This is a genomic window from Algoriphagus aquaeductus (assembly GCF_003253485.1).
Lineage (GTDB): Bacteria > Bacteroidota > Bacteroidia > Cytophagales > Cyclobacteriaceae > Algoriphagus > Algoriphagus aquaeductus.
The window spans coordinates 57,672-115,342 of the sequence record NZ_QKTX01000015.1; the positions used below are offsets into that span (position 1 = coordinate 57,672).

At 39.6% G+C, this 57,671-nt stretch carries 48 protein-coding genes (2 of these 48 cut by a window edge); 45 read left to right on the forward strand and 3 right to left on the reverse strand.

Annotated elements, in window-relative coordinates; translation table 11 throughout:
- The 5 genes from CLV31_RS17425 to CLV31_RS17445 all read left to right on the forward strand — a co-directional run.
- Positions 1 to 362 carry the 3' end of a hypothetical protein gene (locus CLV31_RS17425; RefSeq protein WP_111394354.1) on the forward strand. It extends 733 nt beyond the left edge of the window, so only the last 362 of its 1,095 coding nucleotides appear in the window; its start codon lies beyond the left edge, outside the window; its stop codon occupies positions 360 to 362.
- A 4-nt stretch (positions 363 to 366) separates the two neighbouring features.
- Positions 367 to 1,131 carry a fibrobacter succinogenes major paralogous domain-containing protein gene (locus CLV31_RS17430; protein WP_111394355.1) on the forward strand — a complete coding sequence of 255 codons (765 nt, stop codon included), beginning with the start codon at positions 367 to 369 and terminating at the stop codon, positions 1,129 to 1,131.
- Positions 1,128 to 2,345: an FG-GAP repeat domain-containing protein gene (locus tag CLV31_RS17435; protein ID WP_111394356.1), complete on the forward strand. Its 1,218-nt coding sequence runs from the start codon at positions 1,128 to 1,130 to the stop codon at positions 2,343 to 2,345. Before CLV31_RS17430 ends, CLV31_RS17435 begins: the two co-directional genes overlap by 4 nt.
- 11 nt (positions 2,346 to 2,356) lie before the next feature.
- The gene (locus tag CLV31_RS17440) at positions 2,357 to 3,412 is read left to right on the forward strand and encodes a hypothetical protein (RefSeq protein ID WP_111394357.1); all 1,056 of its coding nucleotides are present in this window, start codon (positions 2,357 to 2,359) and stop codon (positions 3,410 to 3,412) included.
- Between the two features lie 64 nt (positions 3,413 to 3,476).
- Positions 3,477 to 6,851 carry a tetratricopeptide repeat protein gene (locus CLV31_RS17445; protein WP_111394358.1) on the forward strand — a complete coding sequence of 1,125 codons (3,375 nt, stop codon included), beginning with the start codon at positions 3,477 to 3,479 and terminating at the stop codon, positions 6,849 to 6,851.
- A 56-nt stretch (positions 6,852 to 6,907) separates the two neighbouring features.
- Here the strand turns inward: CLV31_RS17445 and CLV31_RS17450 are convergent, their stop codons facing one another.
- Together CLV31_RS17450 and CLV31_RS17455 are read right to left on the reverse strand one after the other, a co-directional pair.
- Positions 6,908 to 7,291, reverse strand: a complete 384-nt coding sequence (locus tag CLV31_RS17450; RefSeq protein ID WP_146250923.1) for a nuclear transport factor 2 family protein — start codon at positions 7,289 to 7,291, stop codon at positions 6,908 to 6,910.
- A 97-nt stretch (positions 7,292 to 7,388) separates the two neighbouring features.
- Positions 7,389 to 8,183, reverse strand: coding sequence for a thymidylate synthase (locus CLV31_RS17455; protein WP_111394360.1), 795 nt, complete (start codon positions 8,181 to 8,183; stop codon positions 7,389 to 7,391).
- Between the two features lie 123 nt (positions 8,184 to 8,306).
- Here CLV31_RS17455 and CLV31_RS17460 point away from each other — a divergent pair, with 123 nt between their 5' ends.
- On the forward strand, positions 8,307 to 10,577 hold the full coding sequence (locus CLV31_RS17460) for an efflux RND transporter permease subunit (RefSeq protein ID WP_111394361.1): 2,271 nt from the start codon (positions 8,307 to 8,309) through the stop codon (positions 10,575 to 10,577).
- Here CLV31_RS17460 and CLV31_RS17465 read toward each other — a convergent pair.
- A complete protein-coding gene (locus CLV31_RS17465; RefSeq protein ID WP_111394362.1) occupies positions 10,552 to 11,595 on the reverse strand; it encodes an endonuclease/exonuclease/phosphatase family protein in 1,044 nt (347 codons plus the stop codon). The two genes, CLV31_RS17460 and CLV31_RS17465, sit on opposite strands and share 26 nt — an antisense overlap.
- A gap of 341 nt (positions 11,596 to 11,936) precedes the next feature.
- On the opposite strand from CLV31_RS17465, the gene CLV31_RS17470 reads away from it, so the two are divergent.
- From CLV31_RS17470 to CLV31_RS17660, 39 genes are all read left to right on the forward strand, one after another.
- Positions 11,937 to 12,503, forward strand: coding sequence for a DUF2911 domain-containing protein (locus CLV31_RS17470; protein WP_111394363.1), 567 nt, complete (start codon positions 11,937 to 11,939; stop codon positions 12,501 to 12,503).
- A gap of 308 nt (positions 12,504 to 12,811) precedes the next feature.
- On the forward strand, positions 12,812 to 15,232 hold the full coding sequence (locus tag CLV31_RS17475) for a penicillin acylase family protein (protein WP_111394364.1): 2,421 nt from the start codon (positions 12,812 to 12,814) through the stop codon (positions 15,230 to 15,232).
- 2 nt (positions 15,233 to 15,234) lie between these two features.
- Positions 15,235 to 15,606, forward strand: a complete 372-nt coding sequence (locus CLV31_RS17480; RefSeq protein WP_111394365.1) for a hypothetical protein — start codon at positions 15,235 to 15,237, stop codon at positions 15,604 to 15,606.
- A 161-nt stretch (positions 15,607 to 15,767) separates the two neighbouring features.
- On the forward strand, positions 15,768 to 16,229 hold the full coding sequence (locus tag CLV31_RS17485) for an ArsR family transcriptional regulator (RefSeq protein ID WP_317048787.1): 462 nt from the start codon (positions 15,768 to 15,770) through the stop codon (positions 16,227 to 16,229).
- Between the two features lie 151 nt (positions 16,230 to 16,380).
- Entirely contained in the window at positions 16,381 to 19,038 is a 2,658-nt protein-coding gene (locus tag CLV31_RS17490) for an SLBB domain-containing protein (protein WP_111394367.1), read from the forward strand.
- 17 nt (positions 19,039 to 19,055) lie between these two features.
- Positions 19,056 to 20,168, forward strand: a complete 1,113-nt coding sequence (locus tag CLV31_RS17495; RefSeq protein WP_111394368.1) for a hypothetical protein — start codon at positions 19,056 to 19,058, stop codon at positions 20,166 to 20,168.
- Between the two features lie 25 nt (positions 20,169 to 20,193).
- Positions 20,194 to 21,345, forward strand: coding sequence for a DegT/DnrJ/EryC1/StrS family aminotransferase (locus tag CLV31_RS17500; RefSeq protein WP_245943436.1), 1,152 nt, complete (start codon positions 20,194 to 20,196; stop codon positions 21,343 to 21,345).
- 26 nt (positions 21,346 to 21,371) lie between these two features.
- Positions 21,372 to 21,962, forward strand: coding sequence for an acyltransferase (locus tag CLV31_RS17505; RefSeq protein WP_111394369.1), 591 nt, complete (start codon positions 21,372 to 21,374; stop codon positions 21,960 to 21,962).
- A gap of 54 nt (positions 21,963 to 22,016) precedes the next feature.
- On the forward strand, positions 22,017 to 22,985 hold the full coding sequence (locus CLV31_RS17510) for a Gfo/Idh/MocA family protein (protein ID WP_111394370.1): 969 nt from the start codon (positions 22,017 to 22,019) through the stop codon (positions 22,983 to 22,985).
- Positions 22,985 to 24,103, forward strand: coding sequence for a DegT/DnrJ/EryC1/StrS family aminotransferase (locus CLV31_RS17515; RefSeq protein WP_111394371.1), 1,119 nt, complete (start codon positions 22,985 to 22,987; stop codon positions 24,101 to 24,103). The genes CLV31_RS17510 and CLV31_RS17515 overlap by 1 nt, the downstream gene beginning before the upstream one ends.
- Positions 24,103 to 25,065, forward strand: a complete 963-nt coding sequence (locus CLV31_RS17520; RefSeq protein WP_111394372.1) for an NAD-dependent epimerase/dehydratase family protein — start codon at positions 24,103 to 24,105, stop codon at positions 25,063 to 25,065. Before CLV31_RS17515 ends, CLV31_RS17520 begins: the two co-directional genes overlap by 1 nt.
- Before the next feature lie 194 nt (positions 25,066 to 25,259).
- Positions 25,260 to 25,643, forward strand: coding sequence for an acyltransferase (locus tag CLV31_RS17525; RefSeq protein WP_220084349.1), 384 nt, complete (start codon positions 25,260 to 25,262; stop codon positions 25,641 to 25,643).
- A gap of 3 nt (positions 25,644 to 25,646) precedes the next feature.
- The gene (locus CLV31_RS17530) at positions 25,647 to 26,798 is read left to right on the forward strand and encodes an N-acetyl sugar amidotransferase (protein ID WP_111394373.1); all 1,152 of its coding nucleotides are present in this window, start codon (positions 25,647 to 25,649) and stop codon (positions 26,796 to 26,798) included.
- Entirely contained in the window at positions 26,782 to 27,393 is a 612-nt protein-coding gene (gene hisH / locus CLV31_RS17535) for an imidazole glycerol phosphate synthase subunit HisH (protein WP_111394374.1), read from the forward strand. The genes CLV31_RS17530 and hisH overlap by 17 nt, the downstream gene beginning before the upstream one ends.
- Positions 27,394 to 27,395: 2 nt before the next feature.
- Positions 27,396 to 28,157, forward strand: coding sequence for an AglZ/HisF2 family acetamidino modification protein (locus CLV31_RS17540; RefSeq protein WP_111394375.1), 762 nt, complete (start codon positions 27,396 to 27,398; stop codon positions 28,155 to 28,157).
- On the forward strand, positions 28,157 to 29,449 hold the full coding sequence (locus CLV31_RS17545; RefSeq protein ID WP_111394376.1) for a glycosyltransferase: 1,293 nt from the start codon (positions 28,157 to 28,159) through the stop codon (positions 29,447 to 29,449). The genes CLV31_RS17540 and CLV31_RS17545 overlap by 1 nt, the downstream gene beginning before the upstream one ends.
- Positions 29,449 to 30,870, forward strand: coding sequence for an oligosaccharide flippase family protein (locus CLV31_RS17550; RefSeq protein WP_111394377.1), 1,422 nt, complete (start codon positions 29,449 to 29,451; stop codon positions 30,868 to 30,870). The genes CLV31_RS17545 and CLV31_RS17550 overlap by 1 nt, the downstream gene beginning before the upstream one ends.
- Before the next feature lie 22 nt (positions 30,871 to 30,892).
- Positions 30,893 to 31,966: a glycosyltransferase family protein gene (locus tag CLV31_RS17555; RefSeq protein WP_111394378.1), complete on the forward strand. Its 1,074-nt coding sequence runs from the start codon at positions 30,893 to 30,895 to the stop codon at positions 31,964 to 31,966.
- The gene (locus CLV31_RS17560) at positions 31,963 to 33,042 is read left to right on the forward strand and encodes a glycosyltransferase (protein WP_111394379.1); all 1,080 of its coding nucleotides are present in this window, start codon (positions 31,963 to 31,965) and stop codon (positions 33,040 to 33,042) included. Before CLV31_RS17555 ends, CLV31_RS17560 begins: the two co-directional genes overlap by 4 nt.
- Positions 33,039 to 34,172: a hypothetical protein gene (locus CLV31_RS17565; RefSeq protein WP_111394380.1), complete on the forward strand. Its 1,134-nt coding sequence runs from the start codon at positions 33,039 to 33,041 to the stop codon at positions 34,170 to 34,172. The genes CLV31_RS17560 and CLV31_RS17565 overlap by 4 nt, the downstream gene beginning before the upstream one ends.
- Positions 34,159 to 34,935: a WecB/TagA/CpsF family glycosyltransferase gene (locus tag CLV31_RS17570; RefSeq protein WP_111394381.1), complete on the forward strand. Its 777-nt coding sequence runs from the start codon at positions 34,159 to 34,161 to the stop codon at positions 34,933 to 34,935. Before CLV31_RS17565 ends, CLV31_RS17570 begins: the two co-directional genes overlap by 14 nt.
- Positions 34,919 to 36,565, forward strand: coding sequence for a capsule assembly Wzi family protein (locus tag CLV31_RS17575; protein WP_111394382.1), 1,647 nt, complete (start codon positions 34,919 to 34,921; stop codon positions 36,563 to 36,565). The genes CLV31_RS17570 and CLV31_RS17575 overlap by 17 nt, the downstream gene beginning before the upstream one ends.
- A gap of 108 nt (positions 36,566 to 36,673) precedes the next feature.
- Positions 36,674 to 38,152 carry a UDP-glucose 6-dehydrogenase gene (locus CLV31_RS17580; protein WP_245943438.1) on the forward strand — a complete coding sequence of 493 codons (1,479 nt, stop codon included), beginning with the start codon at positions 36,674 to 36,676 and terminating at the stop codon, positions 38,150 to 38,152.
- Between the two features lie 241 nt (positions 38,153 to 38,393).
- Positions 38,394 to 39,698: a nucleotide sugar dehydrogenase gene (locus tag CLV31_RS17585; RefSeq protein WP_111394383.1), complete on the forward strand. Its 1,305-nt coding sequence runs from the start codon at positions 38,394 to 38,396 to the stop codon at positions 39,696 to 39,698.
- Positions 39,699 to 39,859: 161 nt separating this feature from the next.
- Entirely contained in the window at positions 39,860 to 40,603 is a 744-nt protein-coding gene (locus tag CLV31_RS17590; RefSeq protein ID WP_111394414.1) for a polysaccharide biosynthesis/export family protein, read from the forward strand.
- A 1-nt stretch (position 40,604) separates the two neighbouring features.
- A complete protein-coding gene (locus CLV31_RS17595; RefSeq protein ID WP_111394384.1) occupies positions 40,605 to 42,995 on the forward strand; it encodes a GumC family protein in 2,391 nt (796 codons plus the stop codon).
- A 5-nt stretch (positions 42,996 to 43,000) separates the two neighbouring features.
- Positions 43,001 to 43,750: a CmcI family methyltransferase gene (locus CLV31_RS17600; protein ID WP_111394385.1), complete on the forward strand. Its 750-nt coding sequence runs from the start codon at positions 43,001 to 43,003 to the stop codon at positions 43,748 to 43,750.
- 5 nt (positions 43,751 to 43,755) lie between these two features.
- Positions 43,756 to 44,475: a hypothetical protein gene (locus CLV31_RS17605; RefSeq protein WP_111394386.1), complete on the forward strand. Its 720-nt coding sequence runs from the start codon at positions 43,756 to 43,758 to the stop codon at positions 44,473 to 44,475.
- 5 nt (positions 44,476 to 44,480) lie between these two features.
- A complete protein-coding gene (locus tag CLV31_RS17610) occupies positions 44,481 to 46,283 on the forward strand; it encodes an ABC transporter ATP-binding protein (protein ID WP_111394387.1) in 1,803 nt (600 codons plus the stop codon).
- A gap of 9 nt (positions 46,284 to 46,292) precedes the next feature.
- Positions 46,293 to 47,369, forward strand: coding sequence for a glycosyltransferase family 4 protein (locus CLV31_RS17615; RefSeq protein WP_111394388.1), 1,077 nt, complete (start codon positions 46,293 to 46,295; stop codon positions 47,367 to 47,369).
- A gap of 1 nt (position 47,370) precedes the next feature.
- Positions 47,371 to 49,239 (forward strand): asparagine synthase (glutamine-hydrolyzing), encoded by a 1,869-nt coding sequence (gene asnB, locus CLV31_RS17620; protein WP_111394389.1) that lies wholly within the window; start codon positions 47,371 to 47,373, stop codon positions 49,237 to 49,239.
- A 3-nt stretch (positions 49,240 to 49,242) separates the two neighbouring features.
- Positions 49,243 to 50,631: a glycosyltransferase family protein gene (locus CLV31_RS17625; protein ID WP_111394390.1), complete on the forward strand. Its 1,389-nt coding sequence runs from the start codon at positions 49,243 to 49,245 to the stop codon at positions 50,629 to 50,631.
- 7 nt (positions 50,632 to 50,638) lie between these two features.
- Positions 50,639 to 51,784: a glycosyltransferase family 4 protein gene (locus CLV31_RS17630; protein WP_111394391.1), complete on the forward strand. Its 1,146-nt coding sequence runs from the start codon at positions 50,639 to 50,641 to the stop codon at positions 51,782 to 51,784.
- 2 nt (positions 51,785 to 51,786) lie between these two features.
- On the forward strand, positions 51,787 to 52,908 hold the full coding sequence (locus tag CLV31_RS17635) for a glycosyltransferase family 4 protein (RefSeq protein ID WP_111394392.1): 1,122 nt from the start codon (positions 51,787 to 51,789) through the stop codon (positions 52,906 to 52,908).
- On the forward strand, positions 52,905 to 53,981 hold the full coding sequence (locus tag CLV31_RS17640) for a glycosyltransferase (RefSeq protein WP_111394393.1): 1,077 nt from the start codon (positions 52,905 to 52,907) through the stop codon (positions 53,979 to 53,981). Before CLV31_RS17635 ends, CLV31_RS17640 begins: the two co-directional genes overlap by 4 nt.
- 228 nt (positions 53,982 to 54,209) lie before the next feature.
- Positions 54,210 to 55,400, forward strand: a complete 1,191-nt coding sequence (locus tag CLV31_RS17645) for an O-antigen ligase family protein (protein ID WP_111394394.1) — start codon at positions 54,210 to 54,212, stop codon at positions 55,398 to 55,400.
- A gap of 14 nt (positions 55,401 to 55,414) precedes the next feature.
- Positions 55,415 to 56,611, forward strand: a complete 1,197-nt coding sequence (locus CLV31_RS17650; RefSeq protein WP_111394395.1) for a glycosyltransferase family 4 protein — start codon at positions 55,415 to 55,417, stop codon at positions 56,609 to 56,611.
- A complete protein-coding gene (locus tag CLV31_RS17655; RefSeq protein WP_111394396.1) occupies positions 56,608 to 57,507 on the forward strand; it encodes an NAD-dependent epimerase/dehydratase family protein in 900 nt (299 codons plus the stop codon). The genes CLV31_RS17650 and CLV31_RS17655 overlap by 4 nt, the downstream gene beginning before the upstream one ends.
- A protein-coding gene (locus CLV31_RS17660; protein WP_111394397.1) for a glycosyltransferase family 4 protein crosses the window boundary here: on the forward strand, positions 57,504 to 57,671 show its 5' portion. 876 nt of this gene lie beyond the right edge of the window; 168 of the gene's 1,044 nt are visible here — the first part of the coding sequence; it begins with the start codon at positions 57,504 to 57,506; its stop codon lies beyond the right edge, outside the window. Before CLV31_RS17655 ends, CLV31_RS17660 begins: the two co-directional genes overlap by 4 nt.

The following is a 57,671-nucleotide window of genomic DNA, read 5'->3' on the forward strand; positions in this document are numbered from 1 at the left end:
GCGTTTTTGACCAAAGTCTGGAAAATCTGAGAGCGCAGGAAGAACTGATCCAATCCACCGAAGCCCTTTTGGAATCCATGTCACCAAAGGAATTGTCCGCACCGGCAATCCTCGAACGTGGAGAGACCAAAGGGGAATTCAGGGGATTCAAAGAGGAAAATGATCCGGATGTCTTTCATTTGGTGAAGCCCAATTTGGCCTATTTCGATCCCAAACTGCCCAAATGGGTGCCTCAGCTAATAACGGTAAGCATCAATTATGACATCAATGAGCAGATCAATTTTGAGAATATCCAGAAGCTGGAGCAAGCTATTGATTATGTGTTTCTACAATCCCTTTTAGGCAAAACCCAATTCCCCTGATCCTATGAAACCCTTGTTCACTTTTCTTTTTCTCTTTTCAATAGGCTTTGCTTTTGGACAAACTCAGACCAAAGGCAATCCCAAAGCGGACAGTCTGGACGTCAATCTCAGACCTGTCTATGATCTCGACAGCAACCGATACGAAATCATCAAGATCGGTAATCAGTATTGGTTCAAAGAAAACCTAAAAACTACCCAATACCGGGATACTACCCGGATTGCGAGTGGGCTGGATGATAAGCAATGGAAAGAAACCAAAAGCGGTGCATACGCTGTGTACGAAAACAACCCGATCAACAAATCGAAATTCGGCCTTTTGTACAACGGGTACGCAGCAGCATCAGGCAAGCTTTGTCCGCTCGGTTGGCATGTCGCTACAGACAAGGACTGGAATGAGCTGGAAAAAATTGTGGGCATTCCCGCCGCCGAGCTTGAACGAACAGGAGAGCGAGGGGAGATCGCTCCTAAGCTCAAAGTATCACAAGGCTGGAAAGCTTCCAGTTTCTCAGGGGACAATTCAAGCGGGTTTGGAATCCATCCGGCTGGTTCTCGCCTCGACAACGGTGAATACACTACCCTTGGCCAATACGGGAATTTTTGGACTTCTACCGTCTATGATGACCGCTATGGCCTGCTCTACCTCTGGAATCACCACGTGCATTACAATACCAATGCCGTCGGTAGAATCTACACGATTGCCAACAACGGCTACTCTTGCCGCTGTGTGAAAGACCCCGAAAAACCTGAACCCAAACCCGCAAGAAAATGAAAAAATCAGCCTTTCCCTTAGTAGTGCTTCTCTTGGCATCTAGCTTGGTCCAAGCCCAAATCCGTACTAGAACGACAAAACCCGTGACTACCCAAGAGATCACAAAAACCAATACCTTGAGTCCCTCCGGTACCACAACAAGTACAAGTTCGGTAACTCAACCCCTTACTTCCACGCAGCCGGATTCCTTTTTTGCACCCTATTATCACCAAGGCAACTGGGCAAAGCGGACTTATGAGATCAATCCCATTCATCGCAATTTTGCATTTTTCGCGTTGGACTACGATGGAAATGGAATTAAGGATATTGCCTACAGAGATTTCTATTTGGATGATCTCCTGGGATGGTTTTTTGGAAGTCCGGATGGGTTTGGCTTGGAATACAAGTCAGGGCATGATTGGACAAAATATAGTTCCATTGGTATGCTTGGCTATGAAACCGTGGAAGCGGATATCAATGGAGATCGCAAGCCTGATATAATAGGTGTGAACAATGCTAGTCGAAAAATAGGAATCATTACCTCCGTTTCTCCGCTCAACAACATCGGATATCCTGTTCACCAATTAGCCAACTCACAGATTTATACCGATCTACCCGCTTCTTTTAGTGTCGAGTTTATTCCATTTCCCGGTGACTTCAACGGGGATGGAAAGGGTGATTTGGCGCTTTGGTTTTATCAGACAGGGGAATGGCAAATCGCACTTTCCAATGGAGCTTCGGTTGATTTCACTTCCAATTCATGGATCGGTAGTTGGGGATTGGGAAAGGAAAATGCACAGCCTGTGACAGGAGATTTCAACGGAGATGGATTTACAGATATCGCAATTCGAGACAATCACAAAGGAAACTTGTCGGTGGCCTTCAACAACCGCAACCAGACCTTTAGTCCAGTAAATGGCTGTCAGGGTGAGTTTTGGATTACAGGGTGGGCAATGGATTTTTATACAGTTTTCCGATCAGGAGATTTCAATGGAGATCGCGTTGATGACTTGGCATCCTTCAATCCCACCACTGGAGTTTGGCAATATGTCCTCAATTCCGGGTCTTGTTTTCAGGGATTTTCCAAGCCTATCGTGATGGGAGATACCAATAGCTATCCGCTGGTTTCTGATATGAACGGTGATGGCAAGGCAGATTTGATTGTAGGAAATCTTGGTCCTTCTAACAACATGTCCTTTGTAGTTCTTCAGATTTCCCTCAATACCGGCAAATAGGCTGTTTAGCTATGAAGCTTTTCCTCACCTATCTTCTCCTGCTATTTTCTGTACCGGTTTTCGCACAGTCGGTTCATTCATTCGATATTGTGTCTTTTTCCCTTGCCTCCACCTGGAAAAAAGAAGCACAACAAGACTGGTTGGCTTATCGGGTAGAAAACCCGGCAAAAAAGACCTATGCCAGGATTCTGTTGTATCCCTCCTTACCTTCTTCCGGAAATCCCGAGACTGATTTCCAGAAAGAATGGAATGATCTGATTGTATCGAATTACAAACCTGGGCAGACCATCGAAGAATCTTTGTCAGACTACAAAGACGGTTGGAAGGCAAAACTCCGGGTGGCTCCATTTGTCCACAATCAGGTAAACCAAGCCGTCATTCTTCTGATGCTTACCGATGGAAAAAAGAAAATGAGCATGGTGTTCCTGACCAATACGGAGGAATTTCAGAAGGACTTTGAGGATTTTGGAAGCTCCTTGAAATTTGCCTCAGCACCTGTCCAAAGTTTGACAACTGTACCAACAAGACAGGTTTCCGGTCCACCCGCTTCGGTATCCAACCCCAAGGCTCCCGTCCAGATTGATCAAAAATTGATCGGAAAATGGAATCGTTCGGCTTCTGTTTCTCCCTTATTTGCTAATGCTGCGGAATGGGGTACTTCGGGATATACCACTTGCCGGTATGAGTTTTTTGCGGATGGGACCTATCAGTACACCGAGCGGAATTTTGGCTTTGCCTATGAAGACATCATTCTGGTCAGGGAAAGCGGGCAATACTCAGCCGATGCCGGAGTCCTAACTATCTCTCCTGCAAATACCCAGATCGAGCGATACGGAAAAAAGAATGGAGTCGATGAGTTGGGAAATCTTAAGGAGAAAAAAAGCAGGACTCCCGAAAAAGTGGCCTATCGCTACCAGTTTCACTATTTCGAAGGAATAGGAGAGTGGAATCTCGTCCTGCAGGCGGATCGGCCTACCCAGCGGGATGGGAATTTCAGTTCCAATACTACATTTCCCAATGCTTGGTATTTCGATCAGAGATTTACTGAGGTGAATCTGCTGAAGTAATCTCAAATTCCCGGATTCTGGAAAGACAGATGAATAAGTTTCCTTCCCTAAACCCTTGCGAACTATGAATTTTGACCTTCAATTTTTGAAAATATTGGGAGCCAAATTCCTTCTTGTTTTTTGTTGGGGCATCCTTTGGTCATTTCATACCATTGCCCAAACTGACTGCAATGTGGTGGATGAAATTACGCCGGTTTGGAAACGGCTTTCGCCTGATGGTTCTCACTATTTTGGACCAAATTATCAGCCTGGACCGAAGGCCTATCTGACCGCAAATTTTGATTCCAAAAAAATGGCTCCCAAGCTGGAAATTGCCCTTTCATGGATCAAAGGATATTTTGATGGAATCAAAGGTGCTCGTTACGCGGATTTTAAATTTTCCTACTGGAAGGGATTTACGCAGGAAGAATCCCTTGAGACCAACCGCTGGTATTTGGCAACCCAGCGATTGGGTTCCTATAACCTTAGGGTTTTAAGCGGAAAAACCTTTTGCAATAATGGACGGCTTGCTGAGAACGATGGTCCATCTTTGATCGATATTTCATTTAATGAATTGACTCATTTAGCTAGACCTGTGAGTGGAGTTTTGGATGCCAACGGCAATGAGGTTGTTTATCTAATCAATGGAAAACCGGCTTTTGAAATACCCAAAATCACCCGAACTGAAGGGAATGTCGATTACTATCAGTATCCGGGCCCTCCCCCCGAAACTACGGTTAATTTTTCCAATTGGGACTTTTTGGATGTTTTTGTGATTCGCAAAAATGACCAGCCCCTTTTTATTCCATTTACCCGAAAGGAAATCTTGGAGTCCAAGCTCCTGGATTTGGAAAGAATCTATTCTGAACGTAAAAAGCTTGCACTTGAATTAACCCAAGTGACCCCGCCTGAGGAGTTTGATCGGCAGCTTGAGGAGCGGATTGCAGAGATTAAAAAATTCACAGAACAAGGAGTTTGGGGTTATTCCAAGGAAAACCTGGAAAGCAGAATCCAGCTTGCCATTGATAACAACCGTGCCAGAAAGGAGGAAGAAGCCGGGAAAATCGACGCTTCCCTCGCCGAGCTCAATGAGGACTATGAAGCCTCGGTTGAGTTGATAAAGGAATACTTGATGAGTCAGCCAGCCTCTGAGTTAGCCAAGCCAGTTCGGGAATACCATCCAAACAATTTTGGAGCGGATCTGGTCAGGAGGATGATTGAAAACTTCGATAAAGAACTGACCCAAAGGGATTGGGGACAGAATCTGGAAATCGGCTACATCAATCCTGATTATTTCGATCCTAAGTTGAGTCCGGATGTCCCTCAGATGATAGCCGTGGAGTTTGTCAATTTGCAGGGAGTTCACGCGCATCTCAATCAGGTGGTCGACCGAATAAAGGAGAAAATGGATTTCAAGCCTCTTCAGGGCTTATTTCCGGCAACGAATATGGCCAGTGCTCCAGTATCCGAACCCATAAAAATGAAAGCCAAAAGTCCGGCCCGCTACCTGGAAAAGCTGGAAGAACTGGGACCGGATCCTTTCCCCAATTCAGGATCGAATTCGGCAAGTGCTTCTTTCAATATCGGAGGCCCAGGATTCTCTGCTGCACCGATACAGGTAAAGTTTCCGGAGCGATCTTCCTCACTTTCCCAGATTTCCAATCTTTCCACCTTAGCACTTTACAGCTCTTATTTGGAAGAAGTAAGGGGTAAGTTTTTGGCACAAATCACAGCCGAGCAGAAAGCGTTATTTGATCGGTGGATTCAGGAATACAGCTTGAAAACGGTCGAAGAGTTCACCCAGCTTTCCATGCTTGCCTGGGTCAATTCCAACCCCAAGGCGTCCATTTATCTGGATTTCGAGGCAGTGAAACGATTTCCTGAAAGCGGGCTTGCTGCCAATAATCTAGCAGTTCATTTGCTTAAATCAGGTAACCCCGACAGGTCATTGCCTATTTTAAACTATTGGCTGAAGGAATTCCCGGACAATTCCCTTTTGCTCGGCAATGCGGCTACTGCGAATTATTACTTAGGGGATGTAGAAAAGGCCTTCCAACTGGCCAAGCTTACGGTGGAACAGGATTCTTTACATCCCAATGCCAACAAGATATTGGCATTTGTCCATTACCGAAAGGGAGAAAAAGAACCTGCAAAGAAGGCCTCAGAACGAAGCTTGGAAGGCAGCTACGACGAGGAAGTGGTAGCTCTTCTTCAGGAAATCGACCCGGAAGGACAGGTCGGAGATGCGATTTACAAAGGAAGAAAGCGGCCTTTTACTCCTCAACTATTGGAAAAGTTCAGAATGCCCGAAGCCATCCAAGGGATCAGTGATGCAGAAGACCAATCCGATGTGATCGAGGAAGTATTGGGGTCCATAGACTTGACTTTGGCAGCTATCCCCCGAGCCACTTCAGAGGTCACCATGCAGCAAGCCGCACAAAAAAGCATCCAACAAGTCCTATCCGGTGGAGGAATTCCGATTATGCAGATGCTCAGTCAGCACCTGTTTTTCAAAAGCTTGCAGCAGTATCAGGAGGGATATTCTTGGGAGAAAAACCGGTTCGTTGATAAACTTCAGGAAATGAGGAAAACTTACGGCGCCAAGACCAGGGAGATCAACAGGAGGTACAATGCGGAAATGAGTAAGATCGAAGGCGGAGAAGATTGGGAAGGAGAAAGGAAATTGGCGGAGCTCCAGCGCTCCAAATGCCAGGAATTGAATCTAGCCTTGGATGCCTATTACAAGGAGACAGCACCCTTGATCAACCAAGCGGTGGTCAGACTCGAACTGATCAGTCGGGATCATCACAGCACGGTGGCCTATTGGGCGCCGATTTGGCTGCAATCTCAGGAGGCGGCCGATTTTCCGGGGACGCAAATCAGCTATTTGAGAGATATGCAGGAGATCTTGAAACTGTATCCTAGCGAGCTCCCCATGGATTGTGAGCTTTTTGGGGAAGAGGAGGAGGAAGAGGTAGTTCAAGGAAATCTCATGATTTGGGAGGAATATTTTTGTCCTCTAAAATTCACCGTTGGGGTTGGTATAGCAAAGGCCGGAATCAACTGTAACACCTTTTCTCTGAGTGGTGGAGAAATTTTTCAGGGTGAGTTGGAAGTAAAGTTGGATGAAAATTGGGAAAATGTCCAGGAAATAACCGTTGCAGCAGGACTTGGAGCTAGTGTGGATATTGGTTTAAAAGAAAAGTTTAAGAAAGGAGGAACTGGGATCAATCTTGGAGTAAGCACTAAGGGCTTTGTTAAATTAACAAAAGACCCAAAATCTATGGAATGGAATTTTAGGGAAGCTGATTTTGGAATAAAATCAGAGGCCACTGCTGGAGTGGTGGCAGGTAGATACGGCGCCGAAGTCAAGCTCGCTGAAAGTACCATCGGATTCCGATCCGGAATCACTTCGGACGGATTGATTCCTAAGATGATTGATCTGGCCATTTCCAATTGAGATTTTTGAAGAACTTTCCCAAAGTTTCAAACTATGGGAAAGTTCTTCTTGACTCTTTAGGAATAATCGGTGATGGAGGAGATTTTTTCGGCTGCAAACCGAAAAACCGATTTCCCCTCAAGGCTAATCTCTTGTCCTTTTAGGATTCCATTTGGAAAATCCATCGCCGCGATCGCCCAATAGGATATCTCAACTTCGGTTTCTTCTTCCAAGTGTAGAATTGATTTAATGGTTTGTTTTCGGCTGGAAAAATAGGCCAAAGCCTCCCGAGCTTGCTTAAGGAATGGTTCTTTGCCTTGAAGTGAATGGGTTTTTTGTCCCGATGAATAATTCTCAAACACAACATGCTCATCCAAAGGCTCCATCATGCCTTCAATATTCATTTGATTGTACCCATCCAAATAGGATCGAATCAATTTTTCTCTTGCTAAGGGTTCCATAAGAAAAAACAAAATGGGGCCAAGATACCCTTCAGCCCCAATCCCAAATTCTTGTGCTGAGCGAAGCCGAAGCATCGAATTATAAATTAACAATCAATTACACCGCCACCGGGGCCTTGATATGCGGATGTGGATCGTAATTGAGTAGTTCGAAGTCCTCGTATTTGAACCCGAAAATATCCTTTACTTCAGGATTGATTTTCATGGTAGGAAGCGGACGGATATCCCGGCTGAGTTGGAGTTCCGCTTGCTCCAGGTGGTTCAGATACAAATGTGCATCGCCAAAGGTGTGGATAAATTCCCCCGGGTCCAGATCACAAACCTGCGCCACCATCATGGTGAATAAGGCATAGGAAGCAATATTGAAGGGAACTCCTAAAAAGACATCTGCACTGCGCTGATAGAGTTGGCAGGACAGCTTTCCATCCGCTACGTAAAACTGGAAAATCGTATGGCAAGGAGGGAGAGCCATGTGGTCTACATCGGCCACATTCCAAGCGCTCACGATGTGCCGACGGCTGTCTGGCTTGGTTTTGATCTGATGAATCAGGTTTTTGATCTGGTCGATTTCCCCGCCTTTGCCGTCGGGCCAATGTCTCCACTGATAGCCGTAGACAGGGCCAAGATCGCCGTTTTCATCTGCCCATTCGTCCCAGATGGACACTCCGTTTTCTTTCAACCAAGTGATATTACTGTCACCACGAAGGAACCAAAGCAATTCGACAATGATGGATCGCAGGTGAAGTTTTTTGGTGGTGACTACCGGGAATCCATCAGCCAGATTGAATCGCATCTGATGTCCAAAAATGGAAATGGTTCCAGTTCCGGTTCGGTCTGTTTTCTTAACTCCCTCAGCGAGAATCCGCTTCATCAAATCGTGGTATTGCTGCATTTTTTTGCCTTATTTACTTCCGTGGCAAGTTAAGGAATCAAAGAATTTAAAAAACATTCTTTTCTGATTTGCGCTTTTAAAAATGAGTCAAAGCTTCCGATTCTCCTCAAAATCAATCTCCCGATGTTCGGAAAATCATTCTCGTATTTTCTCCTTTCCATCAGTATTGTTCTGACTTTTTTATTGGTGGTTTTCAGGCCTGAACCCAAGTTTGACTATGATTTTGAACAGTTTTTTCCTCAGGATGATCCGGAATTGGCCTTTTATCGGGGTGTGTATGAAAAGAATTTCGGAAGCGATAATGATTACCTGCTTTTGGCAATCAGCAATCCTGAAGGAGACTGGATTGATTCGGCTTTCCTTTCACGCTCAGCAAAGGTCAAAACCGAAATACAATCTCTGAGTGGAGTAGATACCCTAATTTCCATTTTTGACCTTCAGATTCCGATCATCAATGCCTTTGGATTGCAGACCTTTCCGGTTTTGGATTGGTCAAGTGGGGAAAGTATTCAAAGCTCGGCGGAGAAACTCGACCAGTTTAAAGGCTCTTTGATCGCTAAAGATGGGAGTAGCTTTTTATATCTGATTCAAAATGATCCAAAGCTTACCAAAGAAGAAGGAGACGTCCTTTTTGGGCAAATCGTACTGATTTTGGCACGTAATGATATCAAGCCTCATGCTGTTGCGGGGAAAATCCAGACCCAACGGGACTTTGTCAGCTTGATGCAACAGGAGTTCGGGTTGTTTATCGGTGCGTCTTTAGTCTTGATGTTACTGGTTTTGTTTTTGGTTTTTCGCAAACCTTGGGGCATTCTGATTCCAATTCTGGTTTTGTTGATTGGGATTTTGTGGGCATTTGGATTAATTCTTTTGGCAGACAGGCCACTCGATATCATGTCGGTCATGCAGCCTACTATTTTTCTGATTGTTGGACTGAGTGCCTTGATCCATTATTTCACGCATCTCATCAAGAAACTGAGGTTGGGACTGCCTAAAGAATTGGCTATCCAAGAAACTTTTCAAGAACTCACCTTCGCTGTTGCTTTGACGGTTTTTACAACCTCGATGGGATTTCTTTCCCTGTATTTTACCTCGATTCCAGCGTTGAAAGCCTTTGGGCTCTGGACCGGATTCGGGATTTTGATTCTATTTCTGGCCGTGTTGGGAATTGCCCCGGGTTTATTGCATGCTTTTCCGCTCTCCCAACCCAATTTCAGATTTACTTCAACAAGTGATCGCCTTCTGTCTAGTCTTTTCCAAAAAGTCATTCAAAGGCGGAAAGTGATTGCTTTTTCCTTTCTTGGTATTTCTCTTCTTGGAATTGGACTATCCTCACAGATCAAAATCAACGGCTACCTCTTGGACAATCTTCCCTTGGATCATCCCATTCAGGAAGATTTCGCTTACTTCGATCAGCAGTTTGGGGGTTCTAATCCTTTGGAACTATACCTGGAAAAAGGGACTGAAGCAGAAAGTTTATTGGACTTGGAAGTTTTAAAAGAGATGGAACAAGTTGAAGGAAAGCTCCGTGAGCTTTTTGGAGAGGGGGATTTTATTTCTCCTCTCAGCTTAATCAAAACCCTCAATCAAGCCCAAAATCAGGGAAATCCAAAAGCGTTTTCACTCCCGTCGCGTGGTCAATACTTGAGAATGGAACGCTATTTTGCACAAGCGCTGGATATAGATGGCCCAAAGGTGCTTTCTGAAAATCGGATGACTGGTCGGATCAGCGGCCGTGCTCCTGACTTAGGAAGCTTAAAGATGGGAGAACTGCGGGCCGAACTTTTAAATTTTGTGCAGCAAGAAATTGATCCGAAACTGCTCCGGGTAAAGTGGACCGGTACGGCTCATTTGATTGATCGGGGGCATGAGTCAGTGACACTACAGATGGCCAAGGGACTCGGAGTTGCATTTTTGATCGTTGGATTGATCGCAGGGTTGCTGTTCAGATCTTGGAGATTGTCATTGATCCTATTGATTCCCAATATGATTCCCCTGATTTGGATGTGTGGGTTGATGTGGCTGCTCGGGATCGAGTTCAAACTTACCACAGCAATTTTATTTACCGTGGCTTTTGGCATTGCCGTGGATGACACGATCCATTTTATGTCCAAGCTCAAGCTGGAACTGGCAAAAGGGAAAAACCTTCATTATGCGATCAAGAGGACTTTTATAGATGCAGGAAGAGCCTTGATTTTGACTTCCGTAATTTTGGTAGCAGGATTTGGGCTCTTGATTTTCAGCCAGTTTGGTGTGACGCATTTCACGGGTTTACTGATCAGCTTTTCTTTGATTTTTGCTCTGTTGGCGGACTTGATGTTATTACCTGTTTTACTTTTTCCGCTTAAAAAAGTCTGGGATCAGAAGGTCAAAGTTCTATCCCATCCCAAGTAAATCTAGCTGACACAGGATAATGATCGGAATAATCTACCTCCCGATGGGTATTGAAATAGACAGGTTTGATTTCGGGTGATGAGAAAACATGATCGATTCTCAGGAAAAAGAGCACCCGATTGTAAGTAAATCCAAATCCTCGGCCGGCTATTTCGAATGCATTTTTAAGCTTTTGACTCAACTTGAAATAAGCATAGGAATAGGGTATTTCATTCAGGTCTCCCATGAGAATTACCGGATGGGGGCTATTACTGAGATGCTCAAAAAGAATGGTCAATTGCTCATTCCGCTTGATGCTCCCGCGATGAAGTTTTCCGAGGGTTTGCCGGTATACTTGTTTGGCCTGATCGTAAGTTTCCAGGGCTTCCGCCTGAATAGCCATGGACTCTAGGTGTACATTATACACTCTGATGGTATCTTTCCCTACCCGAATGTCAGCAAACATGGCTCCATTGCTGCTCTTATTGTCAAAAACCACCCCATCGTTGAGAATCGGGTATTTTGAAAAAATAGCCAATCCGTAGGACCTTGTCCGCATATTGCCATCCACAATGTGGTATGCATGTTCATAATCCCCATTTTTCCCGAGAATTTTGATGGCATTTCTGCTCTCTACCGTAAAATCCTGATAAAATTCCTGGAGAGCCTTGATATCTGCGGGATGATCTGCCAACCAAGAAAATACATTTGGGTCATTTTGGGCAGTCAGCCTATTCTGGTAATTGAACAAGTGAACATTGTAGGTCAACACTTCCAGTCCTTCAGTTGAGTCATCTTTTTGATTAAACTGAAAACTGATCAAGAAAAATTTGTATCCGATGAGAAGGGTAATTAGGGGGAAAAGAGCCCATTTTTTCCAAGCTAAAGCCAGGACAAAGAAGAGTACCAGATTAAATCCCAGAGCGACAGGAATCAAAAAGGGAAGAAGTCCTGCATATGGAAAATTTGCCGGAGAGATAAATACACTGGAAAAAATAAATAAAGAAATGACAAAGGTTAGCCAGGAGAGGATTTTCATGCTGGAGGATTAGATTTCTGGATTTTCCAAACCAAAATCAAAAATGGTCATTTTTTGAGCAAAAAACCGATTTGATTTTGAATTGCTTTTCTTAAACGATCAGCCCCATGAATTTGGTTTATGGTTTGCTGTTCAAAATATTGGTTTGGATATGAAATTGATAGGTAGATTTGGCTTTAAAAAGGCATATCATTTGATTTAATTTTCCGTAATTACCCAAAACTGCCGATTGGATCTTTCTGAAAATCGACTCGACAAAAGAAACTGAATTATAAAAGGCAGGATTGGCAAAAAGTCAATTGCACTGAGGTCTGGGATAACCAAAAAACTACAAAACACATATGAAGAAGCTCTCTACATTTTCGATCTGGGCCTTTGCCATTGCTTTTGCAGTGGCCTGTCAGCCCAAGTCCTCTGAAAATGCTGAAAAAATGCAGGAAATGCCTGCAGAGGAACAGACTGCGGAACAGCGACCTAGTCCTTTGGAAGTCAAAGAGGGACAGATCGCAGGCAAATCCATTAAAGTACAGTATGGTTCGCCTGCCGTGAAAGGAAGGACGATTTGGGGCGATTTGGTTCCTTACAACGTAGTTTGGAGAACAGGAGCCAATGAAGCTACTTACATAGACATTCCACAGGAAATCAAAGTGGAGGGAAAAACACTTGCTCCGGGTAAATATTCGATTTTCACCATTCCAAAAGAATCCGGGGCTTGGACGGTGATTTTCAATTCGGATTGGGATCTGGAGCATGGTCATTTTCAACATAATGAAAAAAATGATGTGTTAAGGGTCAACGTGTCACCTGTTTGGGAAAATACATCCGCTGAGAGACTATCCATCGATATCGAGTCCCCCGGGCTTGTGATCCGTTGGGAAAAATTGAAGCTCCCTATAACAATTAATTAAAACAGACAAAAAATCCCTGAACGTACTTCAGGGATTTTTTTGTGGATAAATTTGTATTTTTTGTAGATTCATTGGCTTTTATTGACCTCTCGCCTTTTAAAAAATTGTGATGTGACTCCTAAAAATCCTCGAAAACCTCCGAATCTTGGTAAACCAAAATTAGGCGCGCTTGTCATTTGTGCTCTGAAAGGCCTCAAAATCAGTATAACCCATGTTTAAAAATTGGTACCAAAAGTCAGTTTTTGATCTTAATCCAAACTATCCCACTGTCTTTTGACATAGCAGTTATCAAGAAAAATAAAAACCTTATGAAGTATAGTTCATTCGTTCTGGTTCTTGTACTCACAGCAGGATTGGCATTCCTGGTTTCCAGGCCATTTGGTCAAATCCCGCCCTTGGCACCACTCCTCGATCCCTATCATGGGTTTTGGCAAAACTCCTTCAGCGAAGATCAATTAGCAGAGGATGAACTTTCCATGAATAATTTAACAGGACCTGTAGAAGTCGTTTATGACGAAAATTTAATCCCCCACATTTTTGCCCAAAACGATCTCGATTTGTACAGAGCTCAAGGATATATCACGGCCAAACACAGGCTTTGGCAGATGGAGTTTCAGACGATGGCTGCAGCGGGCCGAGTTTCAGAAATCGTAGGTCCAATAGCAATCGATCTGGATCGGATGACCCGTAGAAAGGGACTTGCATTTGGAGCAGAATTAGGTTTTAAATTTCTTCAGGAAAAAGACCCTGAAACCCTGTCCTTGGTAGAGGCCTATGCCGATGGGGTCAATCAATACATCGCACAGCTCACCGATGCCAGACTTCCGGTAGAGTATAAAATTTTGAATTACAGACCGGAACCTTGGTCTGCCTACAAATCCTTGCTATTGCTCAAATACATGTCTGACATGCTGGTAGGAGATCGGGACCTGGAATATTCCAACCTCAGGAAAATACTTGGAGAAGCCGGGCTAAACAGGCTGTATCCTGATTTTCCAAAAGAAAATGACCCGGTCATTGAAAAAGAAAGAGTTTGGGATTTTCAACCTGTGACCGTGAACAAACCAGACAGCATTGCCTATCCTGATGATGCCTTGACTATGGGGGTACTGCCTCAGCCCACTGAAGGTACCGGGTCTAATAACTGGGCAGTAAGCGGGAGCAAAGCCAAAAATGGAAATCCGATTCTGGCAAATGATCCTCACTTAAGCCTCAATCTCCCATCCCTCTGGTATTCGATGCAATTGAGTACTCCAGAGCATTCCGTGAAAGGAGCCACGTTGCCGGGAGCCCTCGGTGTGATCTCCGGATTCAATGAACATATCGCTTGGGGTGTCACCAATGCAACGAGGGACACAAGAGATTGGTACAAAATCACTTTCAAAGATGATGCACGCAATTCGTACAAATACGGCTCAGAGTGGAAGGCTACCGACTTCAGAATTGAAGAAATAAAGATTAAAGGCGAAAAAGCCTTTATCGACACGGTTGTGTATACTCATTATGGGCCGGTAGTTTATGACCGGACATTCAAGACAGACCGACAAGATGTGAATTTTGCCCTGCGATGGGTAGTGCATGAAGGGTCCAATGAGCAGCGGACATTTTTAATGATGAATAAAGCTAAGAATCACGGCGATTACCAAGCGGCTTTGGACCATTATTCCGCACCTGCACAAAACTTCGTGTTCGCCTCCAAATCAGGGGATGTTGCGATGCGGATTCAGGGGAAATTTCCCTTGAAATGGGCTCAGCAAGGTAAGTTTCTCATGGATGGAGCTGACCCGATGATGGAATGGCAAGGCTACATCCCTAATGAACATAATGCGAGCACCTTGAATCCTCCAAGAGGATTTGTTTCCTCCGCCAATCAGCACCCGGTAGATCCCAGCTACCCATATTATGTGTTTGATCATACCTTTGAACATTATCGAAATAGAAGGTTGAACCGAAGACTCACTGAGTTGAACCAAATCACGGTGGAGGATATGAAAGGTCTTCAGTTTGACAATTACAATCTGCAGGCAGCTGAGGCACTTCCAGTGATGATCAATCTTTTGGGTACTCATCAAGTTGAATCGGCTGAAGCAGAAAAGTATTTGAATGAGCTCAAATCTTGGGATTATTTTGCAGATCCAAGCAAAAAGGGACAAACACTCTATTCCATTTGGTTTGCAGAAACAGCGGAGAGCATTTGGAGAGATTTAATGAAAAATGAGGTTCCTTTGGTTCGCCCAACTAACTATCAGACGATCGAATTGATGACCGGATCTCCTAATGATCCCATTTTTGATATCAAAGGAACAGACCGGATTGAGACAGCCGCGTCACATGTTCAAATAGGATTTGATTCGTTGCTGGTAGCCATGAAAAAGTGGGAAGTAGAGGAAGGTGATTATTCATGGGCCAATTATAAGAAAACCACCATTCAGCATTTGGTTCCCACTTTTAAATCATTTTCGGCGACAAACATTTACACAGGTGGAGGTTCGGGAATATTGAATGCCACGGGAAGCAGGCATGGAGCGAGCTGGAGAATGGTGGTGGAATTAGGGGAGACGATGCAAGCCTTTGGCATCTATCCCGGGGGACAATCCGGAAATCCCGGAAGCAAGTTTTACGACAATTTCATCTCTGTTTGGGCAAATGGGGAATACCTCAATTTTAATTTGAGATCCAAAGAACAAACCGAAGGAGTTCTATTCAAAACTGTATTTAAAAAAGACTAGGCATGCGATTTATCTTCTTGACTATTTTAACAGCACTTCTTGTTGTTTTCTTGAATCCCATTGCTCCTTATTGGGCTGTAATGTTGGGAATTGGGGTAGTAAGCGCGCTTATTTACCCCAATGGTATCGGTGGATGGATGGGAGGTGGATTGGGTATGGGATTGACTTGGCTGGGACAAACCATTTACCTGGGGATCATCACCTCCAGTAGTCTACCCAATAAAATGGGGGAACTTATGGGGCTAGGTTCCGGGATGAGTTTAATTGGAGTCACAGCAGTTTTAGGTTTTATTCTTGGGGGCTTTAGTGGATGGACTGGGGTTTTATTCCGCAATATGCTTCAAAAGCAAACAAAGGACATCTATAGAGGGTAAAAAAGCCATCTTTAAAAAATGCTCTTTTTTATACGAAAAGAGCATTTTTATTTTTGCAATTTCCCGAAATGAGTACCTTTGTTACTCATTCTAGAAGATTTTTTATGCTGGAATCATTGATCACCTCTAAGACAAGACTGAGGTTACTTATTAAGTTTTTTGTGAACTCACAGAATCACAGTCACCTCCGTGGATTAGCGGAGGAGTTTGGAGAATCAACCAATGCTATTCGGAAAGAACTTAACAACCTTACTCAAGCAGGAATTCTTATTTCCCAAAACGAGAAGAATAAAATTGAGTACAAGGCAAACGAAAGGCATCCCTTCTACACCAACATCCGGGATATTATCCGAAAGCATTTGGGTTTGGATATGCTTTTGGAGCAAATCTTGGATAGAATGGGAGAGGTAGAACAGGTGGTTTTGACGGGTGATTTGGCCAGAGGTAGCGATACCCGAGTAATCGACGTCTTGGTGGCCGGGGAGAATCTTAATGATGAATATATCAATCACCTCACCCGAAGAATTGAGCAATTAATCGATCGTAAAGTGATTTTCACCTTGGCATCCGGAAGGGTTTCTTCAGGAGGCTTGGTTCTTTTTGACCGTCAGGCAGGAGTATAACCTTGCCTATTTATGAAAAAAAATGCCTGGTAGGTTCCGAAGAAAATGGGACTGAAAGGGCGAAGCTGTATCAAGTATGATTCGATTCTTTATTCAAAAAAACACACATTTTCTTACGTTATTTGCCTTGCTGATAAAACAATTCCCCAAGATGATTGGATACCGTTTTAAATTTGGAACCTGGGTACTGCTGTTTTTTTTCACATTATTTGTTTTTGATGTTGCGGCCCAATCGATGGCGGATATCCAAAATATAAAGGTTGACAATTTGTCTGACTCCCAGATAGAGCAATTGATCAAAAGAGCAGAGTCAGCAGGAATAAATGAAACGCAACTTGAGGCCTACGCTCTCGAGAGAGGCATGCCCCCGATGGAAGTTGCAAAATTGAGGGACAGAATCAGGCAACTGAAAAGTGGAGCAGGTCAGTCAAGATCAGGTCTGTCCAGAGATGGGGCCCAAGGAATTCCAGGTGCCTTGAGAGAGATTGAGGGGTTTGAAATAGATCCCAAATTATTTGATTCTTTAAGAAAATCTGACCCTTATTATGATCTGACACCAATTCAAAAGAAGATTTTTGGTTACAAACTTTTTCATAATCGCGAATTGAATTTCAATCCCAGTCTAAACATTGCCACTCCTCCTAACTACGTCATAGGAGCAGGAGATCAACTTTTAATTGATGTATATGGATATTCCCAAGAATCTTTTGATCTGACGGTTAATCCCGATGGAAAGATCAATATTCCTAACATAGGGCCTATTTCTGTTGGTGGATCTTCCATTTCAGCAGCTACCGCACGCATCAAAACTTCACTGTCCAGAATTTATTCAGGTATGCAGGGAAACAATCCCAATACCTTCCTTGAAATCCGCTTGGGAAATATTCGAACCATCTCTGTATCAATTGTCGGTGAATTAGTCAAACCGGGAACCTACACACTTCCCTCTTTTGCCTCAGTTTTTAATGCCCTTTTTGCCGCTGGAGGACCTAATGAAAACGGTACTTTTAGAGCAATACAAGTTTATCGGAATAACAGACTTCTTCAAGAAGTCGATGTTTATGATTTTTTAATCAAAGGTGAAAATACCGGCAATGTTTTGCTCAATGACAATGATGTAATTATTGTCCAGCCTTTTCGAAACAGGGTTGAAGTATTAGGTCCGGTTAGAAGAGAGGGATTGTTTGAAATGAAGGAAGGTGAAACCTTACAGGACCTTATCCGATTTGTGGGCGGATTTGCAAGCAATGGATATAAAGAGCGCGTGACAATAAGGAGAACCACCGATACACAACTTTTGGTGGAAGACGTGGCTAAGGAAGATTTTGATAAGTTTTATCCCAAAGATGGGGATGAAGTTAAAGTGGGAGAACTATTGAACCGATTTGAAAATCGGGTCCAATTATCTGGGGCTGTCAACAGACCGGGAGAGTTTGCCATTCCTGAATCTGGAATTGGAGTGAAGGAGTTGATCCAAAAGGGAGAAGGGCTTAGAGGTGATGCGTTTACCAAAAGGGTGCTGCTTTACAGAACCAAGGAAAATTTGACCTTGGAGGCTCTATCCCTGGATTTAGAAGGGATAATGAACGGCTCCTTGCCAGACGTTCAGTTACGAAGGGAGGATATATTGAATGTGCCCAGCATATATGATTTGAGAGAGGAATATTATATCCAAATCTCCGGCGAGGTTAATTTTCCAGGTGCCTATCCTTTTGGCGAGAATATGACGGTAGCAGACCTTATTGTCAAAGCAGGTGGATTAAAAGAGGCTGCATCTAATTCCTCCATTGAAATTGCCAGAAGAGTCAGAAATGACATTTCAGGTAAAATAGCCGACTTGATCACTTTAGAAGTAGACTCTGATTTAAAACTCAAACCGGGGGAGTCCTCCATCCGCCTTCAGCCATTTGATCAGATTTTTATCCGAAAGAGTCCGGGATTTCAAAGGCAAAAACTGGTAACCGTGGAAGGTGAAGTGTTTTTTCCGGGAGAATATTCGTTGAGTAATGCCAATGAACGCATCTCCGATTTGATCAAACGAGCAGGAGGATTGAACCAGTTTGCCTATGCAAAAGGCGCAACGTTGGTAAGGAGGACTGAGTATTTTAAAGAAAAGTCAGATTCTGAATTAAAAGAAGAAAACCTGAGAACACTGAAAGAAAACCTTGAAAAGAATAAGGAAAATCTGAATGAAGCGGAACAGATTCAATTAAAGCGGATTGAGGAAAAAATTAAGGAAATTGATGATCAGAAATTTGCTGAAGAGCTTCTGAAAAAGAAGTTGGAAGATCAAAATCCAGATTTAAGGCTTAATCGTCTGTTGGACGTTTCTGATTCCTCCAAGGTGAAAATTGAATTCAAAGAGCAGGAATTGGTTGGAATCAACTTGCAGTCCATTTTGGATAATCCAGGGTCATCCCAAGACCTCATACTTTTAGAAGGAGATATCATTAGAGTCCCCAAAGAGTTGCAAACCGTGAGAATGAGGGGGCAAGTTCTTTTCCCAACTACGGCAAGATTTGAATTGGGAAGAGGATTTAAAAGGTATATAAGCAAATCTGGAGGATTTACCGAGTCAGCTAGAAGGTCAAAATCCTATGTGGTCTATGCCAATGGAGATGTTAAAAGGACCAGAAGTCTGCTTTTTTATAAGTTCTACCCCAATATTGAGCCAGGTGCAGAGATTATAGTGCCTCAAAAACCGGAGAAACCTCCAATCGGACCTCAACAGTGGGTTGCCATCGGTACAGGTTTAGCAACCTTTGGTTTGGTCTTGATTCAGATCATAAATCTTGCTAATACTCCTTAAGATTTCTGAATATCAAAATGAGAAAAAGTGTAAAAGAAGTATTTGCAACCGATCAGGTTAAAGTCGTTGATATCTTTTCTCTTGTATTTGAGAAAAAAAGGATCTTGTGGATTTCAACCTTGGTTATATTCTCTTTGGGTATGGTATATCATTTCTTTTCTACCAAAGAATTTGAGTCGGTTTCTGCCAAACTTTCAGAGACAAAAGAGGGAGGAAACCTTGGCGGATTAGGTCAAATATCAGGTCTTGCAGGTTTGGCAGGTGTTTCCCTTCCTGGGGGTGGGAATGACCTGGATGTGACTTTTCCTCCTGAACTTTACCCTCGTTTGGTGTATAGCCCTGAATTTTTAAAAGATATCCTCGATGAAGAATTATATTTTCAGAACATTGGAAAAAGAACAACTCTAAGAAGCTATCTGATCAGCGAGCGTCCGCGAAACTTTGTTGGAAGAATAAAAGATAAAATCACAGAAACACTCCGCAATGCTGCATCTACTGTGACTCCAACCTCAATTGCCGGCAATCCTCCATCGGAGCAAATGGAAGGGACTGAAAAGCCTAGATTTTTATATCTAAGTCCTGTTGAACAAGGCCTTATAGGGTTTTTGAGTAAGAAAATAAAAATTGAAGTTGATGGGAAGGTGATCAATCTTTCGGTCAAACTTTCGGACCCGAATGCTGCAGCAGAATTGAACGGCTTGGTATTTAATAAAATTATAGAGTTTGTTACCCAGTATCGTACTGAAAAACAGAGGGTTAATCTTTCATTTGTGGAAAAAAGAACAAAAGAAGCTGAAGAAAACTTTCTTAAAGCACAGGTTAGATTGGCATCTTTCAGAGATTCTAACCAAGGTCTTATTTCCCAACAAGCTAGGTCAAAAGAAGAACAGCTTCAAGCAGAATTCAGCCTTGGCTTTAATCTGTATAATGGAATGAAGCAGGAATTAGAAAATGCAAGACTTCAATTAAAAGACAATACTCCCATTTTCACTTCCTTTATTGAGCCATCTTTTCCCAATAGGGCTTCCAATCTTTCCTTTGTGGCCATGTTATTTCTCAGTGGTTTTTTAGGTGCGTTTATCGGAATTCTGATTGTTGCAACTAAACTCTTTCTTGAATACCATTGCTAACCATCTCTTGTCCGTAAGCCGATTCATGAAGATATCATTAGAAAATAAAACCAAATCCATCCAAATGGTGGATCTCCGTACACAGTATGACCGGATTAAATCCGAAGTAGATCAAGCCATACAAAATGTTTTAAACAGTACTGCCTTTATCAATGGTCCAGAAGTAAAGCTTTTTGGTGAAGAATTGGCAGAGTATACAGGTGCCAAATATGTAATTCCTTGCGCTAATGGAACGGATGCGCTGCAAATAGCGATGATGGCCTTGGATTTCAAACCTGGTGAGGAAGTTATAGTACCTACTTTTACCTATGTAGCGACCGTAGAAGTAATCGCGCTATTGGGATTGAAACCAACGTTTGTGGATGTTTTACCGGATACCTATGAACTTGACCCTGCTGGACTTGAAAAAGCATTGGGACCCAAGGTGGTAGGAATTGTTCCCGTTCATCTTTATGGTCAGTGTTCCAACATGGAGTACATTCTCGAATTTGCTAAAAAACATGGTCTGAAGGTAATCGAAGATACAGCCCAGGCTATCGGAGCGGTTTACACCTTCTCTGATGGGAAAAAGGCCCAAGCAGGAACGATGGGGGATGTAGGTACTACCTCTTTTTTTCCTTCAAAGAATCTGGGTTGCTTCGGAGATGGCGGGGCTATGTTTACCAATAATTCTGAACTTGCCGAGAAGCTCAGAATGATCGCTAACCATGGTCAGAAAAAGAAATATTACCACGATTCGATCGGTGTAAATTCCCGTTTGGATACGCTTCAAGCGGCTATTTTGAGAGTCAAACTCCAACACCTCAACAGCTATTCTGCTTCAAGAAATGAAGTAGCCGACCGCTATGATCAGGCTTTCGAAAATCATCCCAATATCCGCCCACCCAAAAGGGCTGCAAATTCTACCCATGTCTTCCATCAATATACGGTGCAGGTAGAAGGAGCTTCGAGGGATAAATTGAAAGACTATTTGCAGACCAAAGGAGTGCCGTCAATGGTTTATTATCCGGTCCCTCTACATCTTCAAAATGCCTATCTGGAATTCGGATATCAATTCGGAGACTTTCCTGTAGCTGAGATGCTATGCAAAAAAGTACTTTCCCTACCTATCCATACAGAAATGAAAACTGCTGATCAGGAATATATCATTCAGTCAGTTTTGGACTTTTTTAATTAAAGCATTCAAATCATATAGAGATATCTATGTCAAGCGACCAAAAAGAATTTTATGCCCATGAAACTGCCGTCATTGATGAGGGTTGTGAAATAGGCAAGGGAACCAAAATCTGGCATTTTTCTCACATTATGGCCAAATGCAAAATCGGTGAAAACTGCAACATTGGCCAAAATGTAGTGATTTCCCCGGAAGTGGTTTTGGGCAAAAATGTGAAAGTTCAAAACAATGTGTCGATCTATACCGGTGTCACCTGCGATGACGATGTTTTTTTAGGACCATCCATGGTCTTCACCAACGTAATCAATCCCAGAAGTGCAGTGAACAGGAGAGGGCAGTATTCCAAAACCCATGTTGGAAAAGGTGCATCCATCGGGGCCAATGCCACAATAGTCTGTGGACATGACATCGGTGAATTTGCCTTTATTGGTGCAGGGGCTGTAGTAACTAAGACCATTCCTGCTTATGCTTTGGTGGTAGGAAATCCTTCCCGTCAAATCGGCTGGATGAGTGAGTATGGTCATAAATTGGTTTTTGACAAGGAAGGAAAAGCGATTTGTCCTGAATCAGGAGAAGTTTATTATTTGAAAGAAGGACGTGTTTTGAAGTCAAATCCCTAATTATTTAACAACAAAGGTGAAATTCGCACTGCGAATAATTAATTGATCAATCCTATGAAAAATTTTGCCCTAATCGGAGCAGCTGGTTACATTGCTCCAAGGCATATGAAAGCGATCAAAGATACTGGTAACAGGCTTTTGGCAGCTTATGATAAATTTGACAGCGTTGGAGTGATGGACAGCCACTTTCCGGACGCAGATTTTTTCACGGAATTTGAGCGCTTTGATCGCCATGTGGAAAAATTGAAACGAACAGACAACAAGATTGATTATGTCAGCATTTGTTCGCCAAATTACCTTCACGATTCCCATATCCGATTTGGACTTAGAGTAGGTGCAGATGTCATTTGTGAAAAGCCGTTGGTTCTAAATCCATGGAATATTGAAGCATTAAAGGAGGTGGAGAAAGAGCATGGAAAAAGAGTTTTTAACATCCTTCAGCTTAGACTTCATCCGTCTATCATTGCTTTGAAGGAGCGGATTCAAAACGGTCAAAAGGATAAAATCTATGACATTGATTTGGCCTACCTGACTTCAAGAGGCCATTGGTATTACACCTCCTGGAAAGGTGATGTGAGTAAATCCGGAGGAATTGCTACCAATATCGGTGTTCATTTTTACGATATGTTGACTTGGGTTTTTGGTCCGGTAAAGACCAATCAAGTTCATATCCATACCCATGATCGAGCAGCAGGATACTTAGAGCTGGAGAAGGCGAGGGTTAGATGGTTTTTAAGTATTAATGCCGATACCCTACCTGATTCGGTCAAGGCAAAGGGTGGAAGAACCTACCGTTCATTGACCATGGAAGGAGAAGAGATCGAATTTTCAGACGGATTCACCGAGCTTCATACCCATAGTTACCAGCATATTTTAGACGGGAACGGATTTGGGTTGGATGAAGCGATGAACAGTATTCAGTTGGTTCATGATATCCGACACATGAAACCTCTCGGCCTGGTGGGAGAGTACCATCCTTTTGCCAAACTTGACTTAGCTAAACATCCTTTTTCAACAACTTGATGGCGGAGAAAGCAATAAATCCAATCTTTCTTTCGCGGCCTAATCTTGATGAGGTGGATATTCAGGCGGTAGTATCTGTTCTGAAATCTGGAAATCTTGTGCAAGGGAAAGAAGTGGCTAACCTTGAGGAAAAGATCAATTCCCTGACCGGATCCGCTTTTTCTTCTGCAGTCAGCAATGGCACAGCTAGTCTCCATCTTGCATTAGTTGCTTTGGAGATTGGTCCTGGTGACGAAGTGATCATACCAGCATTCTCTTACATAGCGACTGCCAATGTAGTGGAATTGGTAGGAGCTACCCCGGTATTTGTTGATATTGAACTAGGAACATTTAATATTAATGTTAGCCAAATAGAAGAAAAGATTACTTCCAAAACAAAGTGTATTATGCCAGTCCATGAATTTGGACTTTGTGCCAACATGGAAGAAATAATTCGATTGGCAACATCACACGGCTTGTATGTAATCGAAGATGCAGCTTGTGCAATCGGAGCAAGAATAGGTGATCAATATGCCGGAACATTCGGGGATTTTGGTTCTTTCTCACTTCATCCCAGAAAATCTGTTACCTCAGGTGAAGGTGGAGTGGTGACTACCAAAACAAAGGAATTGGACGAGAAAATAAAGACCTTGAGAAACCACGGGATCAGGCCGGGTAGTTTCCCGATGGACTTTGTGGAAGCGGGATTCAATTATCGCTTGACTGATTTTCAGGCAGCCCTGGTTTCCAGTCAGATGAGGAGATTACCTTCCATTTTTCGACACAAGGAAGCTCTGGTGGATTTGTACCTCAAGTCATTGAGAACGGATATCTTGTTGTTGCCAAGTGTACCGGATGGATTTACCCATTCATGGCAGACTTTCCACGTTGTGTGTAAAGATCATGAGACTAGAGAAAGACTGATTGGTTGGTTGAAAGAGCATCAGATTTTCTGCAATTACGGTGCTCAGTGTATTCCTGCGATGTCTTTTTACCTGAAGAAATATCAATTTGATGTCAAGCAGCAGTTTCCTTCGGCCTACGAGGCTTACTCTTGCGGTCTGGCGTTACCTTTAAGTGAAACACTGACTTCAGAGGAGGTCAGCTATGTATGTGAAATAATTAATCAATTCAAATAATGCTTTATAACAAAAACATTTTTATTACCGGAGGCGCCGGGTTCATTGCCAATACCTTGATTGGACATTATATAGAAAATAATAAGATCACGGTTTATGACAATTTTCATAGGGACACGCTGAGTAAAAGTCCATATGCCAATCATCCCAACATCAAAATCGTAAAGGGAGATGTTTTGGATTTCGATCTCTTGACTCAAAGCATGGCTGGTGCTGATGTGGTGGTACATGCAGCGGGGATTGCAGGAATAGATACTGTCATTAAAGATCCTGTGAAGACCATGAGGGTCAACATGATTGGTACTTCAAATGCCTTGGAGGCAGCAAGAATTAACGGGGTTAAAGATCGATTCATTGATTTTTCTACTTCTGAGGTTTTTGGCTCTATGGCTTTCAGATCATCAGAAGAAGATCAGACCGTATCCGGTTCAGCAGGGGAAGCCCGATGGACTTATGCAGTTTCCAAATTGGCAGGAGAGCATTTGGCTCATGCCTATTTCAGTCAGTACAAGCTTCCGGTAGTGACAGTTAGACCCTTCAATGTGTATGGTCCAGGTCAGACTGGAGAAGGTGCGATACAGATTTTCATCAAAAGAGCTTTAGCAAATCAAAATATTAAAATCGATGGGGATGGAAATCAAATCCGGGCCTGGTGTTTTGTAGATGATTTTGTGGACTGTTTGGTTCGATGCATTGAAGATCCAAAAGCGATAGGAAACAGCTTTAATCTGGGTAATGCAAGGGCGGTGATCACTATTCTGGGATTGGCGCAGACGGTATGCCGAGTGTTGAAATCAGATTCAAAAATTGTTTTTGAACCACCTCTTTCTGCTGATATTGCTATTCGGATTCCGAGTGTCCGAAAAGCCGAAGAAGTGTTGGGCTTCAAAGCTCAAGTGGATTTGGAAGAGGGCATTGTTCGTACCGCCAATTGGATGAAGGAACCTTTTCTAAGCAATTGAATAGGCAAGAATCCATTTCCTCACCAATAGAAAAGGAGCTTTTTGAAAACCTCAAAAAGCTCCATTCTACCCTTGATCAAGCATTCTTGCGGCAATTTGATAGGTCACTACCTCTCAATGAGACCTTGCTGGATCGATGGGAAAGAGCCAAAAACCTAGGCTTTGGAGAAAACTCCTCTATCTATGACAGTTCTTTGATACTAGGAAAGGTTGAAGTTGGAAAAAATTGCTGGATAGGCCCATTCACTATATTGGATGGAAGTGGAGGATTGAAAATTGGTGATTTTTGTACCGTATCGGCTGGTGTTCATATATATTCTCACGATAATGTAAAGCAAACTTTGTCTTCCGGAAAACTTCCGATCGAAAGGGAAGCTGTCAGTATTGGTAGCAACGTATACATAGCTCCACAGGTAGTTATTGCCAAAGGTGTAAGTATTGGAAATTTCTGTGTCATTGGTACGGGAGCCTTTGTCAACAAAAATATTAAAGATTGCCAGATTGTTGTAGGACAACCTGCCAAGGTGATTGGGGAAGTAATCGTTTCTGATTCCCGGATAGACTTTAAGTATTTCTAATTCATGAAAATTTGCACTAGGTGTATTTACGATGATCGTACGCCATCCATTTCCTTTGATGAGGAAGGAGTTTGTAATTATTGCAAACAGATCGATTCGCTCCTTGAGACCTATAAGACAGGTACTCTTGAGGGAGAACAAACACTTTTCGGGATTCTAGATGAGATTAAGAAAAAGGGGAAAGGGAAGAAGTACGATTGCGTGATAGGAGTTAGTGGGGGGACAGACTCATCTTATCTTTTGATCAAAGCAAAAGAGTGGGGACTGCGACCTCTTGCGGTGCATTACGATAATACTTGGGATTCTTCCATTGCCACCGAAAATATCAGAAAAGTCACATCCAAACTGAAAGTTGACCTTTACACGTATGTGATTGACAACAAAGAAGCAGATGATATTTTCCGATCGTTTTTGTTGGCTGGTGTACCAGAGTTTGATGCGAGCACTGACATTGGATTTGTTCAAGTTCTGAGAAGTGCCGCGGCAAAATATGGAATCAAGTATATACTGGAAGGACATTCATTTATGGCTGAGGGTATTTCCCCACAGGGGAAAAACTACTTTGATGGTAAATACATCGAAAGTATCCATAAAAAGTATGGCAGGCTTAAAATGAAGACTTATCCCAATATGACCTTTTTTCAGTTTATGAAATGGGCAATGGTTTATCGTCAGCAATTTATCAGGCCTCTTTGGTACATTTCTTATTCCAAGCCTGAGGCAAGAAAAATCTTGACCGAACAAACAGGTTGGACCTATTATGGAGGGCATCATTTGGAAAATCGGTCCACCAGTTTTCTTCATACTGTCTACAACCCCCAAAAGTTTGGAATTGATAACCGTAACTGGAGTTTGTCTGCTGAGGCGAGGACAGGTGTAATCTCCCGGGAAGAGGCTTTAGAAATCTACAATACTCCGATTCAACCAGATCCTGAGTTAATCACCTATGTGAAAAAGAGACTGGAACTGACGGATCAGGATTATGATGACATCATGAAGGGGCCTAAACGATCCTTTCGTGACTTCAAGACTTATAAAAAGCGGTTTGAAAATTTGAGGCCTCTGTTTTTTATCCTAGCAAAGGCTAATTTGGTACCAATGAGCTTTTATCTGAAGTATTGTTTCCCGATGAAGTCTGATGATAACAATAGTTGATTACGGACTCGGAAATCTCGGGTCAGTGGTCAATATGTTGAAACGGATCGGGGTGCAATCACAGATCACGGATAAGTCAGAGGTAATTTTGGATGCAGAGAAGATCCTGCTTCCAGGAGTTGGGGCATTCGATCATGCCATGACCGAGATCAACTCAAGGGGACTGTTGCCTGCATTAAACAAAAAAGCTTTGGAAGACAAGGTTCCCTTTTTGGGGATTTGCCTTGGAATGCAGCTTTTGACTAAATCGAGTGAGGAAGGCCTTCTTTCCGGTTTAGGTTACATAGATGCTGTCACCACAAAATTCAGATTTGAAGATAAAAGTCTGAAAATCCCTCATATGGGCTGGAATATCATAGAGCTTCAAAACCCAAGTCCTTTGACTCAAGGAATGGATGAAGAAGAATATCGCTTTTATTTCGTTCATTCCTATTATGTGACTTGTAAGGATCAAACTGATTGTCTTGCCAAAACACCCTATGGAGTCCATTTTGACAGCATCATCCAACATGGAAATGTTTTTGGTGCTCAGTTTCACCCGGAAAAGAGCCACCGGTTCGGAATGAAGCTCTTTTCTAATTTTGCAGCCCTCTAAATATGCTTCGCATTCGGGTTATTCCTGTTTTGTTGTTGAAGAATCAAGTCTTAGTCAAAACCGTCAACTTCAGAAAGCCGGGATATATAGGTGATCCCATCAATACTTGCAGAATTTTTAATGAGCTGGAGGTGGATGAATTGTCCTTTTTGGACATTACGGCGAGCAGTGAGAAGCGAGGTCCCAATCTGGAAATCTTGAAGGAGATCAGTTCGGAATGCTTCATGCCGTTAAGTTATGGAGGTGGGATCTCCAGTCTGGAACAAGCTGAGTCTGTTTTTAAGATAGGTTTTGAAAAAGTTATTCTAAACACAGCCTCTTTGGTCAAACCCGAATTGATTACTGAGATTTCAAGAATATTCGGAAGTCAGGCAGTAGTCGTGGCGATAGATGTAAAAAAGAATTTTTGGGGAAAATATCAGGTCCATGGACTTAATGGTACTGAAAACCACAAATACGATCCTGTCCAATGGGCTTTAAAAGTGGAGGAGCTCGGCGCGGGTGAGATTCTGCTTACTTCCATTGACCAAGAGGGTACTTGGAAGGGATTTGATATAGACTTGGTCAAAAAGGTAAGCCAACACTGCACCATACCTGTCATCGCGCATGGAGGTGCGGGTAGTTTGGATCACATTAAAGATGTGGTCAAGTCTGCCGGAGCCTCTGCAGTTGCCTTGGGTAGTTTGGTAGTCTACCAGCAAAAAGGTATGGGTGTTTTGGTGAATTTTCCTGATCGGGAGGAGTTGACCAAAGTGTTGAACTGATGGGAAAATCTCAAGTAAAAAAGCCCAAGATTTTGGTCGGCTTCTCAGAAATCGCAGGATACTATGTCAATCTCTTTGTTGGACTGGCAGAATTAGGCTATGAGGTAGGGTACATCAACAACAGATATTTTAAGTTTCAGTATAACGATTATAAAAAATACAACCACCCATTTTTAAATTACTACATAGAAATATGCAGGAAGTTTAGAGTTGAAAACAGTCTTTCCAGCAAGGTACTATGTGCCATCCTTACTCCTTTTGTCATAGGTTGGATTACCTTCAAATACGATGCATTTATCCTCGGTTCGGATTCTACTCTTCTCAAATATTGGGAATACAAAGTGCTTAAGTTCTTTAAAAAGAAAGTGATCTACGTATCCTTGGGAAGTGATACGAGGCCTTCAATAATGAATGGAATCTATAAGGACGATGCTCTGGGCGGTAAATTTTCTGCTCCTGAAGCAATCCAAAAATTCAAGCAAACGAAAGAAAAGGTACGATTTTTTGAAAATCACTCTGATATTTTTGTCAATTACCCTCAGCATGCGCATTTCAACCGCAAACCTTTTATCAATGGGATGCAGATCGGATTTCCCACCCGGTTGACTGGGGTTTTGATAGAAAATAAGGCGAAGTCCTCAGATTCCATCAGGATTTTACATGCACCATCCAGGCCGCTTGCCAAGGGAACTTTGATTTTCAGAAAAGTTGTGGAGGAGTTGAAAAACGAAGGACTAAAAATAGATTGGATAGAAATCGTAAACAAGCCTAATAAGGAGGTTCTGGATGAATTATCCAAGTGTGATTTAGTTTTGGATGAGTTGTACTCAGACCTCCCTCTCGGTGGATTGGGGACTGAAGCGGCTGTTTTTGGAAAGCCTGTTATTGTAGGAGGTTATTATGCTGAATTCATCTATTCCGAAGTTCCTGTGCAATTTATCCCTCCATCATTTTATGTGATGCCTTATCAGCTGAAAAGTACTTTGAGAAAACTTTGCTTAGATCCTGGATTGAGGAGAAAAGCAGGATTAGAATTAAGGGAGTTTATCAAGACTAACTGGAGCCATAAAGTCATTGCTTCAAAATACATTGATTTGATCCTCGGCATATACGACCCTTCCTGGATTTTTGATCCCGAGAATATTTCTTATTTCAATGGCTGGGGACTTTCTCAGGATGAGGCCATCAAAAATATGGGAGCTATCCTTCCCTTCTTAGATAAAAGCGATGCTGATCAGGTCTCTCATTTTTTACAGCACTTGAAAAAAGATTCTGAACTTTTGGAAGTTTGATGATTCGAAGACTTCTAAAAGACGGGACTCTCTATACTATTTCTGGTGTCGTTTCCCGTGGAATATCGCTTTTTTTACTTCCTTTTTACGTTCGATTTTTATCTATCGAAGAATATGGATTACTCGATCTTATTCTGTTGATAACCAATTTCATTAATCTTACTTTTTCATTGGAGGTTACCCAAGCTATTGCTCGATTTGTCCCCTCTTTCAGACTGCAAAAACCTAAAGTCACTCTACTCACCACTGGACTTGGGATCACCCTGCTCAGCTATTCAGGATTCTTGGTTTTCTTTTTGTTATTAAAGCCAATTGTAATCAAATATATTATTCTCGATGACTTGCCTAATTTGACTTATAATCTTGTTGCCGCACACGTATTTTTAAACGGATTGTTTTTATTTGTTCAAAATAATTTTAGGTGGACGCTACAGAGTTTGAGATTTGCATACACTTCCTTGATATACACTATTTTGAATTTGGTTTGTGTTGGGGTATTTGTCTTTTATTTCCAATTTGGTCTTAATGGAATTTTGATTTCTGGCATAATCTCCACTTTTCTATCTCTTATGGTTTCTTTCGCTTTGCAAAAGAACTATTATTCAGGTGTATTTTCTTTTCGATATGCTGTGCGAATTTTGAAATTCTCTATGCCTTTGATTCTATCCGCAGTTGCGGTTTATTTTTCTCTGTACTTGGACAGGATTCTGATCAACAGTTTTCTGGGTATTAAAGAATTAGCTGTTTTTGGAGTTGCCTTTAGGTTTGCAGCATTGGTGGGTCTAGCTACTACAGGTTTTTCAAGTGCATTGACTCCATTGATTTACAATGACCCTTACTCCACAACCACCAAGGATTCTGTACAAATTCTATTCAAACATTTTGTTAGGGCCTCCCTACTTTTTTTGATTTTTTTAACCTTTTTCTCCAGTGAGATTTTGATTTTTCTTACAACTCCTGACTATATCGAAGCCAATATTCTGATACCGTTGGTCACAAGTTCAATGATATTTGCATCGGGTTATGTGTTTTTTCCAGGCTTGACTTTGGCCAAAGAAACAGGAAAACTGGCTATCATTAATGTGTTTTCCTCACTTGTCAATCTCATCCTCTGCTTTATTTTCATCAAAAAATTCGGGGTTATTGGAGTAGCGTTTTCCACCTTGATCAGTTCCTGTGTAGGATTAGTACTAAATGTGCTTTATAGCAGAAAGTACTATAATCAATCCATTTCCTTTTTGTTCCAAGACTCATTTATACTCATAGTCTCGGGCTTATTGCTGGGAGTGATCGTTTTGAATCCTTGGGTGTTTTTGGATTCTTTTGAATTACTCCCTTTCGTTTTCAAGATCACGATATTTCTGAGTTTGTTTCTGATGTATATTTTTTTGATGCAAAAGGAAAAAAGTTCCACTGGTTGAGTCATTCTCTATCCCGTTTAGAATGAAAATAGCCTATTATTTAGTTCATGACCTCACCCGAAACGATGGGGTGGTCAAAAAGATCAAATCCCAAATCTCGGAATGGGAAAACCTTGGTGTTGAAGTCAAGGTTTTTGCAATTTCCGGTTTCTGTGAAAATTCGATTATTGATGCCAATATTTATGGATTTTCAGGGTTTATCTCTTCCCGAATCCGCCCCAATCATCATCTGTTAAGCGATATCGATGAGTTTAAACCTGATTTGGTCTATCTGCGATATGATACAGTCACAGCTAATATCCTCTATTTGGCCAAAAAGTATAAGCTCATCTGCGAACTAAATACTATTGACCGGGATGAGGCAAAGCTTTTTTTTAAGAGTAATATAGATCTAAAATCTACGTTTAGACTTTTGGCTTTTTATCTTCTTCGAAATAAGTTTTTTCTTCAGATGGCAGGTTTAGTTTCTGTTACTCAGGAAATTTTGAACCATCAGTCGATCCGAAAGTTTCAGATTCCACAGGTCTGTATACCAAATTCAATTCAAACTGCTAAATATCCTACGCTTAAGGCCATAGACTCCAGTCAGCAGCGTATTGGGCTGTTTTTCATGGGAACTCCGGATCAACCATGGCAAGGTTTTGATATATTAGAAAACCTTGCCAGTGAATTGCCCGAGTTTGATTTTCATGTAGTGGGACTGATGAAGCCGTCCTTTGCAAATGTTTATTTCCATGGATTTCTTTCCATGGAGAAATATTTGCCCATCATGAAAAGCTGTCATGTATGTATCGGTACGCTTGCCCTTTTCCGTAAAAAAATGACGGAAGCCTGTCCCTTGAAAATCAGGGAGTATGTGGCCTATGGCTTCCCCATCATAATCGGCTACAAGGAGTCCATGTTTGAAGATCACAGTCATTTGCCTGAGTGGGCATTGGAAATCGATCCTGAAAATCCAAGCATTAATTCAATTCGTGAGTTTTGCCTGAGTATGAGAGATAAAATTGTCTCTCATGAGGAGGCATTTCCTTTGATTGATTCCGGGATCCTTGAGAAAAAACGCGTTGATTTTTTTAGCCAAGTGATCAAAAAATGAAAATTCACTTAGTAGTTACTCAGCTTGAACCTGCAGGGGCACAAAAGGTAGCGATCGATCTTGCCAACGGACTTGGAGAAAAAGGGCACCTAGTCACAGTTATTTTCTTCTTCGAAAAAGTACCGGTCAGTTATGACCTGCACGCCAATGTGAGCATTCATATTCTTCTTGAATCCGGATCATTTCTAAATAAGCTTTTAGGTACCCTTCCAAAGTTGATTCACTTTTGGAAAAATAACACTCCCGACGTTTGTCTGGCTTTTACCCATTATGCGAATATCTATTCTGCGATTGCCGGAAAACAGGTCGGAATACCTGTAATTGTCTCGCATCATAATGAGCGCAGGACCTATAATGCAATTGTCAGAAAAGTTGACCAATTCCTTCAGAATAGGGGGTACTATGCCGGAATTGTTTATGTTTCACAAACCACAGGGGATTCTTTTTCTCCATTTTACAGAGAGCAAGACCATGAATTGGTGATTTATAACTCATTTGAATCCGATCATCAATTTGGTTCTGAAGCAAAAAGAGGATCCGAACCTTTGAAAATTTTGAATATCGGAAGGCTTATGCCTCAAAAGAACCAGCAATTTCTAGTTCAAAGTATAACCCCTGACATGAATGTAGAACTGAAGATTGTTGGCGAAGGACCGGAAAAAAAGATTTTGGAGGAGTTGATCAAAATCAATGGTTTGGAAAGGAAGGTCAAGCTACTGGGTAAGAAAAACCATTCCGAAATTTTGACGCTTTTGGATGAGGCAGATGTCTTTGCTATGCCATCCCTTTTTGAAGGGATGAGTATAGCCTTGTTGGAGGCAATTGTTTCCGGGGTTTATACGGTTGTGTCGGATGTGCCCTCCCAAAGGGAAACAGTAACTTGTGAAGGGGAAATTTTCGGAGAGGTTTTGCCTATTGATTCTCCATCGAGGTGGAATGATTTCTTCAAGAAACTGAGTCAGGCAAAACCCGGAAAACTAAGGGGAAGTGACCTGCACACCAAGCTGGTGTCTCGGTATTCCAAAGAAAAATTTGTCGAAAAATATGAACAACTCTTCCAATCAGTAGCGAGTTGAATCTTAGTCTTTCCAAATTACCTGTTCAAATCCTGTATCTCCAAATCATCATTTTGGGGCTTTTGGGATTTATAGGGGCTGGATTATTTAATCCTACGATCCTTTTTGAAGGGATCTTGTTGGTGTTTTTTATTTTCAATTTTTCCACGATCTCCAAAGAGATTCTTTGGATTCCGATATTCTCCTTGATTTATGTGCTTTTATCGTTGATATATGCTGTTGTGCTTAATGGTAATCATGTCTTGGATTTCTTTCTCATTTTTAAATCCTTTATCTACCTGGTAATTGTCAGTCAATTTGTTCGAAAAAAATCCCTAGATCCGGAATTTACCAGAAAGGCATTTTTGGTCGTTCTTAGTCTTTTTTTGGTGAAGTACTTATTTCTGATGGCACAAGGCACTCCTCGACAGAGTATTCGGGTATTTGAAGAAAGCAATTTTGAGCTGATGCTTTTGTCCTATCTTTTTTTACTCGATTACAATAATCATAGAAAAGTCAAGTATCTTGAAGTAGCCCTATTACTGGTGACTTTTTTCATTTCCGGTTCTAGATCAGGGCTAGTGATTATTGTGTTCTTGATCGGTTGTATTTTTTTGAGGAATTTGAGTTGGAGGAACTTCTTAATTCTTTTGATTTTTGCCCCGGTAGGTTTGGGTTTGATTTACTTTATTTTTTTAAACCGCTCAGAAGGGGACTCGTTGGAAAGTATCGATAGGTATATTTTTTTCCTAAGTTTTCTTAAAGAGGTAAAGACTTGGACTTTTCTGGATTTCCTTGTCGGATCTGAACGAATTACAGCTTTAAGTCCGGAAACCTGTGGAAAATTCACCTATTATACCAAGCTTTTCTCCTTCAAGGGAGACGGGACTTGCTACAGCGTCATGCTACACTCCTATATTATTCGGGTAATTTTTGATCATGGAATTCTGGGATTTTTGTTTCTTTGCACAGCTGTATACCAAATGGTGAGAAAATCTGGTTTTGATCATTTCATTTCCTTCCTGGTTTTGATGATTTTGATTCTCAACTCTCTATCTGTTTCAGCCTTTAATAGCGTATATGCAATTCTTGGCGTGGCTTTGTTTTTAATTTCAAGTCCAAGGCAATCAGAATCGGATGATAAACAATAAAATATTAGGAGTAAGGTTCGATAATTATACCATTGATGAATTTGTCCATCTCATTGTCCAAGAGATCAAGGCTAAGAAAAAATTCAGAATCGCGCTATCCAATCCTGAATTTTTACTGGAGGCCCGAAAAAGACCTGAACTGAAGTCTTACCTGAATTCCATTGAATTTAATGTCGCTGATGGGATAGGCGTAGTTTATGCTTCCAGATTGCTGCATGGCGTACCGCTAAAGGAAAGGATAACCGGTACAGATATGCTCCCAAGGTTGATAGAGAAGTCCAGAGAAAACGGATTCACCTTTTACTTTTTGGGAGGGAAACCAGGCATTGCTGAAAAAGCCAAGCAAAAATTCTTGGAATTGTTCGATTACAAAGGAGTCATTGGATTGCACCATGGCTATTTTGATGAGAATCTTGAATCTGTCATTATCGATGAAATCAGAAACATAAAGCCAGATATTCTCATGGTTTGCTTGGGCAATCCGAAACAGGAGAAATGGATCCAGGATAATTTCCATCTTTTGGATGCCAAACTTATTTTTGGAAACGGAGGTGCACTGGATTATTATTCCAACAATGTAAAAAGAGCACCTATCTGGTTCCAAAAAAATGGACTGGAGTGGTTGTATCGACTGACACAAGATTTCACTTGGCCAAGAATCAAAAGACAGGCAAGGTTATTTAAATTTCCTTTTTTGGTCCTTGCAGAGTATGGTAAGCAAGGATTCAAAAAAGTAAACCGGATTAATGAAGTATTTCATTAGTATAGTTTTTTTCTATTGGACTCTTTCGGCTTATTCTCAAAATAATCTTCCGGGATTTCAATTTTTTGAAGAGGCAGAGCGAAGAGCTAATCTGATGGATGATTCTGCTTCCCTGAAGGCAAGCTTTCTACTCAGAATGCCGTTGAATCCACTGCAAGGCAACTTTGAGAAGAAGATTTTTGGATTTAAGCCACTTCCAATTTTGTCAAATACCCTTTGGAATCAAAATCGGCCGTATGGTTGGGGGGATCTGGGAATGATTCCTGCGGTTGGTTTGCAGCAATATGTCTCTGCGGGATTTCAGGTTAAGGCCTCTATTCTTCATGTGAGATTTCAGCCAGAGGTAGTTTTTGCCCAAAGTAAGCCTTATCAAGGATTTTCCTTTGATTTTCCAGGACAGGTGATTCTGGATCGATATTATTACTGGAACTATGACGATTCTCCCGAACTTTATTCAGATGGAAGCCTTACTCAGGCTTGGTGGGGGCAAAGCAGTGTTACGCTTCGGTACGGGGCATTTGAGACAGGGCTCTCTACCCGTTCTATTTGGTGGGGACCAGGGCAATGGGGTTCATTGACTTTTTCAAATACCGCCAAAAGCTTTCCTCATCTTACCTTGAACACGACAAAGCCTGCCAAAACATTTTTGGGAAATTTTGAAGGACAATTATTGATAGGGAGATTAGAAAATTCTGGACGGAATCCATCTCAGAATCTGATTTTTGACAATGCGTATTTTTTGCCTTTCAATGGAGATTGGAGATACCTAAATGCATTAATGGTAAGTTATACACCAAAATGGATTCCCAACGCTTCCATAGGGTTTGCAAGAACCTTTCAACAGTTTAGGAAGGATCAAACCCAGGATTTTGCAGGATATTTTCCGATTTTTGAGCCTTTTCAAAAAGTAAATCTTTTCCAAAATGATAATTCTGTCATCTACGATGGATTGGCACAAGACCAGCAAGTTTCTTTTTCATTTAGATATGCCATTCCAAAAGCTAAAATGGAGTTTTATGCCGAATATGGCAGAAGGGATCACGCTTTCAACTGGAGAGATGCAATTCTGAGTCCTGAGCATGCAAGAGCCTATCTTGCAGGATTTTCAAAGTTGGTAGATCTTCCGATAAGTCCAAAAAAGGTTCAAATTCGCGGTGAGATGATTCATCAACAAGAATCTGTAAACAGATATATCCGGTATATGGGAGAGGGAGGAGACACTTCTTGGCAGTTGCATTACCAGGTCAGAAGTTTTGGTAATTTTGGGCAAGCTTTAGGGACCGGGATCGGAACAGGTTCGAATGTTCAAATTCTTGAAATTGCTTTGGTAGATCATTGGAACAAGCTCGGAATCATTTTCCATCGCCTTGAAAATCACATGGATTTTTATAATAGAGCATTTGTGACACGAGGTTATACCAAGCCTTGGATCGATTTTACTGTAGGTTTACTTTTTGATCATTCTTGGAATGACCGATTTGTTATGAGTACACAGTTGATGCATGTTTCAGGAATAAATTACCAATGGCAGGATTATTCCAAGTCAAATTTTGGTACCAATACAAGTTTGGCCTCGATTCATGCGAGGGTCAAACTTATGATAATGCTCAATAAGGCTCAAAAAAATTAACCGTTTAAGATCTGAAATTGAACGTAATGCTTAAGTTAAGTCACTTCTTTGGGGCTAGGAATTTCATTTAGGAGATGGAAAAAACTATTCTAATCAAATGAGATGCCCATGAAAATGGCTTCTCACACAGGGAAATCATTATCTAGGGCATTCCATGTGGCCTTTAAAAAATCAAATCATAATCACGTGAAAGTAAAAAACATCTGCTGCATTGGTGCAGGCTACGTAGGTGGCCCAACAATGTCTGTTATTGCCCAAAAATGTCCTGAAATTAAGGTGGTGGTAGTGGATATCAATCAAGAAAGGATTGATGCCTGGAATCATGAAGATCTAAGCCAGCTCCCAGTATATGAGCCTGGTTTGGATAAAGTAGTAGCCCAAGCAAGAGGGCGCAACCTTTTTTTCTCGACCGATGTAAATTCGGCCATTGAGGAAGCGGATATGGTTTTTATTTCTGTTAACACCCCTACCAAAACATATGGTGAGGGAAAGGGAATGGCAGCAGATCTGAAATGGGTTGAATTATGTGCCAGGCAGATAGCTGAAGCATCCAAATCTGATAAAATAGTAGTTGAAAAATCTACTTTACCTGTTAGAACTGCTCAGGCTGTGAAGGATATTTTACATAACACCGGAAATGGGTTAAACTTCCAAATCCTCTCAAATCCAGAGTTTCTGGCAGAAGGTACTGCTATCCCTGATCTTGAAAATCCCGACAGGGTTCTAATAGGTGGAGATGATACTCCTGAAGGAAGAGAGGCCATTCAGGCATTAGTGGACGTGTATGGTACTTGGGTGCCTAGGGAAAAAATCCTTACGACCAATGTCTGGTCTTCCGAGCTTTCCAAACTGACCGCAAATGCCTTCCTTGCGCAGCGTGTTTCGTCTATCAATGCCATATCTGAGTTATGTGAGGCTACAGGCGCAGATGTGGAAGAAGTGGCCAAAGCAATAGGAACTGACTCTAGGATTGGATCTAAATTTTTGAAAGCTTCAGTTGGTTTCGGTGGTTCTTGCTTCCAAAAAGATATTCTCAATATGGTCTACATCTGCCGCAATTATCAATTGAACGAGGTGGCGGATTATTGGGAGCAAGTGATCAAAATGAATGACCATCAAAAAGTGAGGTTTGCCAAAAAGATCATTAAGAATTTGTACAATACTGTTAGCGGAAAGAAAATCGCATTCTTGGGATGGGCATTTAAAAAAGATACCAACGATACGCGTGAATCTGCGGCCATTTATGTCGCAGATTACCTGCTGAGCGAACGTGCCAATATCTGTGTGTATGATCCGAAAGTTCCGAAAGAAAAAGTATTTACCGACTTAGATTATTTAAACACCCGTTCTTCTGAAGAAAATAGGAAGTTGGTTAGCGTAGTAAATGATCCTTATGAAGCCTGCAAAGGAGCTCATGCAGTAGCGATTCTTACCGAATGGGATGAATTTAAAATCCTAAACTGGGAGCAAATTAATGATTTGATGCTCAAGCCAGCCAACTTATTCGACGGAAGAAACATTTTGAATTCTTCAGAAATGAGTCGCTTAGGATTCAGATTTCATGCGATTGGGAAGGCTGATAAATAGTTTCAAAAAACGGGCAAGAACCTCGGGTCTCTAAAAAAGACAGTAAGTGAAATTATGTTTTTTTGATCTTTAAAATGAGTAATTTTGGTACTCATTATTTATCAAGGAAGTTAAAAAGATAGTTTTTTCGCTCTGGTACTAGTAGGGTTTTTCTCTCACAAAACAGCTAAGTCCTGGGACCGAAAGGGCGAAGCTTTAAGTTTTTACAAGAAGATAAAATTTAATTTAACAAAGTAGTTTCATGTTGACACCACTTGAAGATGTGAAAATCGGGGTAATAGGCCTTGGTTATGTAGGATTGCCTCTTGCAGTTGAATTTGCAAAACAGTTTCCTGTCATAGGGTTTGATATTGATAAAAAAAGAGTGGCTGATCTTCAGCAAGGAAAAGATTATACCTTGGAAGTTGAAGATGAGCTACTTTCTGCTGTATTGACTTCAAATTCGCCTTCAAAGGATCAAAAAGGCCTTTTTCCTACTTTTGAGCCTGAGGAGCTGAAAGATTGTCACATTTATATCGTGACCGTTCCGACTCCAACAGACAAGCATAACCGACCTGTCTTGACCCCGATGCTTAAGGCTTCCGAGAATATTGGCAAATTCCTTAAGAGGGGAGATGTGGTAATTTATGAGTCGACTGTCTATCCTGGAGTGACTGAGGAAGAGTGTGTTCCTGTGCTTGAAAAAGTTTCCGGATTAGTATATAACGTGGACTTTTTTGCAGGATACTCTCCTGAGCGAATCAACCCCGGAGACAAGGAACACACAGTTGCCAAGATTTTAAAAGTCACTTCCGGAAGTACTCCTGAAGTTGCTGAATATGTAGATCAGCTATATCAAAAAGTGATCACCGCAGGTACTCACAAAGCATCTTCAATCAAAGTGGCTGAAGCGGCAAAGGTCATTGAAAATTCCCAACGGGATATCAACATTGCCTTTGTCAATGAGCTTTCGAAAATATTTAACCTTTTAGGAATAGACACCCACGAAGTATTGGAAGCGGCAGGAACCAAATGGAACTTTCTCAAATTCAAACCCGGATTAGTCGGAGGGCATTGCATTGGTGTGGATCCTTTCTATCTTGCACAAAAAGCGCAGGAAGTCGGATATCATCCTGAAATCATTTTGGCTGGAAGACGACTAAATGATAGTATGGGCAAGCATGTTGCCACTGAGGTTATCAAGCTGATGATGCGAAAAGACCTAAAGGTGATAGATTCCAAAGTGCTCATTCTAGGATTCACGTTCAAGGAAGATTGTCCGGATGTACGAAATACACGAGTAATTGATATCTACAAAGAATTGAAGTCATTTGATATGGAGGTCGATGTCTATGACCCGTGGGCTAATCCAAAGGAGGTAGCTCATGAATACGGGATTTCTATTTCTTCAGGTGATCAAGCCCCTGATTTATCAGAATATTCGGCAATCATTCTAGCAGTAGCGCATAGGCAGTTTAAAAATTTATCTTTAAAAAAATCTTTTTCACAAGTCTTATTTGATGTTAAGGGGATATTGGAGAAAGATAAGGTAGATTCTAGATTGTAAGTTTAGCTTGAGAATTTTGATTATAATTGGTTTTGGTATCTATTTCAGGGTAAAATTTAAACTCAACCTTAATGCTTAACAAGTATTTGAAATCCCTATTAATCGTATTGACCTCCACACTGGTTCTATTTTCTTGTATATCCAATAAAAAGCTTATCTATATGCAAGAATTAGCACAGAGCACGGGGCCTTTAATCGAGACAAGTAAAAAGTATCCTTACCAGCCTGAAGAATATTTGTTGCAAGTCAATGATATCATTGAGGTTAATATCCGAACAACGGACCCGGATTTAAACAGGTTACTTTCTGCAGTTGTTTTCGAACCTGGATTTAATCAAATGCAAGCTGGGGGACAAAGTGTCGGAGATGTTTTTTTTATGAATGGTTACTCTTTGGACGAAATGGGGAAAATTGAATTGCCCCTCATAGGAGAAGTAAAACTAGATGGATTGTCTGTTGGAGAGGCGAAAGTTGTAATAGAAAATGAGGTTAAAAGATTTGTAAAAGAGGGTGAATACTTCGTAAGGGTTAGGCTTGGAGGAGTTCGATTTAGCGCATTGGGAGAATTCAATGCCTCCGGAAAGTTTACGATTTTACAGAATAGAGTTTCCATTTTCGAAGCTATTGCCTTTGCTGGTGACCTAAGTAGAGTTGCGAAAAGAGATCAGGTTTTACTTGTTAGACAATATCCGGATGGCACCCAGATACATAAAATAAATCTTTTGGATAGAGATCTTCTGTCTTCGGAATATTATTGGTTAAAACCCAATGATCTGATTTATGCAGAACCAATGAAAGTTAAAGAGATTGGGGCAGGTGGTACATTAGTTGAAACTTTTACATTGATTACAACCTCCATTACAGCGATAGCGCTTTTACTAACTCTAGTCCAGAATAATAACTAATATGAGTTTAGAACCTGAAGAAAAGGAATTCTTCTCTGAAGAAAGTTCTTTTGATATTAAATCAGTCTTTCCAAAAATCCTTAGATTTTGGCCTGTAATACTGATTTCTTCAATTTTATTTTTATTCGGAGCATATATTTACACTCGAATGAGTGTTCCACTTTTTAAGGTAACCGGCTTGTTTTTCATCAAAGACAATGATAGCCAGTTTACTCTTTTTAATGCACCAACTATTGATGGCTCAGCAAAAAATGGATTGGTTAATGAAATAACTATATTGAAGTCAAGGCCAATAGCTGAAGCTACATTGCGACAACTTGATTTTGGAGTAGAATACTATACCAGAAGCACGTTTATTAATCACGAAATTTATCAAAAGACTCCCATTCTTGTGGAAGTCAATTGGAAGGAACCTCAAGTTTCTAAAGGTTTTGTTACCCTTCAGTGGACAAACAATCAGAATTTCATTTTACTTTTTGAGGATAAAGAATATAGTAAATATTTGCCTGATGGATCCAAAGCAAAACTTGAGATCTTACCAGAACCTACTGAATATCCTTTTGGAGTGTGGATTCAAACCAAGAATTTCACTATTAAGGTAACGAAAACTAGTGTTGAACCCGAAGGGGAAATACTTCTAAAGTTTAGAGATTTGGAATCTCTTGTAGATGAATATGCCTCTAAACTTATGGTGGAAAATACCGAAAGGGAAGGTTCAATTGTCGAAATGGGGCTTTTGACTCCAAACGTGGTTAAGGGAGAGGTATACATAAATAAGTTGATGGAGACTTATCTTATGCTTGAACTAGAAGAAAAGAATCAGATTGCTTCAAATACTGTCAACTTCATTGATAGTCAAGTAGCAGGAGTTTCCGATAGTTTACGTCAATTTGAAAATCAGCTTCAAATCTTCCGATCTTCGAACAAAATTTACAATCTTGAAACTGAAAGCTCTTCTGTATTTACTCAGTTGACTGAACTTGAAAACCTCTTAAGACAAGAAGAGTATAAAAGAAACTATTATAGAAATCTTGCTGGATATTTAGAAAGAGAGCAGTATAGTGATTTAGTTGTCCCATCTGGAATTGGCATTGATGATCCAATTTTAAATTCACTAATTTCCAATCTAATGGAACTACAAGTGGATAAGTCAAGGCAATTGGCTACCCTAACAGAGCAGGCGCCTGTGGTACAAGCTACAAATAGCAAGATTAGAGAATTGAATAAATCAATTCAGGAAGTTTTGAAGAATGTTGATAGTAATTCTGCTAGCCTTCTCCAAGATTTAAAGAATAGGATAGCTTCAATAGAAGGTTCATTTCGAAACCTACCAGAAACTGAGCAAAATCTTATCCGAATTCAAAGACAGTTTGCGCTAAACGAGAATATTTATAACTTTTTAATGGAAAAAAGGGCGGAAGCCGCGATTACAAAAGCCTCTAATAAGGCCGAGAATAAAATAATTGAACCCGCTGTCGGAGGATACTTAGTAAGTCCAATTCCGATAAGAAATTATGCTCTTGGGGTTTTCATCGGAATTTTTCTTCCAGTGATTATTGTACTAATTAGAGAAATTACACGTACCAGAATTGAAGATGTATCCTATTTGGAGAAAAAGCTGAGAATTCCATTATTATCAACTATTCTTTACAATAAAAGGAAATCAAATCTTGTTGTACTAGAACAAGGTAAATCTGGCCTAGCTGAAGGATTTAGATCCTTAAGAGCTAATTTAAGATTTATTTCCCCAAATGAGAAACAACTTACAATCTTAGTCACCTCTACTATATCTGGTGAGGGAAAAACTTTTTGTGCTATGAATTTAGCTTCTGTTTATTCTTTGACGGGAAAGAAGACTATATTGGTTGGGTGTGATATGAGAAAACCAAGAATATTTAATGATTTTGGTATTTCTAATGAAATAGGCCTTTCTACTGTTTTAAGTGGTCAAATTCAATGGGAAGAAGCAATCAATAGATCTAAATATGATAATTTAGATATTTTAGTATCAGGACCAACTCCACCAAATCCCGCCGAACTTTTGTTTACAAAAGAGTTTGAAAGCTTAATTTCTAACCTTAAGCAGAATTATGATGTTGTGATTTTGGACACTCCACCAGTAGGTCTTGTAAGTGAAACCCTTGATTTAATTCCTTTTGTAGATTTGACTTTGTTTATTTTTCGGCAAAATTACAGTCAAAGAAATTTTGTAGACGCACTAAATGGGCTAAAGGTAAATAAAGGATTAAAGAATCTATACGCCGTATTTAATGGCGTAGACGATAGTAAAGTTACTTATGGTTATGGTTATACTTATGGATATGGATATGGTTACTACGATGATGATAATATGAAGGAAAATTTTTCTTGGATTAAAAAACTGTTTAAATAAAGACTATGGAAAAATATTTTGAAAATTTTAGCTTCCAAAATAGAAGAAAGTTAATTAGACTTTTTAATAGATTTAGAACTATTTCAAAGGCTCAGGACTTGAATTTCCTTGCCACGATTTATAAAACTGATAAGTGGGGTAAGCACTTTTATACCCCCCATTATAAGTTTCATTTTTCTTCCTTTCGTAAAAAGAAATTAAATATTTTGGAAATTGGAATTGGTGGATATGAAAGTCCAACACAAGGTGGTGGGTCTTTAAGAATGTGGGAAAGATTTTTTCCAAATGCAATGATTTATGGTTTGGATATTTATGATAAATCAAAATTAGAAGAAGGTCGAATAAAAATTATTCAGGGAAGTCAAATTGATAGGGAGCTATTAACCAATCTTTCAAATAGAGTTGGAGGATTTGAAATCATTATTGATGATGGAAGTCATCAAAATGAACATATAATTGAATCTTTTAAAATCCTCTTTCCTTTGTTGAAAAATGGAGGAATATATGTAGTTGAGGATACCCAAACTTCCTATTGGAAAGAATATGGAGGGGATGAACTTAATATTGATAATCCTAAAAATGCTGTTTCGTATTTTAAATCCTTAATCCATGGGCTAAATCATTCTGAAATGAGAAACTCTAATCGTGAAATTTCCCCTTACGAGGAAATTATTTCTTCAGTTCATTTTTACCATAATCTTATATTTATTTATAAGGGAGTTAATCCATTTAATCCAAGTATTGATTTATCATAGTTTTCATGAATTACGTTTTGCTCTTAACAGCTACAATTTTTCCTAAGCATGTCAATCTATTAAATGGAAGGAATGATCCAATTGAGCGTGAGAATGATTATTTTGGAGCTGTTTCTTTCTATTTGTCACAGGGATTCACTGTTGTTTTTGTCGATAATTCTAATACCTTTTCAAAGAAGATATTGTCTTTAAAGACAAAGTTTGATAAGTTTGAGTATCATTCCTTCGAATCTGTAGCTAGTCATCTTGGAAAATCGCCAGGTGAAGTAGAAATAATTAAATATGCATGTGAAAATTCTACTTTTATAAAGGAAGTAGATTACATTGTTAAGGTTACTGGTCGATATATAATTAGAAATTTGCTTAATTTATTGTCTAAAACCAATTATATTGAGGCGGATATATATATAAATCCTACTCGTAATTTAAAGTGGGCTGATTCGAGATTGATGATAATGAAAAAAAAGTATTATGAGAATTATTTTTTGAAAGCGATAGATCTTTTTTTAGATGAAGATAAATTAGTCTTTATGGAGCATGCATATATGAAAAGTTTGTTCCTTTATTTAATTGATGGGGGAGAGCTTAATTTGTTGCCTTCATATCCTTTTTATCATGGATATGATGGGACTCATAATGAAAAAATATATTTTTCTATATTCAAGCGGTTGAAGTATTTTGTATATTATAAATTAAAACGATTTTCTTTTCGTCATAGGGCGTGAATATTATGAATGTTTCTAAAAATATTGTTCAAAGATATTTCAGACATTTTTATTTTTTTTATACGTATTTAGGTTACAGATCATTTATTCTTATCTTTTTAAGTATTTTAGTGGGGCTATTGGATGGATTTGGCTTGGCTATGTTTATTCCAGTTTTCCAATTAGCAGCTGATGGAGGTTCTATAAATTCATTCGATTCTTTAGGTGATCTTAAGATTTTTTTTGATTGGATTCAGACTTTAGGTTTCAGCGTTAATTTGACCTTGGTCATTGTTATAATGATTCTGCTTTTTTTGTTAAAAGCTATTTTAAAGTATGTGGATGGGATTTATAAGATTAGATTACAAAATAAGTTTGTCAAAAAACTTAGGAATCAACTTGTTGATGGTTTGAGTTCTTTAGATTACAAGGCTTTCCTAGGCTTGGATTCAGGAAAAATTCAAAATGTTTTGGGTGCTGAAGGTATTAAACTTACATATGGATTTTTAGCTTATTTTAATTCTGTTCAACATGCAGTTTTGCTTTTAGTTTATGTTTCGTTAGCAATGCTTTCGAATTTAGAATTTGCTATTTTAGTAAGCCTAGGGGGACTACTTTCAAATTTCATGTTTCAATATCTTTTTAAAAGTACGGAAATTGCTTCATTGGGTTTGTCAAATTTGGGACATACCTACCAATCTTACTTGGTACAAAGTGTATATAATTTTAAATATTTAAAAGCTACTGGATATTTTTATTCTTATAAGCTTAAGATTAAAGATATTATAGATAAGATTGAGTTTAATCAAAGAAAGATTGGGAAATACAATGCAATAATGTCAAGCGCAAGAGAGCCTATTATTCTTCTTGTTGTTGTATTGATTATTGTTATTCAAGTTCATTATCTTGAAGGAGCTATTGCTACAATTATGTTAAGCCTTATGTTTTTGTATCGTGCTCTAAACTATATAGTAACTTTGCAAGGGAGTTGGCAAGGATTCATTGCCAATATTGGAGGTTTAAGATCTTCTGTAGATTTAATCAAAGAATTTAATCTTGGAATAGAACGTTTTCCTGATACTCCATTAATTTCTAAAGTAAATTATATTTTACTCGAGAATGTTTCGTTTTCTTATCCAAATGGTTTTCAAGTTCTTAGTAATATTAATCTGGATATATCTTCTTTGAAAACTTTTGCTTTTATTGGTGAGAGCGGGAGTGGAAAGACCTCCTTAGTTAATTTGATTGTGGGACTTATAAGTCCTTCTTCTGGAAAAATTTACGTAAATGGTTTGGATAGGAATTATGTTAATCTTGCTTCATTTAGAGAAAGGATAGGATATATCACTCAAGAACCTGTGATTTTTAATGACACTATTTATCATAATATTACACTTTGGGCATCTCATAATTCTGATAATTTTGATAAATTTAAAAAAGCTATTCGTTTGGCTAACCTAGATGGTTTTATTGAAAGTCTTCCCGAAAAAGAACATACCAGACTAGGCGATAATGGGATTTTAATTAGTGGTGGACAAAAACAACGAATTTCTATTGCTAGAGAGTTGTTTAAAGACGTCGATATCTTAATTTTTGATGAAGCTACTTCAGCTTTAGATTCTGAAACCGAAAAGCAAATTCAGGAAAATATAGATATGTTAATGGGTAAATTTACAATGATTTTAATTGCTCATAGATTAAGTACTATTAAAAAGGCTGATTCTATCTCTGTTATGGCTTCTGGCAAAGTAATGGATACAGGTACTTTTGATGAACTTTATCAAAGAAATTTGCAATTCAAGAAAATGATTGAGTTGCAGGAATTTTAATTTATTCCTATGGTTCGAATTCTTGTTTCTAATATTGGTTTGCCTAATGAGAGTATTGGTAGTTGGACCAATAGGATCAGTAAGTTTTTTTTAAACTTTCCTGATTTTTTTGATTTTATATTATCACCAAATGGTAATTTTAGTGAAAAAAATATTTATTGTAAGAAAAAAAAATGGATTCCTTTTTTTCCAAAAAGATGGAGAGAAAAAGAATTAATTCATTATAGAGCTTCCCAATTTGTTAGGTCCTTTAAAGAAATTTATAGAAGTCATTCTGAGATCTCTGTCTTGGTGATGGATGATCTTCTGCTCCTTGAATCCTTTGCCATATTAAAAGGTAATTCATATTCGTTTGAGCTTATATTTTCATTTCATGGGCATTCTTTCCATTTGCCTTCCACTTGGGGAAAGCATGTAGATAAGGTTTTATTTCTCACCAAGTCTGGTTATTTAGAAACTTTTCGCCTTAATGATGAGTTTTGTCCTATGGTCTCAGTTGTAGGTAATGGTGTTGATTCAAATTTATTTTTTCCCATTTCTTCTTTTCAAAAGAAACAGATGAAAGCGGAATTAGGTTTTTCCCAAAATTCAAAATATTTAGTTTGGATGTCTAATAATAGGCCAAAAAAGGGATTTCATATTTTTATAAATCTTTCAAAAAGACTTTTAAAAAAATATTCTGATCTTGAGATTTTGGTCATTGGAACATCTTTCGATGATTTTTCAATGAACAATAGAATGCATTCCATCGGAAAAATTCCTAATTCAGAATTAGCTAAATATTTACAGATTAGTGATTTTTATGCGTTTACATCCCTTTGGCAGGAAGGTTTTGGTCTTTCACTTGTAGAAGCTGCCAAATGCGGGAATATTGTTATTGCTTCTAATGTAGGAGGTATTCCTGATGTAATTAAAGGGCTTCCTTCAGCAATTTTGGTCGATTTGCCTAATTCTTTGGAATCTTGGGAAAAAGCATTTGACTTTGCTTGGGAAAAATATATAGACTTTTCCCCTAATCCTTCTGAATTGCAACTATTTCATGATTATAAATCTTGGGAACTTAGATACATGGCTGCCTTAGTTTGATATGTGTGGAATAGTTGGAATTATAGGGTTGAATGTTGAGCTTAATCAAAAAGACTATGATCTTCTTGATGATGCGATTTATTCTCAAAATCATAGAGGTCCGGATGCCAGTTCAAGGTGGTATAACTCCAATATAGCCTTAGGACACAATCGCTTATCAATTATTGATTTGTCTACATCCTCTAATCAACCTTTTTACCGAGAAGACTTAGGATTGACTATTGTTTTTAATGGTGAGATTTATAATTATAAACTTTTGAAAAACCAACTTCAAGAAAAGGGATATCAATTTTATACTACTTCTGATACGGAGGTAATCCTAGTTGCCTACCGTGAATATGGTTCAAATGTGACACAATATTTGGAAGGCATGTTCGCTTTGGTTATTTATAATCATTTTTCCAATGAGGTTTTTATGGCTCGTGATCGTTTTGGAGAAAAACCTATTTTTTATATTGAATCTGATAACAAAATTTTGTTTGCGTCTGAATTGCTTGCTCTAAAAAAGCTATTTAATGAGAGACTTACTCTTAATCAGAATGCAGTTGTGGATTTGATGGAGAATATGTATATAAATCTTCATCATAGTATTTATGAGGAAGTTAAAGTGTTTCCTCCTGCTAGTCAATTAGTTATTAAAAACGGAAATTCTTTTTGGAGCAAATACTACCAAATTCCGACTAAAGTAGATTATTCTCCCGGTTTCACTATTTTAAAAAGTGAGGTAAGAGATCTTTTAACTGAAATCATTTCAAGGGAATTGTTTGCTGATGTCCCTGTTGCCACATTTTTAAGTTCAGGAATAGATTCTTCTGTGATTTCTGGAATTGCTAAAGAACTGAAATCAGATCTACTTGCTATAACTATGTCAACTGGTGATGAAAGTTCTGATGAGACAGAAGATGCTAAGAAGTTTGCTAAAAAATTAAAAATTCAACAGGAAATTGTAAGTGTAAATCCTGGTGCTTTAAATATCCTAGCCAAGTTGTTGAAAAACATTCAACCGCTAGCAGATGCTTCCTTGATCCCTACGCATTTGGTAACTGAGACGGTAGCTTCTCATACAAAAGTAATGCTTTCAGGTGATGGAGGAGATGAAGTCTTCGGGTCTTACAATAAGCCTAGTCTGTATTTAAAGTATGGTCAAAAAAGGATTCCTGCCGGAGGATTGGCCTTGTTTGGATTGATGGAATTTACTCACTCTTCTTTGGAAAAATACCTTTCTGATAAAAATCGAATCAAACTAAATGGCTGGGATGGGTTTTACTCTAAAACAAATCTTTCTGGCTGTTTTGATAAGGTTTTTAAGAGCGGAAGAGGCCTAAATAGAGTTTTGGAACTTTGTAGAGAAATCCGAAGTGATTATTCAAAAAATCCTGAAAAATTATCATTTGGAGTAGATATGGCTTCCCGATTGCCAGCTGATTTTTTATTTAAAGTTGACTCAGCATCTATGAAAAGTTCTTTGGAGGTAAGAGCTCCATTTTTAGATCATAGATTGGTAGACCTTTCGTTTAGAAGTGATATTAATTCCCTTATGCCCAATCGAATGGATAAAGAAATCACTAGATCCATATACAAGGATTTGGTAGGGTATGATCACCAAGGAAATAAAAAAGGATTTTCTATTCCGTATTCAAAATACCTAGTCGGAGATTGGGGAAATACCCTTGAAAAGTTTCTTGGAGAAAAATTGTCAGAGCAATTTTTAAACTTTAATTCTCAAGGAATTCTGGAGATGTTAGGAGAACATCGAAAATCACCAAGACAGTCGTTAGCCAGAATTTTATTTTCAGCACTTGTTTTGGAAATCTGGTTGAGGGTATTTCATTTAGAACAAGAATTGTCATTTTCTTTCCCCAAAAACTAAATTATGAGAGTTTGCCTTTTAATTCCTGACGGTATAGGCATTAGAAACTATTTATATTCCGATTTAATCACCGATCTGTTAAATCGTGGTAATCAGGTTATTTTGTGGCATAGTTTGGACCCCGAGTTAATAAAAGTTGCCGAAGAAAGGCTCGGCGCAACTTTTGAACAAGTTCCTTTCTCTCATCGGCCCAATGGGGTTTTTGTTCAATTGTTTAGAGAAGCAGGGCGATTTGCACGACTTCGATTAAATTCCCAAAAAGTACAGAATCCCACTATTTTATCTAATTGGACCGGAGTCTCAAATTCTTTTAAGGGCAAACTATTGAACTTCTTTGCTGTGCTGCTTGGAAAAAGTCTCCATTCCTACAATTCAATCGTTAAAATAGAATCCCTTGGATTTAAGGAAATAAAAAAATCCTCAGAGTTCCTTGAATCTCGACGGATTTTAGAGGAAATCAATCCTGACATTCTATTTTGTACTCACCAGCGTGTGTTTTCAGTCACTCCAGCAATTGAGGCGGCAAGGTCTTTGGGAATACCGACGTCAACAGCTATTTATTCTTGGGATAACCTTCCTAAAGGAAGATTGCCTTTTAGGGCAGATCAATACTTGGTTTGGAGTAACTATATGAAAGATGAACTTTTCACGTATTACCCTGAAATTGACAAATCCCAAATTATAGTTACTGGCTCTCCACAATTTGATTTTTATTTCAAGAATGGAATTATCCAAGATAGGGAGGAATTTGGCAGAAAATACAATTTGGACCTCTCAAAAGAATGGGTTTGCTTTTCGGGTTGTGATACCTTAACATCCCCGGATGATCCCAAATTTCTACGTGATGTTGCTGAAGAAACGTTTGGTATCGCCAATGTACAATTAATTTTTAGACCAGTGCCAGTAGAACCAATAGACAGATTTAATCAAGTATTAAAGGATCATCCGGAAGTAAAGTTAATTGAACCCATTTGGATTAGAGGATGTCATTGGGGAAGTTATTTTCCTCTTTACGAAGATATTGAGCTACTCGTAAACTTGGCATATCACTGCAAAGTAGTAATAAACATGGGTTCAACAATGGCCTTAGATTTTTCAACTTTTGGCAATGTCGGGCTGTATTTAAGATATGATCACCCGGGTGTAAATCCGATAAATCAAGTGGAAACCATTTATAAATTTCAACACTTTAGATCAATGGGAGATTGGGAAGCAGTTGGATTTATTTATTCAAAAAAGGAAATTTCAAGTCAATTGAAACGAGCCTTGGAAACCCCTGATTTGATCGCTCCAGACAGAAAGAAATGGTATCAGAAAATAGTTGAACCCAGTCCTGAAAATCCAGCTTCAAAAAGGATTGTAGATGCTTTAATCTCTATTGGAAGAAATTAATTCAAGCATGCATATCTGTTTTTTAACTAACGAATACCCTCGGCATGGAATAGCCCATGGCGGAATTGGGAGTTTTTTGAAAGTTTTTTGTCCCGCTTTAGTTCGTTCGGGACATAAAGTATCTGTAATTAATGGAACAACAGGTCCCAGAGAAATAATACAAATTGAAGGCGTAACAATCATTTACACACCCTTCTCGCGGACCAAGGGATTGGGATGGTATTTAAACAATAGGGCAGTTGATCGGGAAATCGAAATACTAAATAAAGAAACACCAATAGATATTTTGGAAGGTTCTGAAATGAGTTTTTCATTCGTTACCAAAAGAAAGAACATTGTATATCTCATAAGATTACATGGTGGCCACAATTTTTTTGCAGAAGGTGAGAAGAGGGAAGTGAGTAAGTGGAAATCATTTCAAGAAAAAAGATCATTTAAAAAAGCTGATTGTTTTATTGGTGTTTCTGACTACGTGGTAAAGCATACATCAAAATTCTTGCCTTTAGGTTCAAAGCCAGTTCAAGTAATAAAGAACCCCATTAATTTAACCGTTTTTGAAGAGAATGGTTTTGATAAAATAGATCCCTACAATTTGGTTTTTGCTGGAACGATTGTAGAAAAAAAGGGTATACGACAGCTTTGTGAGGCGATTCCAAAGGTTTTGAGTAAATTCCCGCAGGTAAAATTGAATGTTTATGGAAGGGATTGGAAAGATTCAAAAGGCAATTCATACCTGAAGAAACTAATGGGAACTATTCCAGATAAAGTAAAGCCACAAATTGTTTTTCATGGTCCAGTAAATCAGCAACAATTACCAGAAGTATTTAGAACAGCCCACGTTTGTGTGTTTCCATCACATGTAGAAACTCTAGGGCTTGTAGCACTTGAGGCCATGGCTACTGGTAGGGCTGTGATTTATACTAAAGAGGGACCCGGTCCTGAAGTAATAGAGGACGGAGTGTCTGGCTGGTTATGTGACCCATTCAATCCTGAGGATATTGCTGATAAAATCATTGAGGTATTATCTGATGAAAAAGAAATGAAAAGGAGAGCGTTGGAAGGATTGAAAAAGGTTAAAACTGAATTCGATATTGAAACTATTCTTGCAGATAACATTATTTTTTATCTAAAAATGATAAAATCGAATAAGTAAGGATGAGATTTTTAATCATTTCTCATGTTGTCCATAAAATTAATGGATGCCAGGTATTTGCCTACGGACCATATGTCAAAGAAATAAATCTGTGGATTAAACAAGTAGATGAGGTAGTGATTTTGGCCCCCCAAAAATCAGATTTGCTTCCAAACCCTATCGATCTCGCTTATATACATCCAAACATAAAAATAGTTCAGGCTCCTGAAATTGATGCATTAACGTGGCTTTCTAGATTAAAATTAATTTGGAATCTCCCTAAAATATTTTTTGAACTATTTATACAAATGGCTAAAGCAGATCATATTCATCTCAGGTGTCCAGGAAATATGGGGTTATTGGGTTGTCTAACTCAAATATTTTTTTCAAAAAAAGCTAAAACGGCAAAATATGCCGGAAACTGGGACCCAAGTAGTCCGCAACCTTTAACCTATCGATGGCAAAGGAACATCCTTTCAAATCAGTTTTTAACCAAAAACATGAAAGTCTTAGTTTATGGAGACTGGGGGATTGGAAATAAGAATTTATTAAGTTTTTTTACAGCTTCTTATACCGTGAATGAGATCGAAGAAACACCTTTAAGAACTTTAGATTTCCCGTTGATTTTTATTTTTGTGGGCAGCCTCCACCACGGAAAAAATCCCATGTTAAGCTGCCTTGCTACTGCAGAATTGGTTGCAAAAAGGATTGATTGCCAACTCCATCTTTATGGGGAAGGTCCCGAACGGATTAGCATTCAAAATTTCATTGATCAAAGGGATTTAAAAGCCAACATTTTTCTTCATGGCAATGTCGAGGGGCCAATTCTAAAAAAAGCTTATAAGGCCAGCCACTTTCTGCTTTTTGCATCAGATTCTGAAGGTTGGCCGAAAGCAGTTGCAGAAGCAATGTTTTGGGGCTGTGTACCGATTACAACCAGTGTATCATGTGTTCCACAAATGTTGGGAAATGGAGAGCGTGGTGAGTTGATTGATAAAGATCCTGTTCTAATGGCTTCTACAATAGAAGCCCTGTTAAACAACCCCACTATTTATTTTCAGAAGGCATCAAATGCGATGAAATGGTCAAGGGAATTCACTATTGAAAAGTTCGAAAGAGAAATCCAAAAATTATTAAAGGAATGAACAAGGGTTCGTTTCTTCAAATAGTGGACACTTTGTCAATGGGTGGTACCGAGCGAATGAGTGTCAATATTTCAGGGGTTTTGGCTGAACGGGGTTGGGAAAGTCATCTGGTCGTATCCAGGAAATCAGGAGGACTTGAGACCTTCATACCCAATGGCGTAACAGTCCATTATTTGAATAAAAAGACATTTTATGATGTATTTGCCTTTTGGAACCTATTGAAAATAACCCGAAGAGTTAATCCCAATATTGTCCATGCACATAGCACTTCTGTTTTTTGGGCAGTTTTGCTGAAGATGGTCTTAGGGAAATTTGTCTTGGTATGGCATGATCATTTTGGACTGAGTGATCAATTACGAATCTACCCAAGAAAAGAAATGATCCTTTTATCAAAATGGATCTCTAAAATAGTGGTTGTTAATCATAAACTTGAAAGTTTTTGGAAAATGACATTTTCATACAGGGAAAATGACGTCCAGTATATCCCAAATTTTCCTTGGTTAGTTCTGAACCCCGAGGGGAAATTTGAAAAATTCACCTTTTTGAATTTAGCTAATTTTAGGCCTCAAAAGGATCAGTTGAATTTACTGGAAGCTATATATCTTTTAAAAAGTGAGGGATTAAATTTTAGAACTCTTTTGGTTGGGGAATGGGTCGACCCTGAATGGGGAACAATGGTAAGAAAAAAGGCTGAAGAGCTCGATTTGGGTGATTTTGTTGAATTTGTAGGTCCAGTGAATGACATTAGTGCATATTTACAGAAATCCCATGCCGGCGTATTGAGTTCTGAATCTGAAGGCTTGCCTGTAGCTCTTTTAGAATATGGATTGGCCGCTTTGCCTGTTGTTACGACAAATGTAGGCGATTGTGAAAAGGTTATTTGCCGGGAAAATTTGGGGATAATTGTCCCAAAAAGCTCTCCAAAAGAGTTAGCAGAAGGCATGAAAAAATTTTTATTAGATTACCATAAAAGTAAAGAGCTAGGGGAAAACCTTAAAACATTTGTGGAAATGGAATTTGGGAAAGAGAAATTTCTTCAAAAATACGAGGAGCTTTTAGGTCAAAAAATCTAACGCAATAGTCCCTTGATAAAACTTATCCTCAGGTCGAAATCATTTCTTTATTGGATTCTGATCCATGTCTTTTTGGGTGGGGCTTCGCTGTTTAGCCCATTACCGATCATCGCTTGGTTTTACATATCTTTTTTCTCATCCATTTGGGTAGTCCTGCGACCGAAAACACCTCTTTCTATTTACATCGCATTTTTGACTTATCATATTTCCTTCGAGCTAATTGCTAGAATGAGTAATACCTCACCGATAATCCCCTATGAGCTAAGTAAATATTTGTTTTTACTATTGGGTTTGATCGGGATTTTCAAGTATAAGATCAACAATTTGGCGGCTTTGTTGATGATTTTGTGTTTAATTCCTTCCCTATTTTGGGATCTATCAGGTAGAGTAGTTAGGCAGGATCTTGTATTTAACCTATTAGGGCCTATCAATACAGGAATAGCAATTCTATTATTTTCAAGTCATTCAATTTCCAAGAGTATGTTGAAGAAAATAATAGGAGTAGCTATCCTTCCATTGATCTCTGTACTTTGCCATTCTTTTTTCAAAGCGCCCGATTTAGATGAAGTCGAATTTGAGTTGGGAGCAAATATGGTTACTAGCGGGGGATTTGGTTCCAATCAAGTATCAACCGGATTGGGGCTTGCTTCTTTCTTTATATTTATCTTTTGGATCAATAAGTGGAGATTTTCTGGGCATAAAGTTTTTGACACATTTCTGATGGTAGTTTTTATTCTCCAAGGACTATTAACTTTTTCAAGAGGAGGGATGGTCACAGGTTTTGTCGGAATAGTGATAGTTACTTATTTTCTCAAAAGAGCTAGTCCATCTCAAATAGTCAAATATCAACTCCCTAAGATTGGAAATTACCTTTTACCAGCGCTAGGTCTTATGATTGGTGTATTTTATCTGGTAAATGTCTTGACAAATGGGATGCTTTTTTTAAGGTATCAAGGTGAAACAAGCGGTACCTTGTCTGGTGGTAAAGAGAAGGATTTGAATTTAATTACTTCAGGAAGATTGGATATCCTAGAAGGTGACCTTGATTTATGGCTCAAGAGCCCCGTTCTGGGAGTTGGTGCAGGTGCATCAAAGTACCTCAGGGAAAAAATGAACGGTGTGGTAGCTCATGTTGAGTTTAGCCGTTTACTCGCAGAACACGGGGTTTTAGGCGCAATTTATTTCGGGATTCTTGTTTTTTTGGCCTTCAGACTACCAAGGTCTAATGCAGATCCCTCTATTGTCGCCATTGTTTGTGCATTTTATGCAGTAGGTGTTTTCACTAGTTTTCATGCTGCCATGAGAACTTTTGTTTCTCCTCTGACTATTGGACTTAGCATGGTAATGGTAAAGTCACTGGTTGCTACGAAATCCAAAAGAATGGCTGATAATATCAATCAAACTTTGGTCCAACGTTAAAGGCGATACCCTTAATGAAGATTCTTATATTTTACCAGTATTTCGGAACTCCTAATGGGGGTTGGAGCACAAGATATTATGAATTTACAAGAAGGTGGGTTAAAGAAGGACATCAAATTAGTGTAGTAACCTCCCCATATTACAAATCGGATATTAAAGCCGATGGCTTTATTTCACATCAAAGTATAGAGGGCGTTGAACTAATTGTAATTGATTCCCCTGATTCAAATAAAGATACATTCTTTAAAAGGGCCTGGAATGCTTTAAGATTTAGTGCAACAGCAACCTATTTTGCACTTACTCATCCCCACGATGTTGTAATCTCTAGTTCAGGCCCAATTACCACAGCCATTCCTGGACTATTGTCACATTGGATAAGAAAAAAACCGCTGGTATTTGAGGTGAGAGACCTATGGCCAAAAGGAGGAATTGAGCTGGGTAAACTCCGGAATCCTTTTTTGCAAAAAATCGCCCTCAAGTTCGAACAAATTGTTTATTCCTCTTCCTCCTTGGTAATTGCCTGCTCTGAAGGAATGAAATCAGGTATTAGGGAAGTCAGTCCTACCTCAGAAGTTTTGGTAATTACCAATTCATCTGACACGGAATTGTTTGGAAAAGAGTCAATAATCCCCAAATTACCAGAAAGATTTGATACTAATACCCCAATTTTTCTTTATGCGGGATCATTGGGCTTAATGGATGATTGTCGCCAAATTGTTCATGGACTAAACGTGGCTAAAAATATTACATTCCAAATGGTATTTATTGGAGATGGGGCCGAAAAGGAATATCTCATCCAATTAACAAAATCTCTTGGATTAGAAAATAAAGTTTGGTTTTTGGGATTGATTCCAAAAACAGAAGTTGTTAAATGGTTTTCGCTTGCTTCTGCAAGTTTTGTGACATTCAAAGATTTGCCGGTATTACATACCAGTTCTCCTAATAAAATGTTTGATTCTTTTGCTGCAGGAGTCCCAATTATTCAATCTACAAGAGGTTGGATAGCGGATTTGGTCCAAGAGCATGAATGTGGGATTAATGTGGATCCCTCAAAACCGGAAGAAATCGCAAAGGCCATTCATTTTTTCATCCATAATCCAGAAAAAGCCAAATTGATGGGAGAAAATGCAAGAAAACTTGCGGAAAATGAATTTAATCGGACCATTTTGGCAACAAAATTCTTGAATGGAATATTGGAGACGGTTGCATGAAAACTTTGCTTACAGGAGGAACAGGTTTTTTAGGCTTCTATCTTCTTAAACACCTAAAAGGAGAGGTTATTACTTTGGGAAGGTCCAATAGAAATACCATTTCATGTGATTTGGAAAAGCAAATTCCGGATTTACCCGAAGTAGATTTGGTAATTCACAATGCTGGTTTGGCACATCGGGTCCCAAAAAATCAGAAAGAAGAACAGAGTTTCTTTCAGACAAATCTGATAGGCACAAAAAACCTCCTTTCTGCAATGGATAAGATGATTACAAAGCCGAAATCATTCGTTTTTATTAGTACGGTGGCAGTCTACGGCCTTGAAAAAGGGGAGATGATTAACGAAAATATGAAACCTAGTCCTAATACCGCTTATGGAAAAAGTAAGCTCGAAGCTGAATATCTTCTTCAAAATTGGGCATCGGTGAATAATATGAATTTGGTCATCCTTCGACTTCCTTTAGTCGCAGGTGCAAACAATCCTCCAGGAAATCTGGGCGCAATGATTAAGGCTATCAGAAAGGGATATTACCGTAGGATTGGAGAGGCTAAGGCTAGAAAGTCCATGGTTTTAGCAGAGGATGTGGCTCAATTGATTCCTACACTTCGACCCTATTCTGGAACCTACAATTTGACAGATGGACAAAATCCCTCGGTAAAAGAACTGGAGGAGTATTTAGGAGATATTTATGGAAGAAAAATCAAACGTATATCTCAGAGGCTCTTAAGGATGGCCACATGGATAGGTAATAGAGTACCGGGATTCCCAATTAATTCCCATAGGCTTGCTAAACTTGGCGACTCCTTAACTTTCGATGATACTAAAGCAAAAAATGAAATCGGATGGAGGCCTAAACCTGTGATAGGTAACTTGGAAATTTCTCAGATTAACAAATGAATCAACCTAAATCTATACTTTTTTTAGGGGAAACATACCGCGCAGATGCCCAAACTTGGATTAAAGGCATTGAGCTCGCTTCTGGTGTGGCTATTGATACCCTCGAAGTAAAAAGTACCACCAGCCGGACTGGAAGGCTTCTTAAATTCTTTACTTTCGGTATA

What these genes read in the sequence shown, in the direction of transcription:
- CLV31_RS17510 (WP_111394370.1), top strand. Translation starts at nt 22,017, where the DNA reads ATGAAAAATTTTGCCCTAATCGGAGCAGCTGGTTACATTGCTCCAAGG.
- CLV31_RS17435 (WP_111394356.1), top strand. Translation starts at nt 1,128, where the DNA reads ATGAAAAAATCAGCCTTTCCCTTAGTAGTGCTTCTCTTGGCATCTAGC.
- CLV31_RS17460 (WP_111394361.1), top strand. Translation starts at nt 8,307, where the DNA reads ATGTTCGGAAAATCATTCTCGTATTTTCTCCTTTCCATCAGTATTGTT.
- CLV31_RS17530 (WP_111394373.1), top strand. Translation starts at nt 25,647, where the DNA reads ATGAAAATTTGCACTAGGTGTATTTACGATGATCGTACGCCATCCATT.
- CLV31_RS17650 (WP_111394395.1), top strand. Translation starts at nt 55,415, where the DNA reads ATGAAGATTCTTATATTTTACCAGTATTTCGGAACTCCTAATGGGGGT.
- CLV31_RS17430 (WP_111394355.1), top strand. Translation starts at nt 367, where the DNA reads ATGAAACCCTTGTTCACTTTTCTTTTTCTCTTTTCAATAGGCTTTGCT.
- CLV31_RS17470 (WP_111394363.1), top strand. Translation starts at nt 11,937, where the DNA reads ATGAAGAAGCTCTCTACATTTTCGATCTGGGCCTTTGCCATTGCTTTT.
- CLV31_RS17440 (WP_111394357.1), top strand. Translation starts at nt 2,357, where the DNA reads ATGAAGCTTTTCCTCACCTATCTTCTCCTGCTATTTTCTGTACCGGTT.
- CLV31_RS17515 (WP_111394371.1), top strand. Translation starts at nt 22,985, where the DNA reads ATGGCGGAGAAAGCAATAAATCCAATCTTTCTTTCGCGGCCTAATCTT.
- CLV31_RS17645 (WP_111394394.1), top strand. Translation starts at nt 54,210, where the DNA reads ATGAGTAATACCTCACCGATAATCCCCTATGAGCTAAGTAAATATTTG.
- CLV31_RS17580 (WP_245943438.1), top strand. Translation starts at nt 36,674, where the DNA reads ATGAAAATGGCTTCTCACACAGGGAAATCATTATCTAGGGCATTCCAT.
- CLV31_RS17445 (WP_111394358.1), top strand. Translation starts at nt 3,477, where the DNA reads ATGAATTTTGACCTTCAATTTTTGAAAATATTGGGAGCCAAATTCCTT.
- CLV31_RS17615 (WP_111394388.1), top strand. Translation starts at nt 46,293, where the DNA reads ATGGTTCGAATTCTTGTTTCTAATATTGGTTTGCCTAATGAGAGTATT.
- CLV31_RS17570 (WP_111394381.1), top strand. Translation starts at nt 34,159, where the DNA reads ATGATAAACAATAAAATATTAGGAGTAAGGTTCGATAATTATACCATT.
- CLV31_RS17455 (WP_111394360.1), bottom strand. Translation starts at nt 8,183, where the DNA reads ATGCAGCAATACCACGATTTGATGAAGCGGATTCTCGCTGAGGGAGTT.
- CLV31_RS17520 (WP_111394372.1), top strand. Translation starts at nt 24,103, where the DNA reads ATGCTTTATAACAAAAACATTTTTATTACCGGAGGCGCCGGGTTCATT.
- CLV31_RS17575 (WP_111394382.1), top strand. Translation starts at nt 34,919, where the DNA reads ATGAAGTATTTCATTAGTATAGTTTTTTTCTATTGGACTCTTTCGGCT.
- CLV31_RS17545 (WP_111394376.1), top strand. Translation starts at nt 28,157, where the DNA reads ATGGGAAAATCTCAAGTAAAAAAGCCCAAGATTTTGGTCGGCTTCTCA.
- hisH (WP_111394374.1), top strand. Translation starts at nt 26,782, where the DNA reads ATGATAACAATAGTTGATTACGGACTCGGAAATCTCGGGTCAGTGGTC.
- CLV31_RS17635 (WP_111394392.1), top strand. Translation starts at nt 51,787, where the DNA reads ATGAGATTTTTAATCATTTCTCATGTTGTCCATAAAATTAATGGATGC.
- CLV31_RS17655 (WP_111394396.1), top strand. Translation starts at nt 56,608, where the DNA reads ATGAAAACTTTGCTTACAGGAGGAACAGGTTTTTTAGGCTTCTATCTT.
- CLV31_RS17610 (WP_111394387.1), top strand. Translation starts at nt 44,481, where the DNA reads ATGAATGTTTCTAAAAATATTGTTCAAAGATATTTCAGACATTTTTAT.
- CLV31_RS17450 (WP_146250923.1), bottom strand. Translation starts at nt 7,291, where the DNA reads ATGGAACCCTTAGCAAGAGAAAAATTGATTCGATCCTATTTGGATGGG.
- CLV31_RS17630 (WP_111394391.1), top strand. Translation starts at nt 50,639, where the DNA reads ATGCATATCTGTTTTTTAACTAACGAATACCCTCGGCATGGAATAGCC.
- CLV31_RS17465 (WP_111394362.1), bottom strand. Translation starts at nt 11,595, where the DNA reads ATGAAAATCCTCTCCTGGCTAACCTTTGTCATTTCTTTATTTATTTTT.
- CLV31_RS17625 (WP_111394390.1), top strand. Translation starts at nt 49,243, where the DNA reads ATGAGAGTTTGCCTTTTAATTCCTGACGGTATAGGCATTAGAAACTAT.
- CLV31_RS17490 (WP_111394367.1), top strand. Translation starts at nt 16,381, where the DNA reads ATGATTGGATACCGTTTTAAATTTGGAACCTGGGTACTGCTGTTTTTT.
- CLV31_RS17505 (WP_111394369.1), top strand. Translation starts at nt 21,372, where the DNA reads ATGTCAAGCGACCAAAAAGAATTTTATGCCCATGAAACTGCCGTCATT.
- CLV31_RS17500 (WP_245943436.1), top strand. Translation starts at nt 20,194, where the DNA reads ATGAAGATATCATTAGAAAATAAAACCAAATCCATCCAAATGGTGGAT.
- CLV31_RS17495 (WP_111394368.1), top strand. Translation starts at nt 19,056, where the DNA reads ATGAGAAAAAGTGTAAAAGAAGTATTTGCAACCGATCAGGTTAAAGTC.
- CLV31_RS17555 (WP_111394378.1), top strand. Translation starts at nt 30,893, where the DNA reads ATGAAAATAGCCTATTATTTAGTTCATGACCTCACCCGAAACGATGGG.
- CLV31_RS17560 (WP_111394379.1), top strand. Translation starts at nt 31,963, where the DNA reads ATGAAAATTCACTTAGTAGTTACTCAGCTTGAACCTGCAGGGGCACAA.
- CLV31_RS17550 (WP_111394377.1), top strand. Translation starts at nt 29,449, where the DNA reads ATGATTCGAAGACTTCTAAAAGACGGGACTCTCTATACTATTTCTGGT.
- CLV31_RS17475 (WP_111394364.1), top strand. Translation starts at nt 12,812, where the DNA reads ATGAAGTATAGTTCATTCGTTCTGGTTCTTGTACTCACAGCAGGATTG.
- CLV31_RS17590 (WP_111394414.1), top strand. Translation starts at nt 39,860, where the DNA reads ATGCAAGAATTAGCACAGAGCACGGGGCCTTTAATCGAGACAAGTAAA.
- CLV31_RS17595 (WP_111394384.1), top strand. Translation starts at nt 40,605, where the DNA reads ATGAGTTTAGAACCTGAAGAAAAGGAATTCTTCTCTGAAGAAAGTTCT.
- CLV31_RS17480 (WP_111394365.1), top strand. Translation starts at nt 15,235, where the DNA reads ATGCGATTTATCTTCTTGACTATTTTAACAGCACTTCTTGTTGTTTTC.
- CLV31_RS17540 (WP_111394375.1), top strand. Translation starts at nt 27,396, where the DNA reads ATGCTTCGCATTCGGGTTATTCCTGTTTTGTTGTTGAAGAATCAAGTC.
- asnB (WP_111394389.1), top strand. Translation starts at nt 47,371, where the DNA reads ATGTGTGGAATAGTTGGAATTATAGGGTTGAATGTTGAGCTTAATCAA.
- CLV31_RS17600 (WP_111394385.1), top strand. Translation starts at nt 43,001, where the DNA reads ATGGAAAAATATTTTGAAAATTTTAGCTTCCAAAATAGAAGAAAGTTA.
- CLV31_RS17605 (WP_111394386.1), top strand. Translation starts at nt 43,756, where the DNA reads ATGAATTACGTTTTGCTCTTAACAGCTACAATTTTTCCTAAGCATGTC.
- CLV31_RS17640 (WP_111394393.1), top strand. Translation starts at nt 52,905, where the DNA reads ATGAACAAGGGTTCGTTTCTTCAAATAGTGGACACTTTGTCAATGGGT.
- CLV31_RS17585 (WP_111394383.1), top strand. Translation starts at nt 38,394, where the DNA reads ATGTTGACACCACTTGAAGATGTGAAAATCGGGGTAATAGGCCTTGGT.